Consider the following 57,671-nt stretch of genomic DNA (forward strand, 5'->3'; position numbering starts at 1 on the left):
AAGCTCAAGGCTTTTTTAAACATGAGATCATCCCAGTGAGCATTACTCAGCGTAAGGGTGATCCGATTGTGATCGATACGGATGAACATCCTCGTGCATCGACCACATTAGAAGGTTTGGCGAAATTGAAGCCAGTCGTCACAGCAGAAGGCACCGTCACAGCGGGAAACGCGTCAGGCATCAATGACGGTGCGGCTGCTGTACTGATTGCTTCGGAACAGGCCGTTGAACAGTACCAACTTAAACCCCGTGCCAAGATTATTGCGTCTACGGCTGTCGGGGTTGAACCTCGCATCATGGGCTTTGCCCCAGCCCCTGCGATTAAGAAGCTTCTTAAACAAGCCAATCTCAGTATTGAGCAGATGGATGTGATTGAACTGAATGAAGCGTTTGCGGCACAGGCACTGGCGGTTACCCGTGACCTAGGTTTGGCAGACGATACGACTCAAGTGAATCCAAATGGTGGTGCGATTGCGATTGGTCATCCACTCGGTGCATCGGGAGCGCGTTTAGTCACCACGGCTTTAAACCAATTGGAACAAACGGGTGGAACCTATGCGCTATGTTCGATGTGTATTGGTGTCGGTCAAGGTATTGCAATGATTATTCAGCGGGTTTAACAAATCATAACTATTTAAGATATTTCCCCTCCCTTTTTTAAAGGGAGGTCGGGAGGGATTTTATGCCAACATTTATTTCAAATGATGCAACCATCAATTACGCAACTTTTGGTGATGCCGCCAATCCTGCTTTGGTATTTTCCAATTCTTTGGGCACCAATTATGGCATGTGGCAACAGCAGTTTAATGCTTTAAAAGAGCAGTTCTTTGTGGTGTGTTATGACACGCGTGGTCATGGTGCTTCGTCTACCCCGCAAGGTCCTTATAGCTTGCAACAATTGGGTGAGGATGTGATTCATTTACTGGATCATTTAAAAATTCAACACGCTGCATTTTGTGGGATTTCCATGGGAGGCTTAACTGGTCAATGGTTGGCCATTCATTATCCTGAGCGTTTTAGCCATGTGGTGGTGTGTAATACGGCGGCTAAAATTGGTCAGGAGCAGGCGTGGCTAGATCGGGCGGCTTTAGTCAGATCTCAAGGTTTACAATCCATCGCGGACACCGCAGCTTCGCGATGGTTTACAGATCCCTTTATCCAAAGCAACGCAGCAACGGTTGCAACGCTTTCAAACGACTTAGGTGCTGGCAGCCCAGAAGGTTATGCGAGTTGTTGTGAAGCTTTGGCTAAGGCGGATGTTCGGGAACAATTAAAGACGATTACCGTGCCTGTGTTGATTGTTGCAGGACAGCAAGATCCTGTGACAACCGTGGCAGATGCTGAGTTTATGCAGAGTCAAATTCCCAAGAGTCAGTTGGTACAGATTGATGCGTCGCATATTTCTAATGTGGAACAGCCAACGGCGTTTAATGAAGCTTTAAAACAGTTTCTTGTATAAGAATACCGTCCTCAAAGGCCTCACATTGTTGAGGCTTTTCTTTGTCTAAAATGTTTGTTTAAATACCGTCCACAAATTTCATAACCCCTTAGAATTTATAAAAATGAAAAAATACTTTCTCGGCAGTATTCTTATGCTTTCGATTATGCCCACTTTTGCAAATTCGCAATTCGAAACCTACACCATCATTTATGGGGGTGGTGTAGATGATCTCGGACTTGGTTTAAAAGATCCACAAGGAAAAGAATACCACGCCTATTGTAGCCAACAATGTGGTGATTGGTTTGAATTTGATCAAGACTCACTGGGTGAGAAACTCAAAAACCAATACAAAGGTCGCCAAGCTGCGGTCGATCTGTCTTATGAAATTAATGCTGGACGCATTGTCGGTCCCAGTGATGAAGACGAGCTTTATTTTATAAAGAGCATCAAACTCATGGATTCAAAACAAAGAAAGCCATGGTTAAACTTTTTTGGTTTGAAACAGAATTAAATGCCCTTTAAAAGAATATTTTGAATAACAAATTTGCTTAGGCTATTTTCTCATCAATCACACCCATAAGCTTTAATCGTTGTAATTCATGTTCCGCTTTAAATTGAGACAATACAGACATGGTATGTTCTCCCAATTGTGGCGGTGCATGATGATACTCAACAGGCGTTTCCGACAATTTAATGGGCGAACCAATCATCTGAAACTCTGGATTAAGTGGGTGTTGTATATTCACCACCATTTCCCGATGTTGAATTTGGGGTTCTTGTAAAGCTTCAGCAACAGAATTGATTAACCCAACAGGGACTTTAAATGCATGAATCGCACTCACCCACGACTCTGCATTTTGCTGTACAAAATGAGCAGATAATAATTCAATTAACACGTCTCGGTGGCGTACTCGATCCTGATTTCGATTAAAGCGCCCATCCTCCAACAACGAGGTATAACCAATCGCAATACAGAAATCTTTAAACTGCTTATCGTTACCACAAGCGACAATGAACTCTTTATCTTTCGCACTAAAAGTTTGATATGGAACAATATTTGGATGGCTATTTCCCATACGCTTTGGAGATACGCCCGTGGTCAGATAATTCATACCTTGATTGGCTAAACCTGCCACCTGAACATCCAGTAATGACAAATCAATATGTTGTCCTCGGCCAATCTGATGACAAGCCAATAGCGCAGCCTGAATGGCAATCGTGGCATATAAACCTGTTTGAATATCGACCACAGCAACACCCACTTTTTGTGCACCGTGCCCTAAGCTTTCCTCTTCACCCGTAATACTCATCAATCCAGACATCCCTTGAATGATAAAGTCATAACCTGGCTCAGCCGCACGTGGTCCTGTCTGCCCAAAACCTGTGATCGAGCAATAGACCAGATTCGGATTAATTCCACTTAAAGTTTCATAATCCAAACCGTATTTTTGTAATGAACCTGCTTTATAGTTTTCGATTACTACATCTGCTGTTTTGACCATTTCATGCAGAATTTCTTGCCCCTCTGATCGCGTGATATCAATCGCAACTGAATATTTATTTCTATTTGCTGACTGGTAATAACCCGACTCACGAGTAAGCTCACCTTGAGCATCTCGCATCCACGGCGGTCCCCACATGCGAGTGTCATCACCACATTGTGGACGCTCAATTTTAATCACTTCAGCACCAAGATCTGCCAAAATTTGCCCGCACCATGGGCCCGCCAATACTCGGCTCAGATCCAAAACCCGAATTCCCTTTAACGCACCCATTATTTACTCCTCAATCTTGTATCTTCATTTTATTTTTCATTTTTTCAGACAAAGTTGTCCTCAAGATGCTCTTTCGAGCATCCTGCTTTAGACCAAAAAGAATTTTTTAGATTAGAATGCCGCAATTCCTGTCTGTGCACGACCTAGAATCAATGCATGCACATCATGAGTCCCCTCATAGGTATTCACGACTTCTAAATTGACCAAATGACGTGCAACACCAAACTCATCACTAATTCCATTGCCACCCATCATGTCACGGGCTAAACGTGCGATCTCTAAAGCCTTACCGCAGTTGTTACGCTTGATCAGAGATGTACCTTCAACCGAAGCAATCCCTTCATCTTTCATACGTCCAAAACGCAAGGCAACTTGTAAACCTAAAGCTATTTCAGTTTGCATATCAGCAAGTTTTTTCTGAATAAGCTGGGTTGCCGCTAAAGGGCGACCGAATTGTTTACGGTCCATTGTATATTGATGTGCGGTATGCCAACAAAATTCTGCTGCACCCATCGCACCCCAAGCAATGCCATAGCGCGCGCTATTTAAGCAGGTAAATGGGCCTTTTAAACCACGAATTTCAGGGAACGCATTTTCTTCTGGTACAAAAACGTTATCCATCACAATTTCACCAGTGATTGATGCACGTAAGCCCACTTTGCCATGAATCGCAGGCGCTGAAAGCCCTTCCCAGCCTTTTTCTAAGATAAAACCACGAATGTCACCGACATGCCCTTCTTCAGACACTTCTTTTGCCCACACCACAAATACATCGGCAATTGGACTATTGGTAATCCACATTTTGGCACCAGATAAGCGATAACCTCCCGCTACTTTTTTAGCACGTGTGATCATGCTTCCTGGGTCTGAGCCGTGGTCTGGTTCAGTTAAACCGAAGCAACCAATATATTCGCCTGAGGCAAGTTTAGGTAAATATTGCTGTTTTTGCTGTTCTGTACCAAATTCATTAATTGGCACCATCACCAAAGAACTTTGTACGCTCGCCATAGAACGGTAGCCTGAATCTACACGTTCAATTTCACGCGCAATTAAGCCATAATTCACATAATTTAAACCTGCACCACCATATTGTTCTGGAATCGTTGGACCTAATAAGCCAAGTTCTCCCATTTCACGGAAAATACCAGCATCAGTTCGTTCATGGCGGAACTGTTCCAATACACGTGGCATCAACTGTTCCTGACAGTACGCATATGCCGCATCGCGAATCATACGTTCTTCTTCAGTCAATTGCTGTTCAATTAAGAATGGGTCTTTCCAATCAAATTGTACCCGTGTCGCTTTTGTATTCACCATTTGGTTCATTGCATCCTCTGCTAGGTCTTGTTATCTATACTGATGCTATGCCTGAACATAAAATAATTCAAACGATTAATTCGCATGCAGATATGCTTAAAACGCATATCTGATTTAAATTTTCCACTTAAAAAAAACAATAGGATGGTAAAAATGGTATTTCTACAGTATTTTCTTATGATGCAAACTGTATGCTTTATGCACTTTTGAAATATCCTAATAGCTTCGTGACGACCCAAATGAGAAAAAAAATTCCATCTATGCAGAGCCTGATCTGCTTCGAATCAGCAGCTAAACATGCCAGTTACACGCATGCCGCCCAAGAACTGTCCATGACCCAAAGCGCAGTTTCACGCCAAATTCAGCAATTAGAAGAATTTTTAGATATTCAATTATTTACGCGCACTAGACATGGTATGGAACTTACAATTGCGGGGACACAATACTATGCCGCGATAAAACCCCACTTACTCGGTTTAGAAAAATCCACACAAGAAGTCATGTCACATAAAGGTTTAGGCGGTACACTTAAATTAGGCGTTGTTCCAACATTTGCCACACGTTGGTTATTACCCAAATTACATGGGTTTAATACACGCTATCCAGAAATTACCATTCATTTGGAAACCAGTACTAAGCCCTTCCTTTTTCATGAGCAAATGTTTGATGCTGCCATTTATGCAGGAACACAACAACAAATTGAGCATTGGCCAAGAACCAGTGCCCACTTTTTAATGCTTGAAGATGTTATTGCAGTTTGTTCGCCTACGCTTATTTTGCAACATTTTCCAAATGCAGAAAAACTCAACTCATACAGTTATCACTTGAGTCCAGAGCAAATTACCCAACTCCCTTTATTACAACAAACCACACGACCCACTATTTGGCTGGAATGGTTTCAAGCCCACCAAATCGATCACCCCAAAGCCGATGAAGGACAACGACATGAGCTGTTTTCCATGCTTGCTGTAGCGGCATCCCATGCCATGGGTGTTGCACTCATTCCGCAAATGTTGATAGAACAAGAGCTAAAAAATCAAACCTTGGTCATTGCTAGCAATAGCCCATTACCCAGCAATCGTGCATATTATCTGGTTCATTCAGATCAGGAACCATCGCCAATTTTGAGCAAATTTGTCGATTGGATACAGCATGAAGTCAAGTCAATCTCAGATTTAACTGCTGTTAATGCACAACCAAAATAATGGGGAAATCATGCAAAACTTAGTGATATTTTCAGGTGCAGGTATGAGTGCCGAAAGTGGTATTCAAACCTTTCGTGATCACGACGGACTCTGGGAAAATTACAATATTGAAGAGGTTGCCACACCCGAAGCATGGGCAAGAAACCCACAGTTGGTTCAAGACTTTTATAACCAACGACGTAAACATATTTTACAAGCCCAGCCGAATCGTGCTCATCAGCTCATTGCTCAATTACAGCAGCACTATCATCTCAATGTCATTACACAAAATATTGACGATCTACATGAACGTGCAGGTAATGACAATGTATTACATTTACATGGCAATATTCGCCTTGCCAAAAGCTCTGGACCCCATGCTGAATATGCAACTGAGTTTTATCCTATACAAGGCTGGGAACTTAATTTAGAAACAGATCGTTGCCCTTTAGGCTATGCACTCAGACCGCATGTGGTCTGGTTTGGTGAGGCTGTACCGGCTTATGCAGAGGCACAAAAAATTGTACGACAAGCAGACATTTTTATTGTGATTGGTTCAAGTTTAGAAGTTTATCCTGTTGCAGGATTAATTCATGAAATTCCACAGCATTGCAAAGCCTATTATATTGACCCCAAAGCGTATCAACTAAGTATGCCCAAGCAGTATCAACTCATTGCACAAACTGCAACAGCAGGCATGCAACAATTATTTAATATATTAACCACTTAAACCCTAAACTCGGATTGAATCATTCTCCAACCTATAATCTGAGTTTAGGTTTTTAATACATCCAATCTTAAGCAGCATATTGCTTTTTAAGATACTTCACAATTTTTGCCGACTCAAACATCTTCACTTGGGTATTTGGGTCAACCAAATATGGCACTTGAATATCACGCCCCATCAGCGCAACCACCTTTTCACGCTTACCTTCTTTAAGCGGAACATACTTTCCAGGCTTTAATCGCAATACGGCTGGTCCCATATCTTGCCAGCGCTCTTTTGCCACATTATGAAATATAAATGGCAGCTCTAATTCCGTTAACACACTTCGAACGACACGGGTAAATGGACTCGCCTCAAATCCCCATAATTCAAGCAACTGCTGCGGTGCTTCACGGTTGACAATACGTTGATCCACCCAAACACCACGCGCACCATTAATAATGGTTCCAGCAAGTGCCATAACAGGAATTTTAGGGTAATGTGCAAATTTTTTCGGTGTTTTCCCTGTTCGCCCATAATGTTCAAAAAGATGATGAATAATGTCTTGGGACTCATACATCTGCGTTGAAGTATTCTCATCAATGAAAAAAGGAAATTGTTTTTTCCCACCTAATTGCTTTACGATTTGACGATATTTTATTCCACCTTTGGGACAAGGATAAACTTCATAATCCAAATTTAATAACGTCAAAACTTCACGCACACGGCGACAAAATGGAGAACCCTCAAATTCATAGATTTTCAATGATTTCTCTGGTTGCTTCGGAAATGCTGTGCCAGAAACTCCACGACCACCTTCAGCCAATGATGAAGCCAAAGCTTGAATGACTTTAATTTGATGATTCACCATGTTTTGTCCTTATTTTTAATGGTCTTATAATTCGACCAATGGTTCTTTAGCAACCACAATGCCATTATTATCGGCATAAATAAAATCGCCAGATTGAATGCTTACCCCACCAAAATAGAGCGGAATATCTGTTTCGCCTATGCCTTTACGATTACTTTTTTGTGGAATTGCAGCCAATGCATGCACACCTAAATCTAACTCTGCAATGGCATCCACATCACGGACACATCCGTAAATAATCACGCCATTCCACTGGTGCTTGACTGCTGACTCTGCGATCAAATCCCCCATGAGGGCACAGCGCATTGAAGCACCACCATCTACCACAAGGACTTTACCCTGACCATCAGTCGCCAGTAGTTCTTTAACACGGGAGTTATCTTCAAAACACTTTACAGTCACCACCTGACCACCAAAGGTTTTACGAGCACCATAACTTTTAAAGAATTTACCATCCATCGATGGTGTAACCACCTGAAGCTCTTTTTCAGGATTGTCATCCAATAAATCACAAGTTACAAAAGGAACAGTTGCCACGTCATTCTCCAGTTATTGAGCTTTTTGTATGCGTAAATTATCATAAATTTCAAACTTTTCAGTTTGATATTGAGCTGCCACGACCATAGTATGAGCTACTTGTTCCGCAGTCACTGGCTTATATTTAAAAGAATCTGGTACCAAATGCGACATCTTTTGATATAAACGCTGAGTAGCACCTTCTAGCAACCGTTGTTCTGACCGCTCCCCTAGCAATAAAGAAGGTTGTAGTATTGAAGCCTTCGCTAAACCCAATTCACGAATATGCTGTTCTAACTCGCCTTTCACACGATTATAAAAAATCGGTGACTTCGAATTGGCGCCTAATGCGCTGACCAACAAGTAATGTGTTTCTAATCCTTCAAATAAGTCCGCAAAATGTGCATTTATCTCATAATCAATATTATAAAACTGTGCTTTTGAGCCTGCTTTTTTTAAAGTTGATCCTAAACAACTAAACGCATGACTATGACCGTGCACATCTTCATCATTTAGTAACAAAAAATCTTCAAGTACGAATTGATGGACTTTTTCCAACTGACTTAATTCAACATCATAATGTCGAACCACCGCAGTAATTTGCTCACAACTACTTAATTCATTTAATTGTTTTATTAAGGCCCGACCAACAAGACCTGTCGCGCCAATCACCATTGCATTTTGAATCGAATTTATCATTTTTTGACCGTTCTCCATGGTTTATGAGTAATCTAACGTTTTCTTTAACATTTTTCTGCATCTAAAATGTTGTCAAAGCATGTCAAGACTTGACTTCGTGGCCGTGTTTAATCAAAATATGCCACTTGTTTACGGGCTGGTGATAGTTCTACTGATGTTGGTTTTCAGTATGAATTTCAGCCCGCCCAGACCAATCTAATTCAAGGAGTGCACGAGTGGCAAACTCTGCTCAAGCAAAAAAACGTGCTCGTCAAAACGTTAAAGCACGTAAACACAACGCAAGCTTGCGTTCTATGGTTCGTACTTACATCAAACGCACAGTAGCTGCTATCGCTGCTGGTGACCATGCTGTTGCTACAGAAGCTTACAAAAAAGCTGTTCCTGTAATCGACCGTATGGCTGATAAAGGCATCATCCATAAAAACAAAGCTGCTCGTCACAAGAGCCGCTTAAATGCACAAGTTAAAGCGTTAGCTAACTAATTTGCTGTATTAAAAAAAGCCCATCTGGGCTTTTTTTACGTCTATACTTTTTGACTTTAAATTACATGGTCTAATTAAAAATAAGAGATATCAAATATACCCCTCCACAGAAGTGAAGGAGTGAAATTCTTAATTTACCAATACAGTTAAATTTTTAGGCTTCAAATAAGATAAAATTAAATTGGTATTCGGAGTCAACATACTCCATTTCTGATTCGCACCATTAGTACATGAATAACGAATCAAATCTGCCCGATTATCGACCAAATACCCCTTATTCAAATCAAAACATTGATTTCCTTGACGAATAGACTGTGTATCTGCTGCCATCGTCCAGATCTGACTGCTTAATTTTGTTGAACAGGTCGCCAAAGTGATTTTATTTCCACTACCATTACTCGTTAAACATTGATCAATCGCCAACTTACTATGAATACGCCCCAAAGCATCTAAAATCCATTTTTCCGAATCATCATTTACACAACCCGTTGAACCACTAATATAAGGGTTATATTGACCCGAAGTTACTTTCTCCACTTTTAGGCAATTGGTTCTATTCAGCAAAGTACTCTGTTGATTCATCAGTGTTGTTGTTTCCAAACCCAAACCTTGAATAAATGAAGCCAAGGCAGATTTAGCTGCTACATTATTTGCAACTAAATCCTGTGCATATACATTCATCCAACGGTTTAAACGATAGATTTTTTGCTGTTGGTCAGAATATTGTGCAAGTACTTGTTGGGCAGTGACAGATAAGCCATGTGGGTTGGTTCGATAAGAATCATACATCAATTCAGTATGAGCAGATAAAGCCACAATTGGCTGACCACTTTGAGCCAGCAATTCTTGCTCAAAACTTGGTAACTCAATTTTACGCAAAGCTTCATAGCCATTTTCACGGCCAATTTTTACCGCAGGCTTCATCGCTTCAGCATAGCTCGGAATATCAATACTAGAGAGTAATTTCTCAGCCTGATTGGCTTTTTTACAATACAAGTCAACATGCTGTGGTTGATCAGCAATCGCGAGATTGACATGCAATTTATTTGCAAGACTATTCGTTGAATCCATACGATTCGGCGCCAATCCAACAGTCTTATTGCCACTTACCGAACGAATGTTGAGCCAACATGCTGCTTGAGTTACTGCCGCATTGGTTTCAGGCAAATCAAACACATTACCCCAGTTACTTCGTGCCGCTGGATACAATAAACCCACCTGATTCTCAGGGTCATATCCACCCAAAATTGTATAGACAGGAACACCAAATAAACGAGGTTTCAAATAGTTCCCATCGACTCGGTTATACCAAACGTTGGAAGAGCTCGGGACACGAGGTTGCACAACTTCCATTTTACGGGTTGTAGCATTCCATTTTGTATAACCTGTTGGTGAGCTTGCATTCCACATCTCTCGATTAAAATGTGGCTGGATCTTTAACGAAGCACTATAGCCCGTATAATGCGTAAACTGCGAAATTGAACTTGCAGTGTACCCACCTGCCATCGCATCCCAACTATATGGATAAAGTTTTAAGAAGTTAGGAACACCATTGCTGCCATCGCCTAAATTGGTCGATTTCCAATTGAGATTGCCACGCATTTTATTACGAAACGAAATATACCCCCATCCACTGTCTGCATGATGTGCAGACCAGAAATAATTGGTTGGCTGATCTTTTGTTTCAACAGCGCCGGGGTAATGCCCTAAACCATAGTGATGTCCAATTTCATGGCTAAACTCATTACCAATTGAGTCAATCAGCGTCAACATGCCATTGCCACCACTCAAGCCATGGGTTTGATCGCCATTGCTATATTTTCCGCGAGCATGGTGCACAATCACACTTTCAGTGAGTTGTGGTTGTTCCTGACTTGCCATTGAAGCACTCGTCACGCCCCAGTTAGCTAAATTAATACCAACACTAAAAGTCGATTTCGCAACATTTTCACGCATATCACCAGAATATACCCCGCCCTCTACCGAGCTACTAGTGTCATAAATGGTTCCATTCGCGACCATGACTCTGTTTAGCTTCATGTCATCATATTTTGCAACAATCATTTCTGATGCAGGAATGGTCTGGAAATAATCCGTACCCGCCTTCTCAGGCTCTAACAACATATAATGGCCCGTAGACACAGGTGGATCTGTCAGCAATCCGAGTCGGATATTGTTTAATACCAATACTCCAGGTGCAGCAAAATCAATTTGAGTTTCAAACAGTTCACCTACGCGACCAGTTGTATCAACCAATTTCAGTTTTAACCCAGATTTTACTTCATTCCAATTCAACTTAGTCGACCAAGCTCGCTTACTGTAAAGTACTTGCGGTCGTTGATCTTGATTACTCTGATCTGAAAGCGGAATTTGTGATGGATCATCAAGCTTAACTTTCCGTACAAATAAACCATCTTGATATATTTCAAGCTCTAAGCCTTGTATATCACCCATTGCACTAGAAGGTGTGACCAATAATAATGCCTCACGTTCAGACGTGAGTCTCGGCATTTTTTTTGCCTCATTACCACTTGGATCAACCACATGCGCTTGTGCAAACTGAACCATGCCCTGAAATGAACCCGTTAAATCAGAACGAATGGTACGGGTTGAAGACATTGCATCATAATCATAAAAACCCAAAGCATTACCATCTACTACATCTTTGGTGGGTTCTAGATATTGAGGTTGACTGGGTGTCGTGGTATCTGTTGAAGATCCCGAATTATTAGCCCCCTCACTAGAGCCACCTCCTCCACCACATGCTGACAATAAAATAGATGCAATACATAGACTTAAAATATGTAAAGGGTAATTCATCACAGTTTTCAAAAAAATCCCCAAGTATTTTTAAATAAAGTTTTTATATGTGAAATAAATCATTAAAAACATGATCTTAGTTATTATTATATAATATTGTATTATGTTTTTGCTATGTTTTAGACGAATCTACGCCATCCTATGCAGGAGTAGACATATAAAAAATCTTCAGCCAGATAAAATAGAATGTATCGGAGTTCTTGATTCTAATGATGTTGTTTAAACTGTCGAATATTTAATTCGTGTAATTCACCACGCCAAATCCATTTTAGTTTTGAATCTAAAAACTCATCACCCTCAAACCAGACAAATAAGCCTTCCATCATTTGTGGCCAGTCTTCTTGAGTAATTACATTTCGTCCCGAAATTACAGCAATAATTGCAGCAATAATTGTATCGTGACTCACTGCTAGGCTAAGTCCGTTATGCTGCTGTGGATGCGTGTTATAAATTAATTCAAGTACATCTACCACACCTCGTATGGGGTGTTTCATACCAGGTAAAGCATTATTTACAAAGCTGTTGATAAAGCCTAAAGCACCCTGTTCACGGAAATAAGGACCTGCCTGTTTAATATCAAGCACAAAACTTCCTGGCTCAACCAAGAGTCCTTGCTGCACGATTTCAATATGATGCGTATTGTTTTGCAGGCTAATTGAATCTGCCCCTTGAATCATTAAAGCAGCAGTATCTACACAACGCTGAATAGGGCTAGAAATACAATGCTGAATAGTCCGATCGGTCTGAGCAATTAAGTGTCCCCCCCATGCTTGTGCCAAATCACGCCCTTGTGGTGTTAGCTGTAAATCATAACCAGCCAAGCCTTGCCCACTCACCATTTCACGAATGGAATGACGTGTAAATAATGTGACTGGAGTATGCGTATCTGGCAATAAATCTATTGCTTTTAACATACTATGTGGGAGTCGTTCTAATGCCATAAGACCATCATTCTTCCGTCGAGTTTACACTATAACATTTTAATTGTTTTGCTCAATGCTTACTCTGCATTGCTGCAAGTGCTTGTAATGCGAGTTTTTTCATCTCTGCATTTCGATAGGCAATAAAACCACCATTCAACAAGGTCTCTCGTTGATTATATACAAATGGTCGTCCTCTAAAATCGACTAATCCGCCACCAATTCGCTCAATTAAACATTGTCCCGCGCTAGTATCCCATTCACTGGTTGGGTGAAAACGAGGGTAAATATCCACCTTATGTTCCAAGATCATACAAAACTTATAGGCACTACCCGCCTTAAACACATCATAGCTAGTCATATCTTTCAACACATCTAAATACGCCATATATTCAGACTTATGCTGTGCACTCTGACTTAGACCTATATGCACTGGCGTAGCCATTGAGCGTTCCAATTCATATACAGACCACTGCTGACTGTTGAGATTTAACTTCAATGGCATCCCTTGCCTAGGGCAAAAGTACACGACCTGTTCAGCTGGAATTGCCAAGACTGCAAAAACCGTATGCACACCTTCAACCAAACTTAAATTGATGGTGAATTCAGGACGCTTATGTAAAAATTCTTTGGTTCCGTCCAATGGATCGAGCAACCAAAACCGATGCCATTGCTGACGTTGATCGTATTCACCCTCTTCTGACAGCAAAGGGATATCTGAATGTTGCTGTGCCAAAGCTTCTGTAATATATTGATTCACTCTGAAATCTGCCTGCGTGACAGGTGAATCATCATGCTTTTGGGTGATATCAAACTTTTCACCAGCACAATAGCGTTGATATTCTTCTCGCAAAATTTCGCACGCTTGTGTCACAATGGGCACAAGCTGCAAGATCATTGCATCTTGCGGTGCTGTTGTTGTTTTAAACATAGATCACCTTATATATGTCGAACTTTTCTCAAAAACCACCAGTCATTTTTGACATGGATGGAACCTTACTCGATCTTGCTTATGATGACCTGATTTGGAATCAGCTTGTGCCCATTCAGTATGCTGAAGTGCATCAATGTTCGATCGAACAAAGTAAAGAAGTCCTATTCCAATTCTATCAAGAACATAGCCACACTTTAAACTGGTATTCTTCACATTTTTGGTCGACTAAAGTCGGCTTTGATGTGCTTGCATTACAACAAAAGCAGCAACATAAAGTGAGCCGCCGTGAAGGCTGTATTGAATTATTAGAATATCTTAAAGCCAATGATTATCCATGCTGGTTAGCCACCAATGCCGACTGTGCCAGTCTAGAATTCAAACTTACCCAAACAAGCATTGGGCAATATTTCGATGTGATTGTTAGCAGTGAAACGCTAGGTCATGCCAAAGAATTTACTGCATTCTGGGAGAAGTTACATCAGCTACATCCTTTTGATGTACAGCAAACTTATTTTATTGATGACACTGAAAAAGTTTTACTGGGTGCACAAAAATTTGGACTACAGCATTTGATTACGATCCAACAGCCCTCATCTACAGGGTTAGTACGCGAGAAATCAATTTTTCCAATGATTGATAGACTCACCGACTTAATTCCCTTACTTGAACAAGCCGAGGAACAAAAGCAATATGCCTAAAGCAGAGCAAAATCTTCCTGCTGAAACTGTACGTATCGATAAATGGCTATGGGCTGCACGTTTTTTTAAAACTCGAAGCATTGCCAAATCTGCGATTGAAGGTGGTAAAGTCCATTTCGATGGCGAACGCGTCAAAGTTTCTAAAGAAGTTCGTGTAGGGATGGAACTTACCATCCAACAAGGTTTTGAGAAAAAAACGGTCCTTGTTAAAGCAATTTCTAATGTGCGTGGCCCTGCCCCCATTGCTCAGCAATTATATGAAGAAACTGAAGTCAGTTTAGCAAAAAGGGAATTGCTTGCATCACAAAGAAAATTGCATAATCTTGCTCGACCTGATCATCGACCTTCGAAAAAAGATCGTCGACAAATCAGTAAATTTAAACAAGAAAATGATCAGCAATTTGGCCAAGATTGGTCATATAATGATGATTAAACTGCTCACGTCATGTTATGTCGCACTAGATATAACAGGCATAGAATAACAGAAATAATTCTGTCACTATACTGAAGTGGAAAACGTTTGTAATGTAACACATCCACTTAAGTTAAAAGTAAAGTGACAAAGTTTTGAGGTTGTAAGATGGATGAGAATAAAAGTAAGGCGCTCAATGCTGCCCTAAGCCAAATTGAAAAACAGTTTGGTAAAAATACAGTTATGCGCCTTGGTGACAATACAGTACAAGCTGTTGAAGCCGTTTCAACAGGCTCATTAACACTCGATATTGCACTAGGTATTGGTGGCTTACCAAAGGGTCGTATTGTTGAAATTTACGGTCCTGAATCTTCAGGTAAAACCACCATGACATTACAAGCCATTGCACAATGTCAAAAAGCGGGTGGCACGTGTGCCTTTATCGATGCTGAGCATGCACTTGATCCACAATACGCTCGTAAGCTTGGTGTTGATATTGACAACCTTTTGGTTTCTCAACCCGACCATGGTGAGCAAGCACTTGAAATTGCAGACATGTTAGTCCGCTCTGGCGCAATTGACTTAATCGTAGTCGACTCCGTTGCCGCACTAACACCACGTGCTGAAATTGAAGGCGAAATGGGCGACTCACATATGGGTTTGCAAGCACGCTTAATGAGTCAAGCTTTACGTAAAATTACAGGGAATGCTAAGCGTTCAAACTGTATGGTGATCTTCATTAACCAAATCCGTATGAAGATTGGTGTGATGTTCGGTAGCCCTGAAACTACAACAGGCGGTAACGCATTAAAATTCTATGCTTCTGTTCGTCTTGATATTCGTCGTATTGGTCAAGTTAAAGAAGGCGACGAAATTGTGGGTTCAGAAACTAAAGTTAAAGTGGTTAAAAACAAAATGGCACCGCCATTTAAAGAAGCTCTTTTCCAGATTCTTTATGGCAAAGGCGTTAACCAGCTAGGTGAGTTAGTCGATCTTGCAGTTCAGCAAGACATCATCCAAAAAGCGGGTGCTTGGTATTCATACCAAAGCAACAAAATTGGTCAAGGTAAAAATAATGTCATACGACACCTTGAAGAAAACCCACAATTGGCGCAAGAAGTGGAACGCATTATTCGTGACCAGTTGTTAACAACGGGTGGTGTTGTAGAAGATAAAGAAGAAGATGAATCTGACCTCTTGCTCGATGCTTAAACCATCTGCTTCTCTATAGAATATACCTGTTACACTCAAACGCCCTTCGGGGCGTTTTTCAATCAAGATTAGATATATTATGAGCCAATCTAAATTTCCCAAATTGCTTGACTACGACAACTTAAAACAAGAGTTTGGAACTTCTCATATTGAGCATGCACCATCACCAGATGCAACTGATCACCATAATGCGGTGATAGAGGTGGAATCTGCTCAAAATACGGGGCTAACAGGCTCACGCTTACGTTCTTATGCCTTTGCTGTACTCACCCGTAAAGAATTCTCTAAAGCTGAACTAATCGAAAAACTCGCAACCTACGCAGCGAATCGAGAGGAAGTAATTGATCTTGTAAATGAACTATCCGAGCAGAACTATCAAAGTGATCAGCGCGTAGCCGAAATTGTGCTATCAAGCCAAAAAAGAAAAGGCAAAGGGCCACAACGTATCAAATTAGCGTTGAAAAACAAGAAAATTAACAGTGAACTGATTCAAGAAGAACTAAAAGAAATCGACTGGGTTGAACAAGCCTATCAACTGAAAATCAAGAAATTTGGCACTACAGTTGAAAAAGATCCAAAGCTTAAAGCAAAGCAAATCCGCTTTTTACAATACAGAGGGTTTGATATGGACGCGATTATGAAGGCAATTAATAAAAAAGAGGATGAAGAATAATTATAATAAAATGCTATAAAAATAAATGGTGGCAACCCTACCAGCAAAGCTTCGGCACATCACAATTCTACTACCGTTGCTACCTTCCGGTCCTGGCGGGGTTCGCAGAGTGCAATTGCGAAGTAACCGGCAGGGCTACCATTGCAAGAACAGAGTATAGAGATTTTTACTCAAGTTGCAAGCCTTTAATCTGCATTTATATAGCTAAGCCATTCATTTGATTATTTAAAATACAAAAATACCGATTTATCACATTTTTTGCTCTACATGCAGGATGAGTTTACTTTAAACATACGACAAGATTGCAAACACTTATTGCTTTTCCCTACCCGAACATTTTAAATGTGTTCAATATGAAATGAATAAAGCCAAAAAAACTCAAGGCTTTAAGCAAGTAATACAAAATGGATATGTTTTATGATGCAATATAAGCATGCAATTTATGCACTCACTTTACTCAGCAGCTCTACGTTATATGCCAATGTGCCTATCGAAACACGTGGCTTAAGTCAGAGCGATTCGGGTTCAAGTTATAACTCTTCTAACACCAATTCATCAACACCAGAAGCAGCTGTGCCAACCAATCTAAATTGGCAACTCATGCAAAAAAATCAACAGCTTGAAAATGACATTCGAAGTCTACGTGGACGTATTGAAGAACAAGAAAATACCATTGAGCAACTTAAAAATGATCTGAACAATCGCTATACCGACTTAGATCAACGTTTAGAATTATTACAACAAAAGGTTGACCCTGACAGTGCTACCCAAACGGAGGATAATCAACAGGATACTTCTCCCAGTTCCAACAGCACCACCTCAACCACCACTCCAGCAGTAAATAATGCTAGCAACCCTACTCCTGTAGCAACACTCTCAACCAAAGCCATCAACACGGATACAACCACCACTGCAAACACCCAACAACAAACTACCGATTTAGAGAAAGCAGCCTATACAGTCGCATTAGATGCCTATAAGCAAGGGGGTGCGAAAAAAGCGATTGCTCCAATGCAAAATTTTATCAAAAACCATCCCAATAGCGTTTATATTAGTAATGCATATTTTTGGTTAGCAGAATTCAATCTAGCCATAGAACCAACCAACTATACTGAAGCCAAGCGAAATTATAATATTGTGGTCAACCAATACTCTCAATCATCCAAAGCCGCTCGAGCGCTTTATCAACTGTATAGCATTGCCAAAGATGTAGATCGTAATACAGCACTGGCAAATCAATACAAAGCTAAACTCTTAAAACAATATCCAAAAAGTGAAGAAGCTGGCTATTTTAAGAAATAAAAAAAAGACACCTTAAGGTGTCTTTTTTTACAACAAATTAACGCACAATGCCGCGCTCAGACTGCTCCAGAGAGTCAAGTAACAATTGAGCTTCTGCCACCGTAGGTAAAATTTCCTGACGGATACGCTCAATCGCTTCAACTGTCGTCAAACCTTCTTTATAAATAAGTTTAAACGCTGTACGTAAACCCTGAATTACTTCTTTAGACCAGCCCTTACGACGCATGCCTTCGACATTCATTGCAAAAGCATGTGCAGGATTGCCAGAAGCCATAACATAAGCTGGGACATCTTTCAAAATTAAAGATGCACCACCAATCATGCTGAATGAAGCTAGTTTACAGAACTGATGGATACCTGAGTTTCCACCAACAATAACGTAATCACCAATGTGAACATGACCCGCCACGCCTACATTATTAGCGAAAATATTGTGATCACCCACCATACAATCATGTGCAATATGGGTATTCACCATCAACAGGTTATGACTACCAATTTTGGTCAAGCTCTGATCTTGCACGGTGCCTCGATGTAAACTGCAATGCTCACGGATCGAGTTATGATCACCAATTTCCAACCAAGTTTCTTCACCTTGGTATTTAAGATCTTGACATACTTCGCCAATACTCGCGAACTGGAAAATTTCATTATTTTTACCAATACGCGTGTAGCCTCCAACCACAACATGTGAGTGAAGTTTTGTTCCCGCTCCAATTGTGACCTGTGGACCAATAATACAATAAGGTCCAATTTGCACATCTGGAGCAATTACTGCCGATGAGTCAATAATAGCGGTTGGGTGAATTAATTCGTTATTGCTCATGCCTGCTCTATACTTTCTGATGATAAACCATAATTTCAGCGGTTGTTGCGACTACGCCATCAACAGTGGCAATACAATTATATTTGTAAATACCACGTTTTTGCATAATTAACTCAGATTTTAATACAAGTTGGTCACCTGCAACCACTTGTTTTTTAAATCTTACCTTCTCTGCACCTGCAAAAAGGAACAAAGAACCTTCACTTGGTTTCTCATTGTTCATAATAAAGCCCAAAATACCAGACACTTGTGCCAAGGCCTCAACAATTAATACACCTGGCATAATTGGGTAGTTCGGGAAATGTCCTTGTAAGAACTCTTCATTAATTGAAACGTTTTTATAACCCACAATCCCATTATCAGTTACATCAACAATGCGATCAACCAATAAGAATGGATAACGGTGTGGTAAATATTCACGAATTTGCTGAATATGCATTGGCAATTCTGGTTTCGTAAATGATAGTAAAGTCGACTCAGTCATCATATTTCTATTTACGCAATTTAAAAGTTGATTCAAGGGACTCAATTTGAGTCTGCATATGATCAAGTCGTTTGACTAACTGGGTCAATGGCACATCTGCTAATTGTCGAAGCCTTACAACAGTACGCTTCCATTGCGGTGTTTCAAATAATCCCGTGCCGCCAGAATAACTTCCAGCTTCGTAAATATTATTTGTGACCATTGACATTCCTGTAATTGTCACATTATCCGCAATTGAAATGTGTCCAACTACACCACAACCACCTGCAAGGATGCAGTTTTTGCCAATTGTTGTGCTACCCGCAATTCCACTCTTTGCAGCAATTGCGGTGTTTTCACCAATTTTAACGTTATGCGCGATTTGCACAAGGTTATCAATCTTAACACCATGTTCCAAAATGGTATCATCCAAAGCACCACGATCAACACTACAATTTGAACCAATTCGAACATCATTTCCGATTTGAACAGACCCCAATTGAGCTATACGATGCCATTTACCTTGATAAGGTGCAAAACCAAAACCTTCTCCACCTATCACTGTATTGGCATGTATACGCACGCGATCACCAATTTTACATGCGCCCGTTAACGTCACATGCGAATCAATAAATCCTTCCTTACCAATTTCAACATCATCATCAATATGCACATGTGGTTGAATTACAGTGTTATCTCCAACAACACAATTTTCACCAATAACGACATAATGACCAATATAAGCCGAATCTGAAATAATCGCTGAAGGATGAATCTGAGCAGTACTTTCAATTCCAACATCAGTATGCTTTTTCTCAAACACATGAGTCAGAATTGCAAAAGCAAGATATGGATTTTGAACCAGAATAAAATTTTGATGACTATACAGTTTTTCCTGTAAAGCCTGAGTGACAATAAGAGCACCTGCTTTTGAGGCAAGCGCTTTATCTAAATACTTTTCATCTGTCACAAACGAAATATTGTTCACAGATGCTGCTTCTAGGCTTGCCAAACCTTGAATTACAAGGTTGGATTGACCTATACACTCGCCTTGTACAAGACGAGCTAGGTCTTCTAAACTTTTTTTGTTAAGATTCATTGATTACTTAATTGCATTAACCTTTTGAATCATTTTATCAGTTAAATCATACTTAGCGTCATAGGCAAGTGCAGAGTTTTTGTTCAACACTACATCTAAATTACCCTCTTTACGCAATTGCTCAGCAACTTGCTTAATACGAGAATCCAATGTCTTGTTCATGACTTGCAAAGACGCCTGAACTTTACCCTGCAACCCCTGCTGAATACCATTTAACTCATTTAACTTAGTTTGGTATTCCGCACTCATTTTCTGCATTTCAGCTTCTGAGAGTTTAGTGCCTTGGGCTTTCTGTTTCATCGCTTCCAGCTCTTTACTCAATTGCTCTAATCTAGTTGTTTGAGGCTTGATCGACTGCTGTAGACTTGCATTTTGTGCTTTTAAATATGTACTATTTTCGACCACTTGCTCTAAATCAACAACACCATAACCAGCCGCATGTACAACAGAGCTGAGTAAAACACTCGAAACAGCTAAAGCTTTGATTATATTACGCATGAATTAAACCTTATTGTATATTATCTTTAGTTTAAAAAAGATCGTACTTAGAAAGTACGACCAATTTCAAATTGAAGCTCTTTAGTTTGATCGCCCTGTTTATCATTTAGTGGGAATGCATAACTTAACGACAATGGGCCAATCATGGTAATCCAAGTAAAGCCTACACCAACGCTGTAACGCATATTACCTAAATCAAAACCGTATTCATCTTTACAAGTTTGCTTTGCAGCGTCTGTGCTAAAAACATCACATTGAGTATCAAATACTTGTGCACCTTCCGCAAACAACACTGGGCGAACTTGTCGTGTCCAATCACCTTTAAACGGTAAAGGTAATGCCAACTCAGTACCAAATTGAACTAGAGCATTACCACCCACTTCTTCTGGTGATGGGTCTTTTTGCCCCGTTTCACTATAGTAAACACCATCATACTTTGGACCTAAAGTACTGTTATCATAACCACGTACCGACCCATAACCACCTGCATAGAAGTTTTTATAGAAAGGTAAGTCATTACCATAACCTAATTTACCATAGCCACGCAGTACAAAATCTTTCCCAAGAGGTAGAAATGCTTGTGCATCGTAAGTAATTTTTTGGTATTCAACATCACTACCTGGTAATGCAATTTCAGCATTGACACGGTGAGACTGACCCGTTGTAGGGAACACTGGACGATTCAGTGTGTTATATGACCACCCCAAGGTAAGATTATATGTCAGGAAATCACCAGTATACTCAGATGGATAAAAAACCACTGGAATTGGATTACCATTACTATCTAGACAGATAGTATTATCAGAACCCTCTTTCCAATAGCCCGAGCAATAATTACCAGTCTTTGTATTTTTACCACCATGTGCCATTAAATAATCGCGCACATAGGTAGATACATAAGGACCCGTAGTTACATCAGTTTGGTCAATGTTTAAACCTGCACTAATACTTTGGTTTTCATCAATTGGATAACCAAAATTGATACCCCCACCAAAACTATCCGTCACATAATTGTTAACGTTATAGTCACTATTTAATTTGGTTTTACGGTAGTACATGTTGTAACCACGTCGTACACCATCAATGGTAAAGTATGGGTCGGTTACACTCAGGTTATAGTAATCTTGCGTCTCTGAACGAGAAAGATCAATTGCGACACTATTTCCCGTTCCCATAAAGTTGGTTTGGCTCAATCCTGCTTGGAATGTGACACCACCACTTTGTGAATAACCGACTGCCAAAGTACTTGTCCCTGAATGTTGCTCTTCAACATTCACATTCAAGTCCACCTGATCAGGCATATTCGGAATACGAGTTGGCTTGACCTCTACAGTTTTGAAATAACCAGTACGCTCTAAACGTACTTTAGACAAGTCAATTTTTTCATTACTTGCTAAAGCACCTTCCATTTGACGCATTTCACGACGTAATACCTCATCAGAAGTTTTAGTATTCCCTGTGAAATTAATACGACGTACAGTCACTTGCTGACCTGGATTAATATAATAATTCAGATCAACTTGACGCGTTTCATTATTGATTTGCGGAACAACATTAACTTCTGCATAGTAATAACCAGCATTACCATATTTGCGTAATAGCAACTGCTTAACAGCATTTACTTTTTCTTGCGAATAGGTTGAACCATCTTTATAAATCTGCATTGCCTTCAATTCTTCAGGCTTATACAATGCATCTCCTAAAAATTTAGATTCACCAAACTTGAATTGTTGACCTTCACTGACTGAAACTTCAATAAAAATTCGCTTTTTGTCTTCACTCAAGTTCAAACTTGAGTTGGTAATATCAAAGTTGATATAACCTGCATTTAAATATAAAGCACGCAATGCTTCTAAGCTTGCAGCCATTTTTTCACGTGCATAACGGTCATTACGTGAAACAATTGAACTCCAACTGCTTTCTTTTACAGCAAAAGCTTGTTGAATATCACTATCACTAAAAACAGTGTTTCCAATAACATTAATATCGACAACTTTAGCAGCTTTACCTTCATTAAACTCGAGCAATAGATCTACACGGTTATTTGGTCTTGCTGTAGTAGTCACTTTCACATCAGCATCATAACGACCTTGCTGAACATATTGTTGCTCTAGTTCTGACTCAACTGTTTGAAGTGTGGATTTTTTTAACACCTCACCTTCAGCCAAGCCCATTTTCTTTAAACCTTCTTCCAAAGCTTCCTTAGGAATAAGTTTATTGCCTTTTAGTTCAATTTTAGAAATAAGAGGACGTTCAATTACTTTAAATACAAGCGTATCACCGTCTTTTGATGCCTTAATGTCATCAAACATGCCTGAAGCATATAGTGCACGAATTGAATTCGAAATAGCCTGATCATCAACACGATCACCACTACTCACTGGCAACATGGTATACACATTGGCAGGAGTTAAACGAACGAGTCCATCAATTTTTATATCACGAACAATAAATTCATCCGCTGCATATACTTGTTGTACTGCTGCCATAGCACTAACCAGCGCCAAAGGCATAAATAAATGTGTGTGCTGCATGCCAGTCTTTTCCGATGTTAATTTCAAAGCAACGTTGTTATAAACGCATAAAGTCATTAAATAATGCAAGGAGCATCATGCTACCCAACAGTACCATACCAATTTTTAAACCAACCAATTGTATTTGTTCAGAAACAGGTTTACCACGAATCAATTCCACAAAGTAGTACACTAAATGCCCACCATCCAACATAGGAATAGGCAATAAGTTTAATATTCCCAGACTCACACTCATCAGCGCCATAAAGGACATGAAGGTTTGCCATCCCATTTCAGCACTTTGTCCAGCAACTTTTGCAATCGTGATTGGACCTGATAAATTTTCAAAACCAATCAAACCACGAACCATCTTAACGATAGAATTCAGGATCATGGTACTAATTTGCCCTGTCTTATCAAGCGCCTTACCAAATGCTTCTACAGGACCATACTGAATAGTTTGTTTGTATTCTTCAGGAATTACTACTTGACCGGGATTATTTTGCACACCAAGCACACCAGATACATTACCCATGTTATCTCGTTTACCTTGAGGCATCACTTCCAAGTGCACCAACTGATTTTGTCGTAATACATCAATTTTGAGCAGTTTTTCAGGTGAAGCTTGCACCACCTCCACCACATCAAACCAATCTTTCATTTTGATGCCATCAATTGCGACAATGCGATCTCCCGCCTTCATTCCTTGACGAATTGCTGCGCCATCTTCATTTAATTTCATGACAGTTGCAGGAATATGCGGACGATAAGGAATAAAGCCCAAGCTATCTAATGGCGATTGATTCTGATCTTTTAAAAAATTCTGGATAGGAAGCGCAAAAGACGTTGCTTGACCATTTCGATCTGCAGCAATGTGAATAACACCTGTTTCACCAGCACGATCAACCAAAGCAAAGTTTAATTGCTCCCACGTCGATGTTTTAGCGCCATCAACAGCTGTAATCTTATCACCAACATGCATTTGTGCCGTTGCAGCAGGTGAATTCACCAAGACCTTACCAATACGAGTATTCAACTGTTCTTGTGCTGGCAAAAACAACACCCAGAACAATAAAACTGCAAATATAAGATTAATTAACGGTCCAGCAGCCACAATCGCAATACGCTTCCATGGATGTTGGCGATTAAATGCATAAGGTAAATCGGCTTCTGCCACATTTCCTTCACGCTCGTCCAACATTTTGACATAACCACCTAAAGGCAAAGCAGACAATTGATATTGAATACCTGACTTTTTTGATGTCCATTTCAACACAGTTGGACCAAAACCAATGGAATAAACTAAAACTTTGACGCCTAGTTTACGTGCTACAAAATAATGTCCGAACTCATGAATCGCAATGAGAGGCCCGAGCAATAAAATTGCCGCAACAATAATAAACAAGGCATTCATGTTAGCTTCCTTTACTGCTTACAAACTGCTGAGCAATAGATCTGGCAGTTGAGTCCACTTGTAAGATTAAATCTATTGAATCCGCAGAACCATTTTCAACCCGATTCAACGTATGTTCAACTACCACTGGAATATCAGTAAAACCAATCTGTTTTTGCAAGAAAGATGCCACTGCAATCTCATTCGCTGCATTTAAAATTGCAGGAACTAAGCCCCCCGCCTGAATGGCTTGACGAGCCAAGGTTAAAGCAGGAAAACGCGTTGCATCTGGTTCTTGAAAATCGAGTTGATGATTTACAAATAAATCCAAAGCAGGAACATGGGTATTAATACGCTTAGGCCAAGCTAAAGCATGTGCAATTGGGGTACACATATCTGGATTCCCCATTTGCGCCAATGTTGAACCATCAACATATTGCACCATGGAGTGAATAATACTCTGCGGATGCACAACAATTGTTACAAAATGTTCTGAAATTGCAAAAAGATGACACGCTTCAATTAACTCAAGCCCTTTGTTCATCAAAGTCGCAGAATCTACAGAAATTTTCTGACCCATTGACCAGTTTGGATGCTTACAAGCTTGTTCAGGTGTGACACTTCGCAATTCATCTAGAGAATGATGAAGAAATGGACCACCCGATGCTGTTAGTAGAATGCGCGAAACACCTAATTGGGGCTGACCATTACGTTCAACATTCAAATATTGTTCTGGTAAACATTGAAAGATTGCGTTGTGTTCGGAGTCTACAGGTAATAATAGAGCTTGATGCTGACGCGCAGCCTGCATCATCAAGTCACCAGACATGACTAAAGCTTCTTTATTGGCAAGTAATACTCGCTTACCCGCTTTAACAGCCGCCAAGGTCGGCAACAAACCAGCGGCCCCAACTATGGCTGCCATAACAACATCAACATCTGGATGGCGTGCAACAGCTTCTAAGCCTGCTTCGTCAAATAAAACTTCAATATCGTTAATATTTTCTTGTGAAAAAAGTTGTAGCAACTCTGGCTCTTTAGCAGACGGAATCACCACAACTTTAGGACGAAACTGTTTGCAAATTTGCACCAATTCCTGAATTCTACTGTATGCCGTTATTGCAAAGACAGAATAGTCTTCAGGATGCTGTTGCAGTATTTTTAAGGTACTTTGACCAATAGAACCCGTTACACCTAAGATACAAACAGCTTGTGACATTTACAAATCTACGCCAATTAGTTTTAACACATACATACCCGCAGCAAATATAGGTGCTGCAGAAAGCAATGAATCAATACGGTCCAACACACCACCATGCCCAGGTAAAATACGACCTGAATCCTTAATACCAGCACGGCGCTTAATCATTGACTCAAACAAATCACCTAACACCGAACTAAACACAGTGACTATAGAGAGAATCAGAAATAAAATATGTTGTGCTAACGTTAAGTCCAGATATAAAACCTCAACGACAACTACTATAAGCATTGACGTTAATATTCCACCGTACAAACCTTCTACAGATTTATTTGGACTCACATCTGGTGCAAGTTTCTTCTTACCCAATTTACGCCCAACAAAGTATGCACCACTATCTGCGCCCCAAACCAACAAGAACAGATACATCAACCACCATGGTGAACTCACCCATAGTGCAAAAATTGCAGTCACAGCAGCGGAAATAAGAATAAATCCTGAGAAATACAGGCTATTATTATACCAACCGTCGTATTCTGGATAGTTTTTTACCCAATAAACACTCACCAACCAAGACAAAATTGATGCACACCACAATAAAAGTGCAATATCTTTAAAATACAAAGCCAAAGTTGCTAATGCTGCAGTAACAATACCGTAACACCATGCAAAAGGCTTAATAATATGATTTGTTTTTCTCGGCATGAGCTTAAACCACTCATAACCAGCAACCCCAGCGGCAACAATCATCAGTATCAACATTGGATACTGAGATTGAGTAGCAAACATACAACTAAGTACAACTGCCACCAATACCAATGCGGTAATAATCCGCTCTAACATTTATTAATTCTCAAATTTATCTTGTTGAATTTGCTCAGATGTTTTACCAAAACGACGTTCACGCCCTGCAAAAACCTCAAGTGCATGATCAAACTCGTGCACATCAAATTCAGGCCATAAAGTTTCAGTAAAATACAATTCTGCATACGCTGCTTGCCAAAGCAAGAAATTCGACAGTCGATAATCCCCACCTGTACGAATGAGTAAATCTACAGCAGGTAAATCTGACATACTAATATGTTGTCCTACCAGATCAGCATTAATTTGTCCCACTTCAAGCTTACCAGCTTTAACTTCTTGAGCAATTTTCTGTGCAGCTTGCGCCATATCCCACATGCCACCATAACTTACCGCAATGGTTAAAGTCATTTGAGTGAACTTAGCAGTCCTTTGCTCTGCATGCAACATTAACTCACGCAAATGCGAAGACAAGCGTGAACGATCACCAATAAATCGTAAAGCGATTTCAAATTTTTCCATACGCGGGATTTGCTCATGAATTGTCTCTTCCAGCAAATTCATCAGCAAATCCACCTCATACTGAGGTCTGTTCCAATTTTCGCTTGAAAATGCAAAAACGGTCAAAGCCTGAATCTTTCTTTTTCGACAATGCTCAACAATTGGATCTAGGACATTTTTACCTTCACGGTGTCCCGCACCCTTTTGCATTTGCATTTTTTTGGCAAAACGATTGTTGCCATCCATAATGATGGCAACATGTTTTGGAAGATGTGTAGCGTCTTCAGATGTGGTCATTAATTTTAGACCTTCATCAATTCAGCTTCTTTTGCAGCTAGACGTTTTTCAACTTCAGCAACGAATTTATCGGTGATTTTCTGGATATCTTCACCTGCACGGCGCTCATCATCTTCAGAAATTTCTTTTTCTTTCAACAATGCTTTGATATCACCCAACACATCACGACGGATATTACGAATTGCTACTTTCGCATTTTCAGCTTCGTTACGTGCAACTTTTTGCATGTCACGACGTGTTTCTTCAGTCAATGCTGCCATTGGCACGCGAATCGCATCAGCAGTAATAGGGTTCAAACCCAAGTCTGATTCACGAATCGCTTTATCAATTGCGGCAACCATTGTACGTTCAAATGGCTGAATCAATAGTGTGCGAGAGTCTTCAACACCGACATTGGCAACCTGATTTAAAGGCACATCAGAGCCATAGTAAGGAACCATTACACCGTTCAGAATGGATGGATGCGCTCGTCCAGTACGAACCTTTGCAAAACCATGTTCCAACGAGTCAAGTGACTTGTTCATACGGTCTTCTGCGTCTTTTTTAAGATCGTTAATCATATGATCTTCCTTACTTAATTCTAAAAGATATCATTACTAAAATAGTGTGTAGTATAAAGAGCTTTCTGGCTCACGTACATTAGTTCGTAACGTGAGTCCCTTCTTTTTCACCCATAACCACTGAAAGTAACGCACCAGATTTGTTCATATCAAATACCTGAAGTGGTACATGATGGTCACGGCACAAACAAATCGCTGTTAAATCCATAACACCCAATTTTTCATCCAATACCTGATCGAATGTTAAGTTGTCATATTTAACAGCATCATCAAATTTGCTTGGGTCTTTATTATAGACACCATCAACTTTAGTGGCTTTTAAGATAAGGCTAGCTTCAATTTCAATACCACGTAAACAAGCTGCAGTATCTGTCGTGAAGAACGGGTTACCCGTACCTGCAACAAATACACATACCTCACCTTGAGTCAGGTGACGAATGGCATCACGGCTAGAATAAGATTCCACCACAGTACCAATTGGCAATGCTGACATTAAACGTGTTTTAATGTTACGGCGTACCAATGCATCACGCATTGCCAAACCATTCATTACAGTTGCCAACATACCCATTTGGTCACCTGTTACACGACCAACCAAGCCATCTTTTTGTAGCTGGCTACCGCGGTATAAGTTACCACCACCGACAACAATACCGACTTGCACACCAAGTCCGACCAAATGTGCAATAGATAAAGACATTTGATCTAGCACTTGTGCATCAATACCCATGTCTTTGTTGCCCGCAAGTGCTTCACCTGAAAGTTTCAGCAAAATGCGTGAATAGCGTGGATTCTTTGAATCTGACATTCCAAACTCCAAATTTACTTAATCTGTATTTTTCTATATATGGATTTACTTAAGCTGATTTCACTTGAATCAACTTGGCAAACAAGTCGTATTCGTCTGCATCGGTAATTTCAACTTCAAGCAGAGCACCTGGTTTAATCAGATTTTTATCAATATCTTCTACAAAGACGTTTCCATCAATTTCAGGTGCATCCGCATATGAGCGTGCAACTGCAACAGGAAACTCATCTTCAAGATCATCAACCAATACTGTCATGACTTGACCAATGCGCTTTTGTAACTTAGCGGCTGAAATTTCCTGCTGAACTTCCATAAAACGTTCATAACGCTCTTGTTTAATCTCTTCAGGTACGTGATCTGGCAAATCGTTAGCCGTAGCCCCTTCAACTGGTGAATAAGTAAAGCAACCAACACGGTCTAACTTCGCTTCTTTCAACCAATCCAGCAACATTTGGAAATCTTCTTCAGTTTCGCCTGGGAAACCGACCACAAATGTTGAACGAATCACCAATTCAGGACATTTTTCACGCCACAATTTTAGGCGCTCTAATGTATTTTCACTATGAGCTGGTCGCTTCATCAGTTTTAAGATGCGCGGACTGGCATGCTGAAAAGGAATATCTAAGTACGGTAGAATTTTACCCTGAGCCATTAAGTCAATAACAGCATCCACATGTGGATATGGGTAAACATAATGCAAACGAACCCAGATCCCTAATTGGCCCAAGGCTTCACACATGTCATAGAATTTGGTCTTAACTGGCTGACCATTCCAGAAATCCAGTTTATATTTGGTGTCTACACCATAAGCAGAAGTATCTTGGGAGATAACGAGTACTTCTTTTACACCAGCGCGTTTAAGCGCAGCCGCTTCCTCTAAAACAGAACCGACTGGGCGTGAAACCAAATCGCCACGCATACTTGGAATAATACAGAAGGTACAACGATGGTTACATCCTTCCGATATTTTTAAATACGCATAGTGTTTCGGGGTTAAACGAATCCCTTGCTCTGGCACTAAATCAATAAAAGGATTGTGCTTTGGCGGTGCTGGAACATATTCATGTACCGCTTCCATAACATCCTGATAAGCTGCTGCCCCTGTGACTTTTAAGACATTTGGATGCATTTCACGAATTTTATCTTCGTCTTTGCCCAAACAACCTGTCACAATAACTTTACCATTGGCACTCATTGCTTCGCCAATTGCATCCAATGATTCTTGTACTGCAGATTCAATAAAACCACAGGTATTAACAACAACCAAATCAGCACCATCATAATCTGATGCTACATCATAACCTTCAGTCTTTAACTGAGTTAAAATTCGTTCAGAATCTACCAATGCCTTAGGACAACCTAAAGAAACAAAACCGACTTTGGGGGACTTCATGAATCTGCGCTCCACTAGAATCCGCGTATTGTAAGACTTTTCGATTGATAAAAATAGGTGGGAAGCTGACTCTTTGTGTAATGCACCAAAATTAATCCACTGTTTGCCTTACATATTTACATTTGCACCATTTTGATACATTTTAAAAGTTAATTACTTTATATCTTCGGCTTACAATTTTAATAAAGTCCAATTTCAGCGCATTTTTTTAATAAAGGTTCAATTTTGACACCCTAGATTTAAAGTTGGCGTGCATTTTGCTTAATATGCATCAATTGCGTTCCAATATTGGACTATTAATTGCTTTTTGAAGATGCCATTGCGCCATTTTAATACAGGATACCCTCGCTAATGGATCAGCCACATACTATCGACTATCGCGTATTGGTGGACAATTTGACCACCGCGATTTTGCTTGTCGACAGTAAACTTAATATTTTTTACTTAAACTCATCATGTGAATCTTTGTTTGATATGAGTTTATTACGAGCAAATGGACAACCCGTCTTAAATTTGCTGCATATGCCAAACGATGAATTTAATACAGAAGAAGCATTATTTAACACTTTAGCAACGGGTCAACCGTATACACGTCGTGAAGCTACCATTAACGTCAACTTTAAAGACATTCATGTGGATTACACGGTTTCACAACTCAATGCTGGTAAACCTTACCACCCTTTACTTTTAATTGAGCTTAATCCGATTGATCGGATGCTGAAAATTTCCAAAGAAGAAAACCTGATTCAGCAACATCAAGTCGCACGACAATTGATCCGTGGGGTGGCACATGAAATTAAAAACCCTTTAGGCGGAATTCGTGGTGCAACACAACTGTTAGCCCGTAGTTTAAACAATCCAGAATATTCAGAATTCACCGACATTATTATTAGTGAAGTTGATCGCCTTCGTAACCTTGCGGACACCATGTTGGGTTCTCGTCAATTACCAAGTTATGAGCCAGTCAACGTACATGAACCTTTAGAGCGTGTTCGCTCACTCATTGCCAACCAGACCAAAAAGAAAATCAAGATCACACGTGATTACGACTTATCACTACCTGAAGTCAAAGCAGATCGTGATCAACTGATTCAAGTCATGCTAAACATTAGTGTTAATGCCGTACAAGCCATGATGGAAAATAAGGATTTCTTTACCGAACATCAACCAGAACTGGTCTTAAGAACTCGAATTCAACGTCTTGTCACCATTAATGGTGTACTGAATCGCTCTGCGGTTCGTGTTGATATTGAAGATAACGGGCCGGGTGTTCCAGAAGAAATTTTGGAATCCGTGTTCTACCCACTTGTGACTGGTCGTGCCAAAGGTACTGGCCTCGGTCTGAGTATTGCACAAAACATTATGCACCAACATAACGGAATGATTGAATGCCAATCTGTTCCTGGAAAAACAGTATTTAGCTTATATTTACCTTGGGAGTCTAACCATGTCGCGAAATAAAATATGGGTAATTGATGATGATCGCGCCATGCGATGGGTGCTAGAAAAAACATTCAAAGAAGAAGGTTTTGATGTTACTAGCTTCGAAGAAGCACAATCTGCTTTAGACCAACTGGCAACTGACGCACCTGATGTCATTCTTACTGACATTCGTATGCCGGGAATTGATGGTCTGACTTTTTTAGCCAAAGTTAAAAGCAACTATCCAGACCTACCTGTCATTATTATGACAGCACACTCCGATCTTGAATCAGCAGTGTCTAGTTATCAAACGGGTGCTTTTGAATATTTACCCAAACCATTTGATATTGATGAAGCACTAGCATTAGTCAATCGTGCAATTTTGCACATCACTAAACTACAACAACAAGAATCTGCAAAAACCGTATCACCTATTCAATCTACAGAAATTATTGGTGAATCTCCTGCCATGCAGGAAGTGTTCCGTGCCATTGGGCGTTTATCACAATCACATATTACCGTATTGATTAATGGTGAATCTGGTACAGGTAAAGAATTAGTTGCACATGCACTACATCGCCATTCACCACGTAGTAGTAAGCCATTTATTGCCTTAAATATGGCAGCAATTCCAAAAGACTTAATAGAAACTGAACTATTCGGTCATGAGAAAGGTGCTTTTACCGGTGCCAACACACAACGCCAAGGTCGTTTTGAACAAGCCAATGGCGGTACGTTATTCCTTGATGAAATTGGCGACATGCCCTTCGAAACCCAAACACGTCTATTACGTGTCTTGGCAGATGGTGAGTTCTATCGCGTCGGCGGTCACATCCCTGTTAAGGTCGATGTCCGTATTGTGGCAGCAACACACCAAGACCTCGAAAAATTAGTGAATGAAGGACGTTTCCGCGAAGACTTATATCACCGTCTTAACGTCATTCGCATTCATATTCCAAAACTTGCACATCGTAGTGAAGATATTCCGATGCTAGCACAACACTTTCTTGCACGTGCAGGTAAAGAGCTTGGGGTCAGTCCGAAGATTTTACGCCTAGAAACACAAGAGTATATGCAGCAACTTCCTTGGCCAGGTAATGTGCGTCAATTGGAAAATACCTGTCGCTGGCTTACGGTCATGATTACAGGTCGTGAAGTTTACCCAGAAGATCTTCCTTCTGAACTGAAACAAATTCCGATTGAGAAAGCATCAGAACACGCGACCACTTCTAATTTTGACCGTATTTCACTGCATCACTGGGATGAGTTACTGGGTCAATGGGCAATTCAAAAGCTCAAAAATGGTGAAATGAAAATTCTTGATATTGCGACACCAATGTTTGAACGCACACTCATTAATGCTGCACTACAACAGACCCGTGGTCGTAAACGCCATGCTGCTGAGCTTTTAGGTTGGGGGCGAAATACGCTAACACGCAAACTGAAAGAACTCGGCATGGATACAGCAGATGATGACATTGAAGAAGAAATAGAAGGTTAATCCTTAAAAAAACAGCTCCTTGATGGAGCTGTTTTTTATAATTCAGACGAAAACCCAGTATATCGATACATATTTTCTACACCCAATTCTGAACGCACCAGAATGGCACCCTCAAAATCAACTTTCTGAATTTCTTCATATATATTCGCCACCTCATCATCATGAATTTCATCCACCGAACGGGGCATTTTTTCTTCAAAAGAATCTGATACGAACTCAAATCCCAAATCCATTGCAATAAACAACGTATGTTCACACGGCTGGATATATTGCTCTTGCGCCCAATCTACAACAGCCTGCTGACAAATTGGACAACTGATATTGCTTTCTGCTGAATCTATTTCAATAATTTGTTGGTACATTTTTTTCAACTGTAATCACTTAATTGCAGTCTAATAGATTCAACAGCAAAATTACATGAAAGACTCACGATTAAAAATTGACAATATGCAACATTAACTCTAAATTTTAGAAATTGTTGCATAAATGGAATTATAAATGTTATCTGACCTCGATGATTTTTATTGCTTTGCGTTAGTGGTTGAACATGGAGGCTTTAGTGCGGCAGAACGTGCTACAGATATTCCTAAATCAAAACTCAGTCGTCGCGTTTATAATTTAGAAGAACACCTTGGCGTACGACTTATTCAACGCAGTTCACGTCATTTTGCCGTGACTGAGATTGGCATGAATGTCTATCGACATGCTCAGGTCATGATGAACGCTGCACAGGCAGCCCATGATTTGGTGGATCATTTAAGTGTAGAGCCACGCGGGGTGATTAAAGTGAGTCTACCCGTCTCGATTGCTCAGAATGAAATGACCAAGATCTTGCCAAACTTCCTCAAAAAATATCCAGAAATTAAGGTTCAACTTCTGGTGAGTAATCGTCGGGTCGATGTGATTAATGAAGGTATAGACTTAGCCCTTCGTGTCCGATCAAATTTGGATGACGATCCTAGTCTTATCTTGAGAAAATTTGAATTAATTGAACAACATCTATTTGCTAGTCAGGCCTATCTCAATGAATTTGGTGAGCTTAAACAACCCGAAGACTTAGCTCATCACCATATTTTAAGTATGGTTGATGAACATCTTGATCAGCAAATTATTGTCCATGACAACCAGAATCATCAAAAGAAAATCAAGGTGAATCCTGTTGTCATGGGTTCAGACTTAATGATGTTGGCACAACTGGCCCGACAAAACTGCGGCATCGCTTTACTACCAGATTCGATTGCACAAGATTTTATTAAAACTGGAGAACTCGTGCGCGTTTTACCAGAATGGAAAGCACCTCATGGCATATTCCACGCAGTCTATCCATCTCGCAGAGGGCAACTTCCTGCTGTACGCGTTTTTATTGATTACTTAGTGGAGCATTTAGCACACAAACATAAGTAAAGATAAAAAAGGTAAAAAAAAGCTTATCCGAGGAGGATAAGCTTGAAATAAGAAACTACAGCGAGAATCTTGGAGTGCATTTTATAGACCGATCTTAATTCGATCAAAGACAAAAAAACGATTAATATTTTCGCTCAAAAATCACACACCCCAGAAAAACTATAACTCAAGCAAAACAAAGATCGAAATTAACTATTAATATTCGCGAACAAACAAAAAACTTAGACTTAAGTCTAAATTCGATTTAATTGAGTGGTCACTTAATTTCTGGATAATCTCCAGTCCCTTCTGGCCAAGGCGTCAATAACTCAAACCCTGTATCTGTGACTGCAACCATATGCTCCCACTGGGCAGACAAGGACTTGTCTACAGTAACGACTGTCCAACCATCTTGAAGTTCTTTTACGCTACTACGACCGATATTGACCATAGGCTCAATAGTAAACACCATGCCTTTTTTAAGCTTCAAACCTAGACCTGGTTTACCATAATGCAGGATGCTTGGCTGCTCATGATAAACTTTACCTATACCATGACCACAATAATCTTTAACAATACTAAACCCTTCGCGCTGTGCAACGGACTGAATAGCAAAACCAATATCCCCTAATGTTGCATCGGGTTTAACTGCTTTAATTCCTGCCAACATGGCCTCATACGTAGTATCGACCAGTTTTTTAGCTTCTGGCTTAATACTCCCCACATAATACATGCGACTCGTGTCACCAAAGTAACCATCTTTAATAATCGCAACATCGATGTTGATAATATCCCCATCTTGTAAAATACGGGTTGCAGATGGAATACCATGACAAACAACTTCATTTGGGGAAATACAGGTTGTTTTTGTATAACCGTAATAACCAATATTTGCAGGCGTTACATTTAAGGTATTTACAATATAATCATGACAAATATCATCCAGATATTCAGTACTGACTCCAGGCTTAACATACTCACCAATCATTGCCAAAACTTGTGCAGCCATACGCCCCGACACACGCAATTTTTCAATATCTTGCTCAGTTTTAATCACTACTGAAGAAGCCAGCATATTCTCACCCTCTTAAATGATGCAGGCATTATAAGCCTTTTCATTTAAAAATGTTGCGAGTGATACCTCAGAAATCAAGATGCCTTTCACAATATCAAAATGAAGACTCCCAAATAATGTACAATACCTCCCCCATCTAACTTTTTTATAATTTTCTAAACAGACTCTTTAGTAATTTTTCATCAATTTTCAGCCATATAATTCAACCATTAGTTAAACTACACAAAAGTTTGTATAAAAAAAATTCATATTACATATAAAAAATTTTCCCAAGTCCTTATTTTTCTACTAAAATCGCCCTTTTTTAGTCAATGCATCTCTCCAAATGACGAATCTTCGTACTAGAGATATTATTGCCTTGGGTTTCATGACCTTTGCTCTATTCATTGGAGCAGGTAATATTATCTTTCCTCCTATTGTTGCCCAACAAGCGGGTGAACATGTTTGGCTAGCCGCTGCTGGCTTTCTGGTCACCGCAGTGGGTTTACCTGTAATTACCATTATTGCTCTTTCACGTGTAGAAGGTTCAATTCAACTGCTCAGCTCTCCACTGGGTAAAGTTGCCAGTTTAATCTTAACCATTGTCTGTTATTTGGCTGTAGGTCCACTCTTCGCTACACCACGTACAGCAACTGTTTCTTATGAAATTGGATTTTCCTCATATTTTGGTACTTCGCCAAATAGCTTGCTAATTTACAGCATTATCTATTTTGCAATAGTGACGCTGGTTTCACTTTATCCAAACAAGTTATTGGATACCGTGGGGCACTTCCTCGCACCGATCAAAATTGTTTCTTTAGCCGTACTGGGTATTGCCGCATTCTTAATCCCTGCGGGTTACATTCCCCCTGCTATTCATAATTATGCAAGCAGCCCAGTGTCCGAAGGTTTTGTAAATGGCTATCTGACCATGGATACGCTTGGCGCTCTGGTATTTGGTATTGTTATTATTCATGCCATTCACTCACGCGGTGTTACTGACAAAAAGTTAGTTACAAAATACGCTGTGATCGCTGGTCTTATCTCTGGTGTTGGTTTAACACTGGTTTATCTCAGTTTGTTTAAACTCGGACTTGGAAGTCATGAAGTCGCACCAAATGCAGCAAATGGCGCTGTTATTTTGCATGCTTATGTGCAACATGCTTTTGGTGACTTAGGTTCAATCTTCCTTACGGGTATGATTTTCCTTGCATGTATGGTGACTGCAATTGGTCTGACTTGTGCATGTGCAGAATACTTCTCTGAACTGACTCAAATTCCTTATAAAATTTTTGTATTCGTTCTTGTTGGTTTTTCACTCCTGATCTCTAATTTAGGTTTGACTAAACTAATTGCGGTATCGGTTCCTGTGCTATGTGCGATTTATCCACCTGCAATTGTGGTAATCATGCTTAGTTTCTTCGCAAAATTCTGGAAAAATCCTCCAGCAATTATTGCACCAGTAACTGCAATCGCTTTTATCTTTGGAATTTTGGAAGGTTTAAAAGCAGCAGAACTCAATTCTTTCTTACCAGACTTTGTTCAACATCTACCATTAAATGAACAAAATCTTGCATGGTTAATCCCATCTTTGCTGGTCTTGGTTATTGCTCTTATCTGCGACAAATTTAGAAAATAAGTTTTCAATTTGTAATTAAAATCCAATTTTACCCAAATTAGATTTTAGATGTGACCAATAAATGTCGGTTTTACCCAAATCAACTTTTATTGTTTACTTTTCGCAGCCATGCAATACCATGCCCTGCATGTCCAAACTCCAGCCCTAGTTACCCCTCTTTCCTCAAATTTAACCTTGTTGGTCTAATTATTGCTTTATACGACTTAAGCACTATTAAGCTTTTTTCAATATAGAAGTAGGCTAAGTGTTAGGGTTATGAATCATCATATAGGTTACAGATTTGATCATAGAAATATGTATACATAATTATTACCTAACAAAATATGAATCATTCATAAAATAAACAGTTCACCATACAAATTTCAATATTAGTGAAAATTTAATGAAAAAATAACGGTATTAGCTATTGAAATACCCTTTAATTCGAAGTACAACATTAGTAACCAATCCGACCAAAACACTTAGGTTTAGGTCAAATTCATAGGAGGGATGGAGATGTTATCATTACATTTCAACAAGCAAGTCTTCATTAACGCTCTAAAAGCAAACAAGAATATGGTCACGTACTTAAGTACAACTGTGGCACTTATGCTGACTTTGCTTTTTCACGGACTTATTCAAGGGCATCTGAAAGCCGAATATTTTGCATACGCTCTTTTCGTCTCTGCAGCATTTTACAGTTGGGCTGTCATTGATCAAAAAGTCCGTGCCCAGAAAAAGTCTAAGAATTTCGATTGAACAGATGGATGATTATTCATCCATCTTTAAAAAAGTATATAAATAATTAAAATAAATTAAGTCCCGCACCTAGCACTAACATTCCCGTCGCAAACAGTTCACCTACCACCAGTAAAACCATTGCTAAAGTCATCATCGTTCGTGGTAGAACCTTATTACCCAATTGATGTGGTACTTTAAATTGATTCGTTGTGTCTTTTAAATAACCATGCAACACATAGCTCAATATTGATGCACTAAAGAAAATCAAATTAATAACCACAAAAGTCAGATTCCACATTTCTGACCAAATAGAAAACTCAGCAAGCACAGCCAAAATCAAACTTGCAGATGCATACAACAAGCTACTTCTATGCGCGATATCCACATAATAATGTGCTCTTGCCTGAGTAGAATGTCTAATCTGCCAGTATTTCCAAACCCCTGTTAACATACCCAACCACAAATACACACCACTAAAAAGAATTGCCAATTTCATAGCAATTGAAAAATGATCAAACACCGCCCCTCCTTACCCTTCTTAAATATGAATTTTCTGACTTCTAAGTCATACTTTTAATAAGTTTCTTTTTAGAACTTGGTTAAAGTAATCTAAAACAGCAAATACATAGTGCTTATGAACACTCAACCTCAATCGATTCAAATACAATGTGCTGATGGCTATCAATTAAGTGCAAAACTCTATCAAAATCAAATAAATTCCGACAAAACCTTCCCCATTCTGATTTGCCCTGCCACTGGGATCGTGAAAGAGTTTTATCACGCTTATGCAGAATGGCTAAATAGTCTTGGACATACTGTCATGTGTTTTGACTTTAGAGGAATTGGCGCTTCATTGCATGGCCCATTGCACCAATCTGAAGCAACCATTGTCGATTGGGGGCAATTAGATATTACAGCCGCAATTGATTGTCTGTTAGAACAAACTCAAGCCGAAAAAGTGATTCTCCTTGGCCATAGCGCGGGTGGACAACTCCTTGGTATTTCATCAAATTACAACAAAGTCGCCAAAATCATTGCTGTTGCGGGATCAACAGGTCATGTCCGCAGCTTAAAAGGTAAAACCAAATTCCTTGCACCCATTATGTTCAATGTCATTTTCCCAATTTCGAGCAAACTCAAAGGGTTTGGCGCCACCAAAATGATTGGAATGGGTGAAAACCTCCCCAAAAATGTTGCAAAGCAATGGGCTGAATTTTGTGGTACACAAGGTTATGTGATGCATGCGGTAAAGAAACAACGACTCCCTGATTACCATAGCAAGATTACTTGCCCCATTACTGCAATTTGGGCATCAGACGATGAAATTGCAACTCACCCCAATGTTCAAGCACTACTCGACCTTTACCCAAATGCTGCAACGGCGATGATTGAACTTAAACCAAAGCAATTTCAACACAAAAGCATTGGTCATATGCAAATGTTCCGCAAATCACATCGTAATATTTGGGATTTAATTGAACAGCAACTTTATATTTAGTTTTCCCCATCAAGCTGCCTTTATCTCCAATCCAGCTTGATGGCTTTTTATTCCATAAAAAACGCCCGATTGTTCGGGCGTTTTCATCATTACATGACTTAGTGGCGATAAATGATTGTCACGAATTTTATGCGATTTTCGTCTAATTCAGTAACTTCAAAATGCACACCTTGATAATCAAGCTGCGTGCCAACTCGAACTTCGCCTTGTGCCTTATCCAGAATCAGACCAGCTACAGTCATATAACCAGCATCATCTTCAACTAAATCAAAAACACCGAGTTCAAGCTCAAGTTGATATAAATCCAACATGCCAGAAGCTTTCCATGTTTGATCATTAATTTTGACCAAGTCTAATTGCTCATCAGCATCAGGGAATTCACCTGCAATTGCCTCAAAAACATCTAGTGGAGAAATTAAGCCTTTTACATTGGCAAATTCATCTGTGACCAGAACCAATGAACCTTTTGATGTTCTTAACGTATTAATCGCATCAATCACTTTCATCTTTTCAAAGATAAAAATTGGACGTTGGCGTTTGATCAGTGATTTTAATGCTTCTTCATCATCATCCAACACATCAAGTAATTCTTTCGCACGCACCACACTAATGACTTTATCCAAGCTGCCGCGACAGACGGGAAATAAACTATGTGGCACTGCGAGTACCTGCTCCCGAATTTTTTCAGGAGTATCATTTAAATCAATCCATGAAATCTGATTACGAGGCGTCATAATTGAAGCCACTGAACGCTCTGCCAGAGTTAATACTCCACCAATCATATAGCGCTCTTCAGCTGCAAAGGCTTCCTGAGCTTCAATTTGCTCGGCATCCATATGAGAAGGTTCAACCTTTCCACCCATTAATTTTAAGATGGAATCTGCGGTACGATGACGCAATGGAATCTTAGATTCATGTTTCGCCACATTGCGCTTGGAATATTGGTTAAAGGCTTCAATCAAAATTGCCACACCAATACCCGAATAAATATAACCTTTCGGAATATGGAAACCGAATCCTTCCGCAATTAAGCTAATACCAATCAACAATAGGAAACTTAAACACAGAATAACAACTGTAGGGTGACGGTTTACAAAGCTAGTGAGTGGCTTAGATGCAATTAACATCACAATTACTGCAATAGTTACCGCCGCCATCATCACATAAATATTATCTACCATACCAATGGCAGTAATGACCGAATCTAGAGAAAAGACCGCATCAAGTACAATAATTTGCGCTACGACTGCCCAGAAACCAGCATATACAACTGAAGATGTTGATTTAATTTCAGGTTTGCCTTCCATTTTCTCGTGTAACTCGGTCACCGCTTTATAGACCAAGAACAGTCCACCGAAGAGCAAGATTAAGTCACGCCCTGAGAAAGATAAATCGGCAATTTGAATGAGCGGTTTGGTTAAAGTCACCAACCACGAGATAACGGACAACAACCCCAAACGCATAATCAATGCGAGAGAAAGACCAATAACACGCGCTTTATCGCGCTGCTCTGGTGGAAGTTTATCTGCCAAAATGGCAATAAAGACTAGGTTATCAATACCTAAAACAATTTCTAATACAATTAGGGTAAGTAAGCCAACCCAAATTCCTGGATCTAATAAGAATTCCATTATTGACGCACCTCGATTAACTCAAGGCAAAATTTTAATAAGCTAGACCTGCACGGCGACGGATCCATGTAAAACCTCTTTTTAACAATAGATGGTTTTATTATGCATACTCTTTTTGCATTGTAATTACTTTTTTAATTTTTTTTACAAAATCAACTTATTAGATTTGATTTTAAAGAAAGATTAAAATATCATCCATTGATACAATTCAAATACATTGGTCGAGTTGATTGTAACAAAACAAAAAAACTGAATAGTCATAAATAATTTAACACAACCTGCTTAAGGATTAATTTTAAATCAAATTATTGATTTTATTAATTATTTATCATTTAAATATATCTTTTTTTTAGATTAATGTTTTAAATGACAGAAATGTTTTGTAAACAAAGCCAGTTTTCAAAACATTTTTTTATACTAAAATGAAAAACTTATATGGAATATCAGTTTATTTATTACTCAATATGTATGGTAAATGAATTGCCTATTCAACCCAGATTTATTTACAGGATTGGTTGCTATGACAAAAGGAACAGGATTGACCTTTTATCTACCCTTAATGTGCATTCTTAATTTGCACCAAAACCATACTCATTTAGACCTAGAGCAGCCATTTAAACTCCCTCGGGTGTAACTCGTCATCAAGTCACTTCAGATACACAAACTGTATTTTGAAAATCTAATCACATTTATATTGCCTAATATGTCATGTTTCACATAAAATTAAGCAATATAAAAATAAATATCTGGAATCACATATGACTAAAAAGTATGCGAAGTTTTTACCTACCACCGATGACTTCACCTTAGAAAACTTTCCTTTTTTTTGGATAACTCAGGTTTATTCACAACACGTGCAAAAGGTCGATCAAGTCCTGAAAAAGTACGGCTTGGATAATTCTCGTCGTCGCATTTTACTTGCTTTAAAATCTAAACCGAATGCCAGCGTATCTGATCTTTCTGATATGGTCGTATCCAAAATGTCTACGACCACAAAGATTGTCTATCGTCTTAAGGACGAAGGCTTGGTTAACACCTATTCATGTGAAGATGATGCGCGTATAACACGGGTCATCCTTACTGAAAAGGGTAATGAAATGACACATAAAATCAATGATTTGACTAGCGCTGTTCTTGAACAATCATTTGAAGGCTTAACCCCTTTACAGATTGAAAAAATGATGGATAGCTTGAAGCATATTTTTAACAATCTTAATCATTAATTTATAAAATATAAAAAGGGTTTCTGAATAGAAGCCCTTTTTATATTTAAAAAAGATCAAACATATTCAACTGAGGTGTTGGCTTTTCTAGTTTTACCTTAGGTACATGTGAGCACTCAAACTCTTCGACTGGAAATCCCTGCATAAATTCAGTCATTTGATGCGGCTGTTTTAAGCTTAGCCAATGATCAAGACGCTCATGCGGAATGACGACAACTGATCGTTTTACATCACCAAGTTCATGAAACTCTTTCATCATAGAGTGGTCTATTGCGTCCATCGTCAACATGGCAGCGGAACGAATAATTTCATTATTGATTTTGCAAATTTCATAAATTGCGGCAATAAAAAAGGCTTTGCCGTCTTTACGCCGCACACCCCATCGTTGTGGTTTATTTTCAATATATTTACTTTCATAAAACTCAGTGACTGGAATGACACCAAACTTACATTTATAAGCCGCATCCTGAAAGCTTGGCTTCTCAAAAATAGTTTCATGCCTAGCGTTATAAGTACGCTTAGAGGGACTAACATCCTCAGCCCATTTCGGCACCAAACCGAACAATACCTCTCGCCACTCCAACCCATGTTCAGATTGAAACAATAGCGGAGTTTTATAACTTGGGTAAACCTCTTCCAGATATTCAAATGGAATTTGTGGCAAACCCAATTGCTGTAGTTGTGATAAGGTTAAAGATTTAAAATTGGCGCACATTTATTGAATCCAATGGATGCTATCTTTCATTTAATGATGAACCAGAATTCCCATTTCAGTCACAAAATAAGTATTAGAATCTGCAACTTCAATATTATAGACATAATCATAGTAAGCTTTACCACCACAAGGGATGAATCTTCCAATCGTCTCACTATACAACTCAACAAGTTCCCTACCTTTATCCTTATCCAAGTATAAATAATCTCTTTCATCTTGTTTTATTAAGGTTTCAGGCAATACCCCATAATGTCGAATGATCCTCGCTAGATAGTACTCATCATCTTGATGTAATAGGATTGTTCTTTAATGCAAAAACCTCTGGAATTGGAGACATCGTTGGATATTGATTATCAGACTTCAATATATTTAGAACAGGCTTATACTCAATTTTACCTATTCCGTTGCTGTGGTGTGAAAGCACTAAATCACCTATTTTAAGCTGCTCAATCAGTACTAATTCTTGCTCTGTATGTAGCCATGTCCCTGCAACAAAAACCATTTTCTTTTTGTTATTGCATTTTATAGATTCCTAAAAAACAAAGACCTTTCAAAATTGAAAGGTCTTTGTCAGATTCACGTAACTAATCGAAATTAGTCACCTGTATAGCCTTTTAATTTCAAACGTGCAGCGTGTAACAATGGCTCAGTATAACCAGAAGGCTGAACACCACCTTTGAAAATTAAATCAGAAGCTGCTTGGAAAGCGATATTGTTATCAAAGTCTGTTGCCATTGGGGTATACAATGGATCTTCAGCATTTTGACCGTCTACAATTTTAGCCATGCGCTTCAACACTTCTTCAACTTGTGCACGAGTTACAATACCGTGACGCAACCAGTTTGCAACGTGTTGTGAAGAAATACGTAATGTTGCACGATCTTCCATTAAACCAACGTTGTTGATATCTGGAACTTTAGAGCAACCTACACCCAAGTCGACCCAACGCACTACATAACCCAAGATACCTTGACAGTTATTTTCAAGTTCATTGTTAATTTCATCTGCAGACCAGTTTGTTTCTGGAGCAAACGGAGGCGTTAACAAATCATCTAGAGAAAGCATTTGTTCAGCTTTCAATTGATCTTGACGTGATTTTACATTGACTTGATGGTAATGCATTGCATGTAGCGCAGCACCCGCTGGTGATGGCACCCAAGCACATGATGCACCAGCATTTGGATGTGCAGCTTTGGTCGCTAACATATCTTTCATACTGTCTGGCTTAGGCCACATACCTTTACCAATTTGCGCCTTACCTTGCAAACCACACTCCAAACCAATTGCTACGTTACGGTTTTCGTAAGCTGCAATCCATTTTTGTGTTTTCACTGCTTCTTTACGAACAACTGGTGCTGCTTCCATAGAAGTATGGATTTCATCACCTGTACGGTCCATAAAACCTGTGTTAATAAAGATCGTACGGTCTTTAGCAGCCTCAATACAGTTTTTCAAGTTCACTGATGTACGGCGCTCTTCGTCCATAATACCGATTTTTAAAGACTTCGCTGGTAAGCCAATTGCTTGTTCTGCACGTTCAAACAATTCAACTGCAAATGCAACTTCTTCTGGTCCATGCATTTTTGGTTTAACGATATACATCGAGCCTTTACGAGAGTTCTTGTTCTCATTTTGACCACGAATATCTGCAACACTGAGTAACGGTGTTACCAACGCATCCATAATGCCTTCAAAAATTTCTTCACCATCGACCAAAATAGCAGGGTTCGTCATTAAATGACCGACGTTACGTAGAAGCATTAACGAGCGACCATGTAAAGTTGTCGTACCACCAATCAAGTTTTTAATGGTACGGTCTTTATTTAATGTACGAGTAATGGTCTTGCCATTTTTCTCAATCGATTCTTGCAAATCACCTTTCATTAGGCCCAACCAGTTACGGTAGCCTTCTACTTTTTCTTCTGCATCAACAGCCGCCACAGAATCTTCTAAATCCTGAATCGTTGTAATTGCTGCTTCAAGAACTAAATCTTTAACACCTGCAGCATCTGTTTTACCCACTGGGCTTGTCGCATCAACTTCAATAATGACATGTAAACCATTATTGAGTAGAACAACTTCTGATGGATTCGCTTCTTCACCATTGAAGCCAACAAATTGTGCTTCATGTGCTAAACCAGTTGTAGAACCATCTTTTAAAGTCACAACAAGTTTATTATTTTCCACTGCATAACGTGTAGCGTCTGCATGTGAACCTTGTGCCAATGGGAAAGTTTCGTTTAAGAAATTTTTAGCAAATGCAATAACTTTGTCACCACGTACAGGGTTATAGCCTTTACCTTTTTCTGCGCCACTTTCTTCTGAGATTACATCGAAGCCGTAAAGTGCATCGTATAAAGACCCCCAACGAGCGTTTGCCGCATTTAAGCAATAACGCGCATTACGCACAGGTACAACCAATTGTGGTCCTGCCAATAATGCAACTTCTTCATCAACATTTTCTGTGCTGATCTGGAAATCTTCTACTTCTGGTACCAAGTAGCCAATTTCTTTAAGGAAAGCTTTGTAAGCTTCTAATTCAAATGTGTTGTTGCGGTGCCATTCATCAATTTTAGCCTGAAGATCTTCACGCTTAGCTAAAAGCGCTTTATTTTTTGGGCTAAGATCGACAACGACTTGCTCAAAGTTTTTCCAGTATGTTTCGCTGTCCAAACCAGAACCTGGTAAAGCTTCATTCTCGATGAAATCGTAAAGTTCTTTAGCAATCGCTAACTTACCCTTTTGAATACGTACAGTCATTGTCTTTCCTGATATTGCTACTTTTTATAACAAGAGATTCCAGTATACCTATTTATACTTTTCTGAATACGAATATCACATTCCTAAATAGTAAGCATTTTCTGTGCAATAAATATTGACTTCATCAAATAAAATCCTATTTAGTTTGTATTATCACGTTCATGAATACTCTTTTTACAGTGTATTAAGTTTTTGAAATGTCGAAATTAGACTTAAGTTCAGCGTTACTTCGAACCTGCCTCATTTCTTGAATTTTTACTTGTTTTGAGGTATTCACATTTCCTTATACAAGAAAAAATGTTGATTTAACATACAATACTTTCACCCATAAAAAAACGCCATTTAATGGCGTTTCTTTATTTATTCGTTAAAATCTTTGGCAGATTTCTCAATGAGTCGGTGTTCTGAATGCAAATAGTCATCGGATTGCATTTCAAGTAAGCGCGAACGTGTCCGTTCAATTTCAAATGCTAACTTTTCACCTTGATAAATATCAATGATCGTATCTTGCGACGTCAGCAACAATTTGACTCCGCGGTCATAAAACTCATCGACCAAATAAATGAATCGGCGAGTCCCTTCCGACAGATAATCAGTTAAATGCGGGACATTACTTACCAGTACAGTGTTATAGATATTCGCAATTTCAATAAAGTCGGCTGGACTACGAGGTTTCAAGCACAGTTCAGAAAACTCACACCACAATACATCTTCAGTATGACCAATAGTTTCTACCAGACGGTTATTGATCACAATCGGTTCTTGCGACTGATGCTGAGTTTGAGTCAATGCCGTAAAGCGCTGAGCAATCCAAAGTTTATGGTCATGCGTTAATGGATGTTTAAACAATTGCGCTTGCTTTAATACCCGCAAACGATAGTCTACACCCGCATCTACATTCAAAACGACACAATTCTTCTTAACCATTTCAATGGTTGGGATAAAGCGATCACGATGAATACCATTTTTATAAAGACCGTCTGGCGCAATATTTGATGTTGCGATCAAGGTAATTCCGCGATTAAATAATTTCTGGAATAACTCACTCAGAATCATTGCATCAGTGACATTGGTCACAAAGAATTCATCAAAACAGATAATCACTGCTTCTTTATAAATTTGATCTGCAACCGCATCCAAAGGATTACGCTGACCAGACAATTTATTCAGCTCACGATGAACATGTTGCATAAAATGATGAAAATGCATGCGTGTTTTACGACGGAATGGAATCGAATCATAAAACTGATCCATCAACCATGTTTTACCACGGCCTACACCACCCCACATATAAACACCTTGTGGGGATGTCTGACGACGGAAGCGACGAAATGCTTTCTTTGATGCCTTATAGCGTTGAATCAGTTCTTGCCAGACACGATCTAACTCGTGCACGGCCTGCGCTTGAGCTTCATCAGGCATAAATTGACCGGAGGCTAAGGCTTGTGCATAACGTTCAGCTGGCGATAAAGGAGCAAAGGCGGTGCTGTGAAGATTTAAATCCGACATATCTTGATTACTATTTTGGTCTGACGAAAGTATAACGAAAATTGGAGAACAATAAATAAAACTTTGGCATGAGTCCAAGCACTACTTGGAATATTGCCGAGGACTGCGTCCAAACCACCGTTTAAAGGCATGATTAAATGCCGCTGGTTCAGAATAACCCAGTAATTCAGCAATCATTTCAATGGTGTACTCCTGATATTCAATTAATCTCAGAGCTTTTTCCTTAATTAACTGCTCTCTAATCTGTTTATAACTGCTATTTAACTGCTGCAACTGGTGTCTTAAAGTACGCTCAGGAATGTGTAATGCCTGTGCTGTTTTCGCCATAGTCGGAATAACACCTTGCTGTAAATCCAAATAATCCTGCACACGCTCTACCAAATCAGGCACTGCCGATTGCTGAGACAATCTCTTCATTTCAGCCTGACATTTATAATCATAAATACGGAAAGTCATTTGATCAGCCGAAGGAATTTTAATATCCAAAACTGCTTCATCAAACCAAAAAGCGGCATAAGACTTTGAAAATGTAATATCCAATCCATAGTATGCCTGATACATTGCCAAAATCTCGGCATTTTCAGGCGGATCAAAAGGCAGCTCAACTTTAAGCTGAGGCACACTTAAGCCCATCTTCTTATACAACTCTTGAATAAATTTGTATGTACCCGCCAATTCAGATTGTGCACGCAACATATTTAGTTCATCGGTTAAATCATTGGCTTCATAACACAATGCCACCTGATGATTCTGAAATTTTAAACTCAGTTTAGCTGTAAGATGTGTTAAAGGTTGATATGCAATAACCTTTTCAAGTGCGACTCTAATATTATCACTGGTCACCAATAACATTAATAAAGGACCATATCCAGCTAATGCATAATGCTGCCCAATATTTAGGCCTTGCTCAGAAGAAATATGCTCACCTAAGACCATCAATACATCACGTTCCAAACTGGGCTGAATAATGGCAGTTGGATCCAACGCATCCGCACTTAAACCAATACTTTTTAATTGCTGATCAATATCAATCCCAGCTTTACGCATCGCTTGTATTAAATACATGAGACTGAGAATCGATCTTTTCATATTTGTGTCAATAAAGATAAGAACCCTTTTTTAACCCAATTCTTTGTATTTGAAAATTGCCGAATCTATCAAACTACAATCGTATATAAAGATATACTTCTTTATTACGCTTGTACCGAACCTTAAAAATCTTGACTTACCTTTGCATGAGTCACTGCAACATTCACACACTTAAGCTATGATGGCACAACACTAAATTATCACTTGACCTATGCAAGCCTTTATACTGATATCTCAGCTTCTTTTATGTTTAACCGCTGGATATGTCTTTGCCAAAAAAATTCCAAATAGCTTTATTAAACTATGTTTTAAAGTTTTACCGTATTTTTCTTATCTACTCTTAATCGGGATTAGCATGGAATTTACCCATGCCCTTGAAAATATTCATGGCTCTTCGCATATATTAACCAGCGCAACCACATTGGCTTTTTTTACGACAATAGGGTCATTTTTATGTTGTTTTGCGCTTTATAAATTTATTGGCATACAACCCGTTTCAGGCAAAATCTCACTTACCCTACTATTCAAGTCTTTCATTAGTATTTCCTATGCTTGTTTAGCGTTAGCTACAGGATTTCTTTTAGCAAAATTACTGGAAAATGTTGGAATTTCAGTTCCAGTTAATACTTGGTATTTACTGCTAGTTTTCATGTTTTTAATTGGACTCGATCTTGCATTTAGCCCTTTAGATCGCTCTTGGTTAAATTTTAAAATTCTTTTGGTCCCCATCGGCTGCATTATCGGTTCAATTATTGGGGCTTTGCTGTGTAGTATTTTTCTGGATCAACTTCAACTGAAAGATCTGATTATGTTGTCGCAAGGTTATGGTTTCTACTCGATGAGCGGAATTGTCGTCACCGAACTTAAAAATCCTGCATTAGGTAGTATTGCACTGATTAATGATTTATTTCGTGAAATTTTTGCAATCGTTCTTATGTATTGTATTGGTTGGCGTTATCCGCGCTCAGCAATCGCTTCAGCAGCAGCTACTGCTATGGACGTCTCACTCCCCATGGTCAAACAAGCTTGTGGCAATGACTTTATTCCTCACGCTATGGTCAGTGGTTTTATTCTCTCTATACTTGCACCCATTGCTGTTAGTGTACTTGCTGCACTTTAGTGATTTTAGAATTCCCTTGGCATTGAATGTGATATTTCCATGCCAAGAAAAGATAAATTAAATACGATACACCAACTAAAACCCATATTGATACTACCAATAATTTCAACCGCAACATTAATGATGGCATATCCAATATTGAGCCTATCGATACCAAATACACAATCAACAGATCTGTCTTTTCATCTACCTTCTGAGTTTCTTACAAAGAGTGCTAAAGCTCAGAAGCTTTCTCAAGCTCTTCATTCTAACTACCAAATAAAATAACTGTAGTTATTAGTACATACCCGCTCTTCTTATTGTATTAACTTATATAAAAAAGCCTTTCACTAGAAAGGCTTTTTTATCGAGTATTTGCAATATTAAAGATTACAGTGTTGCCAAAATATCTTTTAAGGTTTGACACGGATTCTCAGATTTCGTAATTGGACGACCAATCACCAAATGCGTAGAACCATCTAACATCGCTTGTTTTGGCGTAACAATTCGCTTTTGGTCATCTGCATTAGCACCTTCAGGTCGAATACCCGGCGTCACCAAAGCAAAATCTTGACCTAACAATTCACGCAACATTTTTGCCTCTTGAGCTGAACACACCACCCCATCTAAACCACTATCTTTCGTTAAAGCTGCTAGACGCTTTACTTGTTCAAATGGCTCAACATCCAAACCAATATCACGCAAGTCTTCACGCCCCATAGATGTCAGCACAGTCACAGCAATCAGTTGAGTTTGATAACTCCCTGCCTTTAAAAGCTCCACACAGGTTTCCATCATCTTACGGCCACCTGATGCATGTACATTCACCATCCACACACCCAAATCTGCTGCTGCACATACAGCTTGTGCCGTGGTATTTGGGATATCATGAAACTTCAAATCCAAGAAAACTTCAAAACCTTCTGTGTGTAAGGCTTTAACCACCGATGGACCTTCATGAGTAAATAACTCTTTACCAACTTTTACTCGGCATAATGCAGGATCTAACTGCTCTGCAATGTGCAATGCATCAATTTGGCTTTTAGCATCTAGTGCAACAATGATACTCAAGAGAATTTACCTTTGATTAGACAAAAAGAAAGCCCATTATAATGGGCTTTTATTATCGTTTGTTACATCAAATACAGTTTTTTCATGCCTGACGTTCGCAGCTGCCTCAGCAGCTGCTAATTGTGCAGCTTGAATTTGTTCTTTTCGAAGGTGATCAATATCTTTACGTAAGCGTTTAATCTCCCAACTTGTTTGAAACACTCGGAATACTTGTACACCAAGTAATAATCCGACCACCACACCCAAGGCTAAAGTCAGCAATAAAACCAAACCTAAGCGCATAGCTGGGACTTGTGTAAATAACAAATCGACCGTGACTTCAGTACCATTCTGTAAAACCAAAGCCAAGGAATAACCAAATAAAATGATTAATATGGCGACCAATACATAACGCATATACACCCCTCTTATTATTAATCTATAGCTTCATTCACCGCGTCACGTAATGCCTTACCAGGTTTAAAATGTGGAACTGCTTTTGCTGCCACTTCAACAGATCTTCCTGTTTTCGGATTGCGACCAATTCGTGGTTCACGATGATGCAAGGCAAAGCTACCAAACCCACGAATTTCAATACGACTATCAGACGAAAGTGATGCAATCATTTGATCAATCATGATCTTAACAGCTTCTTCCACTAAAGGCTCCGCTAAGTGCGGGTTTTTTAGGGAAATACGCTCAATTAAGTCAGACTTATTAAGAGCTTCAGTAGTCATCGGCGACCTCTTTAATTATCAAGCTACTTTGTACCTAAACTGATAATAACCTGTTTAAATACAAAACGGTAGCGCAATAATTAAATACTACGCTACCGTTTACAGTATTTGTGTAAAAAGTATTAGTTAAATTACATTAACAATACAATTTATACGACCTACTTAGTGGTTCATTTGAGCTTTGATCAAGTCACCAATAGTCTTAGGACCATTTTCTTGAGACACAGATGCAGTCTTCAAGTTAGCAACAGCTTCTTTCTCTTCAGCTTCATCTTTCGCTTTGATAGACAAGTTGATAGAGCGAGATTTACGATCAACGTTGATGATTTTAGCTTCTACTTCTTGACCAACTTCCAAGAATTTAGTTGCATCTTCAACGCGATCACGGTTGATTTCAGAAGCTTTTAATTGAGCTTCTACTTCGTCAGCCAACTTAACAGTAGCGCCTTTAGCGTCAACTGCAGTTACAGTACCTTTAACCAAAGCACCGCGTTCGTTAGCAGCTAAGAAATCGTTGAACGGATCGCTGTTCATTTGCTTGATGCCAAGGCTGATACGGTTGCCTTCAGCGTCTACAGACAAGATAACAGCTTCAACAGTGTCACCTTTCTTGTAACGACGAATCGCTTCTTCACCTTGTTCGTTCCAAGAAATATCAGACAAGTGAACTAAACCGTCGATACCACCTGGCAAACCAATGAAGATACCAAAGTCAGTGATAGATTTGATCGTACCAGAAACTTTCTCGCCTTTGTCGTGGTTCTTAGCAAACTCTTCCCATGGGTTAGCACGAGTTTGTTTGATACCAAGAGAAATACGACGACGTTCTTCATCAACTTCAAGAACCATAACGTCAACTTCATCACCAATCTGAACAACTTTAGATGGGTGGATGTTTTTGTTAGTGTGGTCCATTTCTGAAACGTGTACTAAGCCTTCAACGCCTTCAGCGATTTCAGCGAAGCAACCGTAGTCAGTTAAATTAGTTACGCGAGCTTTAACGATTGAACCTTTAGGGTAACGGCTCATGATCGCTAACCATGGATCTTCGCCTAATTGCTTAAGACCTAAAGATACGCGGTTACGCTCTTTGTCAAATTTAAGTACTTTAACAGTAACTTCTTGACCAACTTCAACAACTTCTGATGGGTGCTTGATACGTTTCCAAGCCATGTCAGTGATGTGAAGAAGACCATCGATACCGCCAAGGTCAACAAATGCGCCGTAATCAGTAAGGTTCTTAATAGTACCTGTAACTGTTTGACCTTCTTCAAGCTGAGCAAGAAGAGCTTCACGGTCAGCTGAAGATTCAGCTTCCATAACAGCACGACGTGATACAACAACGTTGTTACGTTTCGCATCAAGTTTGATTACTTTGAATTCTAACTCTTTACCTTCAAGATGAGTCGTGTCACGGATAGGACGAGTATCTACCAAAGAACCTGGTAAGAACGCACGAACTGGACCGATGTCAACAGTGAAACCGCCTTTAACTTTACCAGAGATAACACCAGTAACGATTTCGCCATCTTCAAAGATTTTTTCAAGTTTAGTCCAAGTTTCAGCACGTTTCGCTTTTTCACGTGATAAAACAGTTTGGCCCATACCGTTGTCAAGAGCTTCAACAACAACATCTACTGTATCGCCAACTTGAACTTCAAGTTCACGTTGTTCGTTTAAGAATTCAGCACGGTCAACAACGCCTTCAGATTTAAGGCCAGTGTCAACAGTTACCCAGTCAGAGTCGATGCTTACTACAACGCCTTGGATGACAGCACCCTTTTCAACGTTGAGGTTTAATTCGCTTTCTTCAAAGAGGGCTGCAAAAGATTCGGTCATGATATACCCGATAAAGTATGCGGTCTTGGATCAGACAAGGCCGTTTTAGTTACGCGTCTACATAGTCCGTTATAAACTGATCAAGCTATGCTTTCGCTAAAAATTTCTTTACTTAGCTAACTGCTTGTCGATATATTGAGTCATCAGGTTAAACACTTCATTAATGTTTAACTCCGAGCTATCAATAATCAAAGCATCTACTGCGGGTTTGAGTGGAGCGACTTCGCGTTCCATATCTCGTTTATCGCGAGCTTCAATATTAGCTAAAATGTCGTTTATTTTAACATCCAGCCCCATACCCTGCAACTGTTTTACCCGACGCTCAGCTCTGGATTGTGCCGAAGCGGTCAAATAAATCTTCACTGGTGCTTCTGGAAAAATTGAAGTTGCCATATCTCGACCATCTGCAACCAAGCCTGGCGCTTGTGCAAAGGCCCGCTGACGGTCAAATAATGCTGCTCTAAGTGCAGGAATTGCAGCGACTTTTGATGCGAATTCACCTACACGTTCAGTACGAATGGTTTGAGTAACATCTTCACCATCTAACAAAATCTGTGTTTCATTTGGGGTTGTTACAAATTGTATGTCTAAATTTGTTGCAATTTCAGCACAACGGTCAATTTGAGAATCAATTTCTTCCAATAGGTTTTGCTTATGCAATGACAGTCCGAGCAACCGATATATAGCACCAGAATCTAATAAGTGAAATTGATAATGTGCAGCTAATTTAGCAGCGAGAGTACCTTTGCCCGAACCACTAGGGCCATCAATCGTAATAATTTTAACTGTCATTGCTTTTCCGTTATGCCTTACACAGATTTCGCGAGTTTAGAAAAACCTAGTTTAATCGCAGAATTAAGCTGTGCAAGGATTAATTTACTGACAAAGGGAACGCGTGCTTGTAATTCAATCGTATATGTCACCAATGTTGAATCAGGTGTCAATGCTTCAAATTCAATAATCCCGAGATGGTGCTTAATGAGTGGATTCTGGATAATTTTATATTCAATACGCTGGTTTTCTTGCAGTAATGTTATTTTTTCACGCAAAGGTTTTACAGGACCAATTCCCATCCGTCGAACAGAACCCAAACCATCTGGTCTTTGTGGATCCTTTGAATCCACTACACGCTCGACTTGAATTGGTGCAAAAGCTACATTATAAGTTGCATGTTTTGCTAATAAATCAAAAACTTGTTGAATTGGGGCTTCAAATTTCTTTTTAACTTGAATTGAATTCATATATACATCCATCTTGACAATTTTTATTGTCATTAAATTCTACATGAAATTGACTTAATTAATCTGAACCATCAAGTTTTTCTTGTCTTTTTTGCTCTTTCTTCTGCTGACGACGCATTCTAAAGAAATCGCTTAATTGCTGAGAACATTGCTGCTGCAAACACCCAGAAACTACTTCAAACTGGTGATTATAATAGCCCGTTTCCAATAACTTACGTGCACTCACCAGAGAACCCGCTTTAGGTTCAGTTGCTGCAAACACCACTTTAGCAACACGCGAATGAATTAAAGCCCCGACGCACATGGTACAAGGCTCTAAAGTTACATATAAAACTGCATCTGAAGGTAGTCGGTAATTTTGAAGTTTGTGACATGCCTGACGAATTGCTTGAATTTCTGCATGTGCTGTTGGGTCAGTTTGCGAAATGGGGGCATTATGACCCACCCCAAGAATTTGATTCTGACTGACCAAGACAGCCCCTACAGGGATTTCTTGTTGTGATGCAGCAATAGCAGCCTGCTGGTAAGCAAGCTGCATCCAATATTCATCAGAATAAAGCTCAAACTCCGTCATTAATTAGGCTAGCACACCATACTGCTTGAGCAATTGATTCCAACTTTCAATTGTCGTAACAGGAGGATTTGCAGATAAAATGCCTTTTAAGGACAAATCTGCTCCTTGAGTCCATTCTGGCGCTAAATCTTTGTCCACCAAACGTGCGCGAACACCTTCCACGAAGTCAGCATGACGAATTTTCCAATCAGAAATTTGCGTTTCTAACTCAAATACTTCATTCCAAGAGTGAATCTGCTTACCCCATTGCCATAACAACCATGTTAGCGCAGCAGTCGCAGGTGACCCTTTTTGTAAATTTTCACTGGCTTGGCGTAACCAATCACTACGGGCATCTCTCAAACCAATGATTGACTCATAATCATGTTCAAAATTCACACCACGACAAACACTTTGAATCACATCCAAAGAGTTTTGTAACGGACCCGGCCCTACAGGTCTATGCAAACTGTTTAAAGTATCATCAATTGCGCGGAAATCACCTGCTGGGTAGTGTCCCCAATCAATATTGACTAGTTTATCAAGTACCTTATCGCGGTGTGCATCACAAATATGCGTTGCCCAACCAATACTATAAGCACCAGCAGCCGTCATAATTGAGCCTGTTAAACCTGTAAACAACCCAATCGCACCACGATCTGCCAGGAAACGTGTTGCACCCACATCAGGATATAAACCAATATTAATTTCAGGCATTGCCAAACGTGAATATGGTGTCACCATACGGAAAGGGGCCGCCATAAATAGGCCTAAACCACCACCCATGACATAACCTTCACCCCAAACCAATACTGGCTTCGCATAGTTATGTAAAAGCAGATCAAGCGCATATTCCTGTTCAAAGAATTTGTTTGCTGCATCAACTTCTGAATTAATGACCAGTTGACGTAATTTACGGACATCCCCACCCGCACAAAATGCTTTTGGTGTCGTAGAATCCAGCCAAATCGCCTTTACGCGATCATCATGATGAAAATCTTGAAATACTTCTAGCAGCGCTGAGACAATAGACTCATCGAGTGCATGTAGAGACTTCGGACGATTTAAGCGTACAATACGCCAACCGTTAATTGCTTCTTCAACAAGAATATCAGGATGATAACTTTTTAATATGGGAGAATGTGTCATGCGTCCAGCTGCCAATTTATAGGCTCAATGCCATTATGTTTGAGATAATTATTTGTTTTTGAAAAAACTTTACATCCAAAAAAACCACCACGATTTGCAGCCAGTGGAGATGGATGTGCAGCTTTTAAAATTAGATGCTTATTCGGATCTATTCTTTGCCCTTTCCGTTGAGCATATGCGCCCCAAAGAATAAATACTATGTGTTCACGTTGTTCATTTAACACATCAATCACATGATCAGTAAAATTTTCCCAACCCCGCTTTTGATGTGAAGTCGGTTGACCTGCCTCAACAGTAAGCACGCTGTTCAGTAAGAGTACACCTTGTTCCGCCCAATGAGTTAAATCACCGTGACGAGGAATTTCAACACCTATATCCGCATGTAATTCATGAAAAATATTACGTAAGGATGGCGGCAATGCAACACCTCTTTGCACGGAAAAACTTAAACCATGCGCCTGATTTGGTCCATGATATGGGTCTTGCCCTAAAATCACCACCTTAACTCGCTCTAAAGGTGTTGTATTAAACGCATTAAAAATCAAGCTGCTCGGTGGATAGATTTCTTTCTGCGCTTGTTTTTCTGACACCAAAAAATCTCTTAACTCATCCATTTGTGGGCTGAGTAAGAAATCACTGAGTCCATATTTCCAACTAGCATCAAGCTGAACTTTATCCAACTTGTGTAGTTGTTGATCGGTATAAGACATGCTTATTTCCTAATCCCTTTGAATTCTTTCTTAATTTGTAAATTAAATTTTTACTTGTAAATCCACGCTCGGATTTTGGAATTTAAAGCCCTGTTTCAGCTTTTCATACATTAAAGGGTCAGTCCATTCGGATTGTACTTGTTCAGAAAATACAATTTCATCCAAAGACAATATTCCCATCTGTTTATTGTCAATATCTTCTAAAAAGCTTTGCGCATAACCTGTATCAGTTTCATGCACAATTACAGAATAGACCTCTACATCACCTTCACCATTTTGTGTTTCGGTTGATGCCAAAATCTGTTGTGCTAAAAAGAAGAAAATACGAGAAAATTGTTCCGCTGAAGGTGAAACAGGTAATGCCACCCAACGTGCACTAAATTTTTTACACGCCTGAATATACTCAGGGTCATCATGCTGCCAAAAACAAATTGCATGATCAAAACTGTCAAAAATGTCTTTGATTAGCCCTTTAAGCAGACCAAAGTCATATACCATTTGACCATGATCCAACTTCGAAGCTTTAAGTAGTAATTCAACTTTATAGCTATGCCCATGAATCGAACGCTTACAGCGGTCTGATGTGCAATTTCGCACTATATGCGCATTTTCGAACTTAAATAACTTACGAATTAACATGTGCCTTAACGGTATCAGTCATCAATGAAATAATATTAATTATAGAACAAAAGCGACCTAAAGCACATTAATTTTCCCATTTATCACGATCGGTCCTTGAGATTTACCTATTCAGGAGCAAGGGACCGACTCAGTACATAAACTTTCTTATCTTCTCTCAACAAATTTGTTTGAAATTGACGCTTCCGTTCACTC

The 57,671-nt window shown here is 39.5% G+C and carries 60 protein-coding genes and 1 other RNA gene (1 of these 61 running past the window's edge); 19 read left to right on the top strand and 42 right to left on the bottom strand.

Annotated elements, in window-relative coordinates; translation table 11 throughout:
* The 3 genes from E0H82_RS14140 to E0H82_RS14150 all read left to right on the top strand — a co-directional run.
* The coding region (locus E0H82_RS14140) for an acetyl-CoA C-acyltransferase (protein ID WP_131265393.1) at positions 1-620 on the top strand (620 nt) is incomplete at its 5' end.
* A gap of 62 nt (positions 621-682) precedes the next feature.
* Positions 683-1,459 (top strand): 3-oxoadipate enol-lactonase, encoded by a 777-nt coding sequence (pcaD, locus tag E0H82_RS14145; protein ID WP_131265394.1) that lies wholly within the window; start codon positions 683-685, stop codon positions 1,457-1,459.
* Between the two features lie 103 nt (positions 1,460-1,562).
* Complete coding sequence (locus E0H82_RS14150) at positions 1,563-1,952, top strand: hypothetical protein (protein WP_131265395.1); 390 nt, start codon at positions 1,563-1,565, stop codon at positions 1,950-1,952.
* Positions 1,953-1,989: 37 nt separating this feature from the next.
* Here the strand turns inward: E0H82_RS14150 and E0H82_RS14155 are convergent, their stop codons facing one another.
* Entirely contained in the window at positions 1,990-3,216 is a 1,227-nt protein-coding gene (locus tag E0H82_RS14155; RefSeq protein WP_131265396.1) for a CaiB/BaiF CoA transferase family protein, read from the bottom strand.
* A 111-nt stretch (positions 3,217-3,327) separates the two neighbouring features.
* The gene (locus E0H82_RS14160; RefSeq protein WP_131265397.1) at positions 3,328-4,542 is read right to left on the bottom strand and encodes an acyl-CoA dehydrogenase; all 1,215 of its coding nucleotides are present in this window, start codon (positions 4,540-4,542) and stop codon (positions 3,328-3,330) included.
* Positions 4,543-4,772: 230 nt separating this feature from the next.
* On the opposite strand from E0H82_RS14160, the gene E0H82_RS14165 reads away from it, so the two are divergent.
* Positions 4,773-5,738 carry a LysR family transcriptional regulator gene (locus tag E0H82_RS14165; protein WP_131265398.1) on the top strand — a complete coding sequence of 322 codons (966 nt, stop codon included), beginning with the start codon at positions 4,773-4,775 and terminating at the stop codon, positions 5,736-5,738.
* A gap of 10 nt (positions 5,739-5,748) precedes the next feature.
* Positions 5,749-6,447, top strand: a complete 699-nt coding sequence (locus E0H82_RS14170) for an SIR2 family NAD-dependent protein deacylase (protein WP_131265399.1) — start codon at positions 5,749-5,751, stop codon at positions 6,445-6,447.
* A gap of 67 nt (positions 6,448-6,514) precedes the next feature.
* Here E0H82_RS14170 and E0H82_RS14175 read toward each other — a convergent pair whose 3' ends face one another.
* The 3 genes from E0H82_RS14175 to E0H82_RS14185 are packed head-to-tail and all read right to left on the bottom strand — an operon-like array spanning position 6,515 to position 8,509.
* On the bottom strand, positions 6,515-7,294 hold the full coding sequence (locus E0H82_RS14175; protein ID WP_131265400.1) for a glutathione S-transferase N-terminal domain-containing protein: 780 nt from the start codon (positions 7,292-7,294) through the stop codon (positions 6,515-6,517).
* A gap of 24 nt (positions 7,295-7,318) precedes the next feature.
* Positions 7,319-7,831 (bottom strand): ribonuclease E activity regulator RraA, encoded by a 513-nt coding sequence (gene rraA, locus E0H82_RS14180; RefSeq protein WP_131265401.1) that lies wholly within the window; start codon positions 7,829-7,831, stop codon positions 7,319-7,321.
* Between the two features lie 12 nt (positions 7,832-7,843).
* Positions 7,844-8,509, bottom strand: a complete 666-nt coding sequence (locus E0H82_RS14185; protein ID WP_131265402.1) for a nucleoside-diphosphate sugar epimerase — start codon at positions 8,507-8,509, stop codon at positions 7,844-7,846.
* Between the two features lie 215 nt (positions 8,510-8,724).
* Here E0H82_RS14185 and rpsT point away from each other — a divergent pair, with 215 nt between their 5' ends.
* Positions 8,725-8,991 (top strand): 30S ribosomal protein S20, encoded by a 267-nt coding sequence (gene rpsT / locus E0H82_RS14190; protein ID WP_016167735.1) that lies wholly within the window; start codon positions 8,725-8,727, stop codon positions 8,989-8,991.
* Positions 8,992-9,120: 129 nt separating this feature from the next.
* Here rpsT and E0H82_RS14195 read toward each other — a convergent pair whose 3' ends face one another.
* From E0H82_RS14195 to E0H82_RS14205, 3 genes are all read right to left on the bottom strand, one after another.
* Entirely contained in the window at positions 9,121-11,811 is a 2,691-nt protein-coding gene (locus E0H82_RS14195; RefSeq protein ID WP_171458301.1) for a M66 family metalloprotease, read from the bottom strand.
* Positions 11,812-12,017: 206 nt separating this feature from the next.
* Positions 12,018-12,752, bottom strand: a complete 735-nt coding sequence (locus E0H82_RS14200; protein ID WP_116759001.1) for a phosphoglycerate mutase family protein — start codon at positions 12,750-12,752, stop codon at positions 12,018-12,020.
* Between the two features lie 52 nt (positions 12,753-12,804).
* Positions 12,805-13,662: a 3'(2'),5'-bisphosphate nucleotidase CysQ family protein gene (locus E0H82_RS14205; protein WP_131265404.1), complete on the bottom strand. Its 858-nt coding sequence runs from the start codon at positions 13,660-13,662 to the stop codon at positions 12,805-12,807.
* Positions 13,663-13,676: 14 nt separating this feature from the next.
* Between E0H82_RS14205 and E0H82_RS14210 the strand changes: the two genes are divergently transcribed.
* The 4 genes from E0H82_RS14210 to E0H82_RS14225 all read left to right on the top strand — a co-directional run bounded on the left by E0H82_RS14210 (position 13,677) and on the right by E0H82_RS14225 (position 16,660).
* On the top strand, positions 13,677-14,363 hold the full coding sequence (locus E0H82_RS14210; RefSeq protein WP_131265405.1) for an HAD-IA family hydrolase: 687 nt from the start codon (positions 13,677-13,679) through the stop codon (positions 14,361-14,363).
* Positions 14,356-14,796: an RNA-binding S4 domain-containing protein gene (locus E0H82_RS14215; RefSeq protein ID WP_131265406.1), complete on the top strand. Its 441-nt coding sequence runs from the start codon at positions 14,356-14,358 to the stop codon at positions 14,794-14,796. Before E0H82_RS14210 ends, E0H82_RS14215 begins: the two co-directional genes overlap by 8 nt.
* A gap of 147 nt (positions 14,797-14,943) precedes the next feature.
* Positions 14,944-15,987 (top strand): recombinase RecA, encoded by a 1,044-nt coding sequence (gene recA / locus E0H82_RS14220; RefSeq protein ID WP_131265407.1) that lies wholly within the window; start codon positions 14,944-14,946, stop codon positions 15,985-15,987.
* 79 nt (positions 15,988-16,066) lie between these two features.
* A complete protein-coding gene (locus tag E0H82_RS14225) occupies positions 16,067-16,660 on the top strand; it encodes a regulatory protein RecX (RefSeq protein ID WP_131265408.1) in 594 nt (197 codons plus the stop codon).
* A gap of 35 nt (positions 16,661-16,695) precedes the next feature.
* Here E0H82_RS14225 and ffs read toward each other — a convergent pair.
* Positions 16,696-16,792, bottom strand: an RNA gene (gene ffs, locus E0H82_RS14230) — signal recognition particle sRNA small type.
* Positions 16,793-17,077: 285 nt separating this feature from the next.
* Between ffs and E0H82_RS14235 the strand changes: the two genes are divergently transcribed.
* On the top strand, positions 17,078-17,962 hold the full coding sequence (locus E0H82_RS14235; RefSeq protein WP_131265409.1) for a YbgF trimerization domain-containing protein: 885 nt from the start codon (positions 17,078-17,080) through the stop codon (positions 17,960-17,962).
* A 37-nt stretch (positions 17,963-17,999) separates the two neighbouring features.
* On the opposite strand, the gene lpxA is transcribed toward E0H82_RS14235, so the two are convergent.
* The 12 genes from lpxA to rimO all read right to left on the bottom strand — a co-directional run bounded on the left by lpxA (position 18,000) and on the right by rimO (position 30,315).
* A complete protein-coding gene (gene lpxA / locus E0H82_RS14240) occupies positions 18,000-18,788 on the bottom strand; it encodes an acyl-ACP--UDP-N-acetylglucosamine O-acyltransferase (protein ID WP_116758994.1) in 789 nt (262 codons plus the stop codon).
* Between the two features lie 7 nt (positions 18,789-18,795).
* Positions 18,796-19,272: a 3-hydroxyacyl-ACP dehydratase FabZ gene (gene fabZ / locus E0H82_RS14245; RefSeq protein ID WP_104442206.1), complete on the bottom strand. Its 477-nt coding sequence runs from the start codon at positions 19,270-19,272 to the stop codon at positions 18,796-18,798.
* A gap of 7 nt (positions 19,273-19,279) precedes the next feature.
* Positions 19,280-20,350 carry a UDP-3-O-(3-hydroxymyristoyl)glucosamine N-acyltransferase gene (gene lpxD, locus E0H82_RS14250; RefSeq protein ID WP_131265410.1) on the bottom strand — a complete coding sequence of 357 codons (1,071 nt, stop codon included), beginning with the start codon at positions 20,348-20,350 and terminating at the stop codon, positions 19,280-19,282.
* A 3-nt stretch (positions 20,351-20,353) separates the two neighbouring features.
* The gene (locus E0H82_RS14255; RefSeq protein WP_131265411.1) at positions 20,354-20,848 is read right to left on the bottom strand and encodes an OmpH family outer membrane protein; all 495 of its coding nucleotides are present in this window, start codon (positions 20,846-20,848) and stop codon (positions 20,354-20,356) included.
* 47 nt (positions 20,849-20,895) lie between these two features.
* On the bottom strand, positions 20,896-23,382 hold the full coding sequence (bamA, locus tag E0H82_RS14260; RefSeq protein ID WP_131265412.1) for an outer membrane protein assembly factor BamA: 2,487 nt from the start codon (positions 23,380-23,382) through the stop codon (positions 20,896-20,898).
* A 37-nt stretch (positions 23,383-23,419) separates the two neighbouring features.
* Positions 23,420-24,775, bottom strand: a complete 1,356-nt coding sequence (rseP, locus tag E0H82_RS14265) for an RIP metalloprotease RseP (RefSeq protein WP_131265413.1) — start codon at positions 24,773-24,775, stop codon at positions 23,420-23,422.
* Between the two features lies 1 nt (position 24,776).
* Entirely contained in the window at positions 24,777-25,973 is a 1,197-nt protein-coding gene (gene ispC, locus E0H82_RS14270; RefSeq protein ID WP_131265414.1) for a 1-deoxy-D-xylulose-5-phosphate reductoisomerase, read from the bottom strand.
* Entirely contained in the window at positions 25,974-26,798 is an 825-nt protein-coding gene (locus E0H82_RS14275; protein WP_116758989.1) for a phosphatidate cytidylyltransferase, read from the bottom strand. It abuts the gene before it with no gap.
* 3 nt (positions 26,799-26,801) lie between these two features.
* The gene (gene uppS, locus E0H82_RS14280; protein WP_131265415.1) at positions 26,802-27,554 is read right to left on the bottom strand and encodes a polyprenyl diphosphate synthase; all 753 of its coding nucleotides are present in this window, start codon (positions 27,552-27,554) and stop codon (positions 26,802-26,804) included.
* Between the two features lie 5 nt (positions 27,555-27,559).
* Positions 27,560-28,114, bottom strand: a complete 555-nt coding sequence (gene frr / locus E0H82_RS14285; protein WP_116758987.1) for a ribosome recycling factor — start codon at positions 28,112-28,114, stop codon at positions 27,560-27,562.
* A gap of 79 nt (positions 28,115-28,193) precedes the next feature.
* The gene (gene pyrH, locus E0H82_RS14290; protein WP_016167716.1) at positions 28,194-28,922 is read right to left on the bottom strand and encodes a UMP kinase; all 729 of its coding nucleotides are present in this window, start codon (positions 28,920-28,922) and stop codon (positions 28,194-28,196) included.
* A 49-nt stretch (positions 28,923-28,971) separates the two neighbouring features.
* A complete protein-coding gene (gene rimO, locus E0H82_RS14295) occupies positions 28,972-30,315 on the bottom strand; it encodes a 30S ribosomal protein S12 methylthiotransferase RimO (RefSeq protein ID WP_131265416.1) in 1,344 nt (447 codons plus the stop codon).
* Positions 30,316-30,666: 351 nt separating this feature from the next.
* On the opposite strand from rimO, the gene glnL reads away from it, so the two are divergent.
* Together glnL and glnG are read left to right on the top strand one after the other, a co-directional pair.
* Positions 30,667-31,776 carry a nitrogen regulation protein NR(II) gene (gene glnL, locus E0H82_RS14300; RefSeq protein WP_131265417.1) on the top strand — a complete coding sequence of 370 codons (1,110 nt, stop codon included), beginning with the start codon at positions 30,667-30,669 and terminating at the stop codon, positions 31,774-31,776.
* The gene (gene glnG, locus E0H82_RS14305; RefSeq protein ID WP_131265418.1) at positions 31,763-33,238 is read left to right on the top strand and encodes a nitrogen regulation protein NR(I); all 1,476 of its coding nucleotides are present in this window, start codon (positions 31,763-31,765) and stop codon (positions 33,236-33,238) included. The genes glnL and glnG overlap by 14 nt, the downstream gene beginning before the upstream one ends.
* Positions 33,239-33,273: 35 nt before the next feature.
* Here glnG and E0H82_RS14310 read toward each other — a convergent pair whose 3' ends face one another.
* Complete coding sequence (locus E0H82_RS14310) at positions 33,274-33,600, bottom strand: hypothetical protein (protein WP_131265419.1); 327 nt, start codon at positions 33,598-33,600, stop codon at positions 33,274-33,276.
* A gap of 136 nt (positions 33,601-33,736) precedes the next feature.
* On the opposite strand from E0H82_RS14310, the gene E0H82_RS14315 reads away from it, so the two are divergent.
* A complete protein-coding gene (locus E0H82_RS14315; RefSeq protein WP_131265420.1) occupies positions 33,737-34,642 on the top strand; it encodes a LysR family transcriptional regulator in 906 nt (301 codons plus the stop codon).
* 256 nt (positions 34,643-34,898) lie between these two features.
* Here E0H82_RS14315 and map read toward each other — a convergent pair whose 3' ends face one another.
* Complete coding sequence (gene map, locus E0H82_RS14320) at positions 34,899-35,696, bottom strand: type I methionyl aminopeptidase (RefSeq protein ID WP_131265421.1); 798 nt, start codon at positions 35,694-35,696, stop codon at positions 34,899-34,901.
* A 325-nt stretch (positions 35,697-36,021) separates the two neighbouring features.
* Here map and brnQ point away from each other — a divergent pair, with 325 nt between their 5' ends.
* Both brnQ and E0H82_RS14330 read left to right on the top strand, forming a co-directional pair.
* Positions 36,022-37,314: a branched-chain amino acid transport system II carrier protein gene (gene brnQ, locus E0H82_RS14325; RefSeq protein WP_131265422.1), complete on the top strand. Its 1,293-nt coding sequence runs from the start codon at positions 36,022-36,024 to the stop codon at positions 37,312-37,314.
* A 495-nt stretch (positions 37,315-37,809) separates the two neighbouring features.
* Entirely contained in the window at positions 37,810-38,052 is a 243-nt protein-coding gene (locus E0H82_RS14330; RefSeq protein ID WP_016167708.1) for a hypothetical protein, read from the top strand.
* A gap of 46 nt (positions 38,053-38,098) precedes the next feature.
* On the opposite strand, the gene E0H82_RS14335 is transcribed toward E0H82_RS14330, so the two are convergent.
* On the bottom strand, positions 38,099-38,530 hold the full coding sequence (locus tag E0H82_RS14335) for a hypothetical protein (protein ID WP_131265454.1): 432 nt from the start codon (positions 38,528-38,530) through the stop codon (positions 38,099-38,101).
* 138 nt (positions 38,531-38,668) lie between these two features.
* Here E0H82_RS14335 and E0H82_RS14340 point away from each other — a divergent pair, with 138 nt between their 5' ends.
* A complete protein-coding gene (locus tag E0H82_RS14340; protein ID WP_116758980.1) occupies positions 38,669-39,532 on the top strand; it encodes an alpha/beta fold hydrolase in 864 nt (287 codons plus the stop codon).
* Between the two features lie 98 nt (positions 39,533-39,630).
* Here the strand turns inward: E0H82_RS14340 and E0H82_RS14345 are convergent, their stop codons facing one another.
* Complete coding sequence (locus E0H82_RS14345) at positions 39,631-41,163, bottom strand: TerC family protein (protein ID WP_131265423.1); 1,533 nt, start codon at positions 41,161-41,163, stop codon at positions 39,631-39,633.
* A gap of 758 nt (positions 41,164-41,921) precedes the next feature.
* Here E0H82_RS14345 and E0H82_RS14350 point away from each other — a divergent pair.
* On the top strand, positions 41,922-42,386 hold the full coding sequence (locus E0H82_RS14350; RefSeq protein ID WP_131265424.1) for a MarR family winged helix-turn-helix transcriptional regulator: 465 nt from the start codon (positions 41,922-41,924) through the stop codon (positions 42,384-42,386).
* Positions 42,387-42,432: 46 nt separating this feature from the next.
* On the opposite strand, the gene E0H82_RS14355 is transcribed toward E0H82_RS14350, so the two are convergent.
* The 6 genes from E0H82_RS14355 to E0H82_RS14380 form a co-directional block, all read right to left on the bottom strand.
* On the bottom strand, positions 42,433-43,101 hold the full coding sequence (locus E0H82_RS14355) for an SOS response-associated peptidase (RefSeq protein ID WP_131265425.1): 669 nt from the start codon (positions 43,099-43,101) through the stop codon (positions 42,433-42,435).
* 30 nt (positions 43,102-43,131) lie between these two features.
* Entirely contained in the window at positions 43,132-43,341 is a 210-nt protein-coding gene (locus E0H82_RS14360; protein ID WP_165492961.1) for a hypothetical protein, read from the bottom strand.
* Between the two features lie 40 nt (positions 43,342-43,381).
* On the bottom strand, positions 43,382-43,603 hold the full coding sequence (locus E0H82_RS14365; RefSeq protein ID WP_131265427.1) for a hypothetical protein: 222 nt from the start codon (positions 43,601-43,603) through the stop codon (positions 43,382-43,384).
* Between the two features lie 92 nt (positions 43,604-43,695).
* A complete protein-coding gene (locus E0H82_RS14370; protein WP_131265428.1) occupies positions 43,696-45,861 on the bottom strand; it encodes a malate synthase G in 2,166 nt (721 codons plus the stop codon).
* Positions 45,862-46,221: 360 nt separating this feature from the next.
* Positions 46,222-47,370 (bottom strand): cell division protein ZapE, encoded by a 1,149-nt coding sequence (zapE, locus tag E0H82_RS14375; protein WP_131265429.1) that lies wholly within the window; start codon positions 47,368-47,370, stop codon positions 46,222-46,224.
* Between the two features lie 81 nt (positions 47,371-47,451).
* On the bottom strand, positions 47,452-48,459 hold the full coding sequence (locus E0H82_RS14380; protein ID WP_116758974.1) for an AraC family transcriptional regulator: 1,008 nt from the start codon (positions 48,457-48,459) through the stop codon (positions 47,452-47,454).
* A gap of 211 nt (positions 48,460-48,670) precedes the next feature.
* Between E0H82_RS14380 and E0H82_RS14385 the strand changes: the two genes are divergently transcribed.
* Complete coding sequence (locus E0H82_RS14385; protein ID WP_131265430.1) at positions 48,671-49,579, top strand: lysine exporter LysO family protein; 909 nt, start codon at positions 48,671-48,673, stop codon at positions 49,577-49,579.
* A 369-nt stretch (positions 49,580-49,948) separates the two neighbouring features.
* Here the strand turns inward: E0H82_RS14385 and pyrF are convergent, their stop codons facing one another.
* From pyrF to gspK, 11 genes are all read right to left on the bottom strand, one after another.
* Positions 49,949-50,629, bottom strand: coding sequence for an orotidine-5'-phosphate decarboxylase (gene pyrF, locus E0H82_RS14390; protein ID WP_131265431.1), 681 nt, complete (start codon positions 50,627-50,629; stop codon positions 49,949-49,951).
* 36 nt (positions 50,630-50,665) lie between these two features.
* Entirely contained in the window at positions 50,666-51,025 is a 360-nt protein-coding gene (locus E0H82_RS14395; protein WP_116758971.1) for a lipopolysaccharide assembly protein LapA domain-containing protein, read from the bottom strand.
* Positions 51,026-51,042: 17 nt separating this feature from the next.
* On the bottom strand, positions 51,043-51,345 hold the full coding sequence (locus tag E0H82_RS14400) for an integration host factor subunit beta (protein ID WP_116758970.1): 303 nt from the start codon (positions 51,343-51,345) through the stop codon (positions 51,043-51,045).
* A 162-nt stretch (positions 51,346-51,507) separates the two neighbouring features.
* Complete coding sequence (gene rpsA, locus E0H82_RS14405) at positions 51,508-53,184, bottom strand: 30S ribosomal protein S1 (RefSeq protein ID WP_131265432.1); 1,677 nt, start codon at positions 53,182-53,184, stop codon at positions 51,508-51,510.
* A gap of 108 nt (positions 53,185-53,292) precedes the next feature.
* Positions 53,293-53,976, bottom strand: coding sequence for a (d)CMP kinase (gene cmk, locus E0H82_RS14410; RefSeq protein ID WP_131265433.1), 684 nt, complete (start codon positions 53,974-53,976; stop codon positions 53,293-53,295).
* A gap of 17 nt (positions 53,977-53,993) precedes the next feature.
* Complete coding sequence (locus tag E0H82_RS14415) at positions 53,994-54,425, bottom strand: SRPBCC family protein (protein WP_131265434.1); 432 nt, start codon at positions 54,423-54,425, stop codon at positions 53,994-53,996.
* A gap of 58 nt (positions 54,426-54,483) precedes the next feature.
* Positions 54,484-54,999: a tRNA adenosine(34) deaminase TadA gene (gene tadA, locus E0H82_RS14420; RefSeq protein WP_131265435.1), complete on the bottom strand. Its 516-nt coding sequence runs from the start codon at positions 54,997-54,999 to the stop codon at positions 54,484-54,486.
* Positions 55,000-55,002: 3 nt separating this feature from the next.
* The gene (locus E0H82_RS14425) at positions 55,003-56,127 is read right to left on the bottom strand and encodes an enoyl-CoA hydratase/isomerase family protein (RefSeq protein WP_131265436.1); all 1,125 of its coding nucleotides are present in this window, start codon (positions 56,125-56,127) and stop codon (positions 55,003-55,005) included.
* The gene (ung, locus tag E0H82_RS14430; RefSeq protein WP_131265437.1) at positions 56,124-56,837 is read right to left on the bottom strand and encodes a uracil-DNA glycosylase; all 714 of its coding nucleotides are present in this window, start codon (positions 56,835-56,837) and stop codon (positions 56,124-56,126) included. The genes E0H82_RS14425 and ung overlap by 4 nt, the downstream gene beginning before the upstream one ends.
* A gap of 42 nt (positions 56,838-56,879) precedes the next feature.
* Complete coding sequence (locus E0H82_RS14435; RefSeq protein WP_131265438.1) at positions 56,880-57,476, bottom strand: 6-pyruvoyl trahydropterin synthase family protein; 597 nt, start codon at positions 57,474-57,476, stop codon at positions 56,880-56,882.
* 107 nt (positions 57,477-57,583) lie between these two features.
* A protein-coding gene (gspK, locus tag E0H82_RS14440) for a type II secretion system minor pseudopilin GspK (RefSeq protein WP_131265439.1) crosses the window boundary here: on the bottom strand, positions 57,584-57,671 show its 3' portion. It continues 860 nt past the right edge of the window; 88 of the gene's 948 nt are visible here — the last part of the coding sequence; its start codon lies beyond the right edge, outside the window — the gene reads right to left on this strand; the stop codon is at positions 57,584-57,586.

It is taken from the genome of Acinetobacter sp. ANC 4910 (genome assembly GCF_004331035.1).
GTDB lineage: Bacteria > Pseudomonadota > Gammaproteobacteria > Pseudomonadales > Moraxellaceae > Acinetobacter.

Coding starts and splice junctions, on each gene's coding strand:
- E0H82_RS14175 (WP_131265400.1), bottom strand. CDS start 7,294: ATGGTGAATCATCAAATTAAAGTCATTCAAGCTTTGGCTTCATCATTG.
- E0H82_RS14370 (WP_131265428.1), bottom strand. CDS start 45,861: ATGACTGTACGTATTCAAAAGGGTAAGTTAGCGATTGCTAAAGAACTT.
- E0H82_RS14215 (WP_131265406.1), top strand. CDS start 14,356: ATGCCTAAAGCAGAGCAAAATCTTCCTGCTGAAACTGTACGTATCGAT.
- E0H82_RS14330 (WP_016167708.1), top strand. CDS start 37,810: ATGTTATCATTACATTTCAACAAGCAAGTCTTCATTAACGCTCTAAAA.
- E0H82_RS14225 (WP_131265408.1), top strand. CDS start 16,067: ATGAGCCAATCTAAATTTCCCAAATTGCTTGACTACGACAACTTAAAA.
- E0H82_RS14205 (WP_131265404.1), bottom strand. CDS start 13,662: ATGTTTAAAACAACAACAGCACCGCAAGATGCAATGATCTTGCAGCTT.
- E0H82_RS14365 (WP_131265427.1), bottom strand. CDS start 43,603: ATGGTTTTTGTTGCAGGGACATGGCTACATACAGAGCAAGAATTAGTA.
- E0H82_RS14150 (WP_131265395.1), top strand. CDS start 1,563: ATGAAAAAATACTTTCTCGGCAGTATTCTTATGCTTTCGATTATGCCC.
- E0H82_RS14255 (WP_131265411.1), bottom strand. CDS start 20,848: ATGCGTAATATAATCAAAGCTTTAGCTGTTTCGAGTGTTTTACTCAGC.
- ung (WP_131265437.1), bottom strand. CDS start 56,837: ATGTCTTATACCGATCAACAACTACACAAGTTGGATAAAGTTCAGCTT.
- E0H82_RS14385 (WP_131265430.1), top strand. CDS start 48,671: ATGCAAGCCTTTATACTGATATCTCAGCTTCTTTTATGTTTAACCGCT.
- glnG (WP_131265418.1), top strand. CDS start 31,763: ATGTCGCGAAATAAAATATGGGTAATTGATGATGATCGCGCCATGCGA.
- E0H82_RS14345 (WP_131265423.1), bottom strand. CDS start 41,163: ATGGAATTCTTATTAGATCCAGGAATTTGGGTTGGCTTACTTACCCTA.
- E0H82_RS14380 (WP_116758974.1), bottom strand. CDS start 48,459: ATGAAAAGATCGATTCTCAGTCTCATGTATTTAATACAAGCGATGCGT.
- pcaD (WP_131265394.1), top strand. CDS start 683: ATGCCAACATTTATTTCAAATGATGCAACCATCAATTACGCAACTTTT.
- E0H82_RS14435 (WP_131265438.1), bottom strand. CDS start 57,476: ATGTTAATTCGTAAGTTATTTAAGTTCGAAAATGCGCATATAGTGCGA.
- E0H82_RS14195 (WP_171458301.1), bottom strand. CDS start 11,811: ATGAATTACCCTTTACATATTTTAAGTCTATGTATTGCATCTATTTTA.
- E0H82_RS14400 (WP_116758970.1), bottom strand. CDS start 51,345: ATGACTACTGAAGCTCTTAATAAGTCTGACTTAATTGAGCGTATTTCC.
- E0H82_RS14340 (WP_116758980.1), top strand. CDS start 38,669: ATGAACACTCAACCTCAATCGATTCAAATACAATGTGCTGATGGCTAT.
- tadA (WP_131265435.1), bottom strand. CDS start 54,999: ATGACGGAGTTTGAGCTTTATTCTGATGAATATTGGATGCAGCTTGCT.
- E0H82_RS14415 (WP_131265434.1), bottom strand. CDS start 54,425: ATGAATTCAATTCAAGTTAAAAAGAAATTTGAAGCCCCAATTCAACAA.
- uppS (WP_131265415.1), bottom strand. CDS start 27,554: ATGACCACATCTGAAGACGCTACACATCTTCCAAAACATGTTGCCATC.
- pyrH (WP_016167716.1), bottom strand. CDS start 28,922: ATGTCAGATTCAAAGAATCCACGCTATTCACGCATTTTGCTGAAACTT.
- E0H82_RS14310 (WP_131265419.1), bottom strand. CDS start 33,600: ATGTACCAACAAATTATTGAAATAGATTCAGCAGAAAGCAATATCAGT.
- zapE (WP_131265429.1), bottom strand. CDS start 47,370: ATGTCGGATTTAAATCTTCACAGCACCGCCTTTGCTCCTTTATCGCCA.
- lpxA (WP_116758994.1), bottom strand. CDS start 18,788: ATGAGCAATAACGAATTAATTCACCCAACCGCTATTATTGACTCATCG.
- rimO (WP_131265416.1), bottom strand. CDS start 30,315: ATGAAGTCCCCCAAAGTCGGTTTTGTTTCTTTAGGTTGTCCTAAGGCA.
- bamA (WP_131265412.1), bottom strand. CDS start 23,382: ATGCAGCACACACATTTATTTATGCCTTTGGCGCTGGTTAGTGCTATG.
- E0H82_RS14185 (WP_131265402.1), bottom strand. CDS start 8,509: ATGATAAATTCGATTCAAAATGCAATGGTGATTGGCGCGACAGGTCTT.
- lpxD (WP_131265410.1), bottom strand. CDS start 20,350: ATGAATCTTAACAAAAAAAGTTTAGAAGACCTAGCTCGTCTTGTACAA.
- frr (WP_116758987.1), bottom strand. CDS start 28,114: ATGATTAACGATCTTAAAAAAGACGCAGAAGACCGTATGAACAAGTCA.
- E0H82_RS14155 (WP_131265396.1), bottom strand. CDS start 3,216: ATGGGTGCGTTAAAGGGAATTCGGGTTTTGGATCTGAGCCGAGTATTG.
- E0H82_RS14200 (WP_116759001.1), bottom strand. CDS start 12,752: ATGGCATTAGAACGACTCCCACATAGTATGTTAAAAGCAATAGATTTA.
- glnL (WP_131265417.1), top strand. CDS start 30,667: ATGGATCAGCCACATACTATCGACTATCGCGTATTGGTGGACAATTTG.
- E0H82_RS14355 (WP_131265425.1), bottom strand. CDS start 43,101: ATGTGCGCCAATTTTAAATCTTTAACCTTATCACAACTACAGCAATTG.
- map (WP_131265421.1), bottom strand. CDS start 35,696: ATGCTGGCTTCTTCAGTAGTGATTAAAACTGAGCAAGATATTGAAAAA.
- E0H82_RS14335 (WP_131265454.1), bottom strand. CDS start 38,530: ATGAAATTGGCAATTCTTTTTAGTGGTGTGTATTTGTGGTTGGGTATG.
- E0H82_RS14170 (WP_131265399.1), top strand. CDS start 5,749: ATGCAAAACTTAGTGATATTTTCAGGTGCAGGTATGAGTGCCGAAAGT.
- E0H82_RS14425 (WP_131265436.1), bottom strand. CDS start 56,127: ATGACACATTCTCCCATATTAAAAAGTTATCATCCTGATATTCTTGTT.
- rpsA (WP_131265432.1), bottom strand. CDS start 53,184: ATGACCGAATCTTTTGCAGCCCTCTTTGAAGAAAGCGAATTAAACCTC.
- rseP (WP_131265413.1), bottom strand. CDS start 24,775: ATGAATGCCTTGTTTATTATTGTTGCGGCAATTTTATTGCTCGGGCCT.
- E0H82_RS14160 (WP_131265397.1), bottom strand. CDS start 4,542: ATGAACCAAATGGTGAATACAAAAGCGACACGGGTACAATTTGATTGG.
- ispC (WP_131265414.1), bottom strand. CDS start 25,973: ATGTCACAAGCTGTTTGTATCTTAGGTGTAACGGGTTCTATTGGTCAA.
- recA (WP_131265407.1), top strand. CDS start 14,944: ATGGATGAGAATAAAAGTAAGGCGCTCAATGCTGCCCTAAGCCAAATT.
- E0H82_RS14350 (WP_131265424.1), top strand. CDS start 41,922: ATGACTAAAAAGTATGCGAAGTTTTTACCTACCACCGATGACTTCACC.
- E0H82_RS14210 (WP_131265405.1), top strand. CDS start 13,677: ATGTCGAACTTTTCTCAAAAACCACCAGTCATTTTTGACATGGATGGA.
- E0H82_RS14235 (WP_131265409.1), top strand. CDS start 17,078: ATGATGCAATATAAGCATGCAATTTATGCACTCACTTTACTCAGCAGC.
- cmk (WP_131265433.1), bottom strand. CDS start 53,976: ATGACAGTTAAAATTATTACGATTGATGGCCCTAGTGGTTCGGGCAAA.
- E0H82_RS14165 (WP_131265398.1), top strand. CDS start 4,773: ATGAGAAAAAAAATTCCATCTATGCAGAGCCTGATCTGCTTCGAATCA.
- E0H82_RS14395 (WP_116758971.1), bottom strand. CDS start 51,025: ATGCGTTATGTATTGGTCGCCATATTAATCATTTTATTTGGTTATTCC.
- E0H82_RS14315 (WP_131265420.1), top strand. CDS start 33,737: ATGTTATCTGACCTCGATGATTTTTATTGCTTTGCGTTAGTGGTTGAA.
- brnQ (WP_131265422.1), top strand. CDS start 36,022: ATGACGAATCTTCGTACTAGAGATATTATTGCCTTGGGTTTCATGACC.
- fabZ (WP_104442206.1), bottom strand. CDS start 19,272: ATGACTGAGTCGACTTTACTATCATTTACGAAACCAGAATTGCCAATG.
- E0H82_RS14275 (WP_116758989.1), bottom strand. CDS start 26,798: ATGTTAGAGCGGATTATTACCGCATTGGTATTGGTGGCAGTTGTACTT.